Raw genomic sequence first — 57671 nt, 5'->3', positions numbered from 1 at the left:
CTCCTCGGCCGGACGGTCGATGGTGATGTCACTGCGCAACATAGCCACGCGAAGCTCCTTCGCTCGTCGTCTCTGCTGCCATCGTCGGTCTCTCAACGTTCGTCATCGTCCGCGCCGCCCACACCGTCCAGGGCCGTGTGGCGGCCGTGGTCGATCCGCACGTCGACATCTCCCCAGAACGCCACACGTCCCGCCACCCGCCGGGCCAGAGGCCACGGACGTCGGTAGGTCCACGCGGCGTCTCGGTGCACGACCCCGTCGACGGTGACCGTGTAGTAGCTGGCCACGCCCTTCCACGGGCACACCGTCCGGGTCTCGGTAGGGCTCAGCACGCCCGGCCGGATCGCTGAGTCGGGGAAGTAGGCGTTGCCCTCCACCATGACGACGTCGCCGGAGCGCGCGAGCAGGTGATCCCCGAGCTAGGCCGACCGAGCCACGGGGGCACGGAGCGCACGCAACAGGCCGGGGACGGCTGCGAGACCGGCAGCCACCGCAGCCAGCACCAGCGCCTCCGTCCATGAACGGGGAAACCCGAGGACGGTGGGCCCCCCGCAGCAGGCCGGCGGAGGCCAGCACCGCGGTGGCGGCCACCGCGAGTTCCTCGGTCGAGGTCGACGCCCACCCACCGGAGGGCCGCTCCCAGTCTCCCGGAAACGGCCCCTGACCTGCGTTTTTCAGTCGGGCTGACAGGATTTGAACCTGCGGCCCCTTGACCCGCAGTCACCTGCGCACGGTCCGTCGCCGTTCACCTGGATCGATTTGCGCTGGTCGAAGCCTTGCCGCGTCCGTTGCCGTCCGCCGCGGTACGCCGTCGTTCGAACCGCGTTGCTGTACCGGTTGCTGTATCTCCTCCCCCACCCCTGGCATGTCCTGCGCCGTGGAAGCAAGGAGGCGATGCGGGCCATGGACCCTCACCCCTCCGCGGGGCGCCATCAAGAGCGCGCTGATCCGTAGAGCGAGAGATGGGTGCGACGCGAGCAGCCGCTGAGACCACCCGGAGCTGGCACTCGACCCGTCGTCCAGCGCGCGGAGCGCGGCGGCCAGCTCGAGCGCGAGGTCGCGGTCGGCAGCGGACTGATCAGCAGCAAGCCCGGCAAGCCGGCAGACCAGTGTGTCGGCCCATCGGGCAGATCACCGCGGAGAGCGCGACGGCTGCCACCACTCCCCCGGCCGCTGCCGACCGAACCGTGACGACGCCCGGCCTCGTCGCTCCCCACACATGAGCCGGGGGCACGCCGCCACGCGGCGGACAGCTGAGTCCACGGCCGAGCTCTTCGTGGGAGCGGCCGCGCGCCGTCGAGGCAGCGGGCGTGAGCTGCGACTCACCACCTCAGCCGACGGGAGCGGCCGCCGGGGGCCGGTGTGTCGGTGCCGGCGTCGACGACCCGCCACCGGCGGAGACGGTGTGGAGCGGCTCACCGTCGATCCACACCGAGTCGATGTCGGCCGGAGAGCCGAGCGCGAAGGCCTTCGCGAGCGCCTCCTCCGTCCCCGCCGCGTTGCGCAGGCCCACGTCCAGGGTCGTCCCGGGGCGCGGCCTGATCCAGACCGCGTCGAACCGCTTCCCCACGTTCAGGTCACCCACTTCCTCCAGTCCGAGAGCCTCGGCACCCGCTGCAGTCGCCAGGTGCAGCAGCTGTGCGGCCGCCAACTGTTGGCCCTCACCGCCCAGCAGTTGCTGCAGGAAGTAGGCCTGGAGCCCCTCCTTGAGCAGGCAGAAGCCCGTGCCGGCACCGACGTCGGACCCGAGGGCCACTCGGACGCCGGACGCCAGGTGCCGCTTGAGCGAGAAGATCCCGCTGCCCAGCGCTGCGTTGCTGGTCGGGCAGTGGGCGACGCTCGCCCCGCGGTGGGCCAGCAGCTGCAGCTCCTCGTCGGTGGGGTGCACGTTGTGCGCCAGGACGCTGCGTCGACCGATCAGGTCGTGCCGGTCGTAGGTGTCGAGGTAGTGGCAGCCCGGAAAGAGCTCCGCGACCGTGGCGATCTCGACGGCGTTCTCGTTGATGTGCGAGGTGAACCACGCCCCGGGCACGTCCCGTTGCAGCGACCCGCAGGAGTCCAGCAGTGCGTCGCCGCAGGACAGCGAGAACCGCGGCGTGACGGCATAGCGGTTACGGCCGACACCGTGCCAGCGACGCGCGAGGGCCAGACCCTCGTCGTGGGCCCGCTGCGGGGTGGTCAACAACTCCTCGGGCAGCAGCCGGTCACTGACTACCAGCCCGGACGTCAGCCGGAGACCCACCCGCGCGGCCTCGGCGAACAGGGCGTCGACCGCTCCGGCGAAGTGCGCGCCGAAGACGAGCGCCGTCGTCGTCCCGGCCTGCGCCAGACCGCTGATGAACTCCCCGGCGACGGCCCGCGCGTAGTGCTCGTCGGCCAGCCGCACCTCCTCCGGCAGCGCACAGCGCTCGAGCCAGTCCATCAGCGGCATGCCCAGCCCGCCGATCGCGCGGACCTGCGGGAAGTGCACGTGGGTGTCCACGAACCCGGGCAGCACCAGCCCGCCGGTGAGATCGACGACGTCCTCCTCGGCGTGCCGGCCACGCAGTTCAGCGAAGCTGCCCCGCTCGACGATCACGCCCGCTCGCACGAGGAGCCCGGCGTCGGCCTCGGCCCGGAGGGCCCCGCCGGTGAACGGGTCGTCCGGGGTGTCGAGGACCGTTCCGCGGAACAGCGTCATGAGCCGGCCCGCTGCCCGGCATGCACGGCGGCCCGGTCCTGCTCGAAGGCACCCGCCAGTGCCGCGGCGACGCTCACCGCGATGGTCGACGGATCCTTGCCGGTGATGCCGGGCAGGCCGATGGGTGTGGTGATCCGCTCGATGGCCTCGGCGGAGTGCCCCTCTGCGGCGAGCTTGTGCCGGAAGCGCGCCCACTTGCCCGCAGAGCCGATGAGTCCGATAGAGCCCAGGTGCTGCGTGCGCAGAGCGGCGTCGCACAGCGCCGCGTCCTCGGCGTGGTCGTGGGTCATGATCAGCACGTGCGCGCCCGGCGGCAGCTCGGCCAGCACCAGCTCCGGCAGGACCGGCACGTGGTGCACGTGGACCCGGGCCTCGGCGTCGGCCAGCACCGCCAGCCGCTCCGGGGTGACCTGCTCGGGACGGGAGTCGACGAGGTGCAGCTCGAGGTCCTGCCGCGCCAGGATCCGGGCCAGCTCCAACCCGACGTGACCGACCCCGAAGACCGCCACGGCCGGGACCACCGACAGTGGCTCGAGCACCATGGTGACCTCTCCTCCGCAGCACTGGACGCCGTACCGGAAACGCACCTTGTCCGAGAGCGTCACCGGCAGCAGCTCCGGCTGCGTCGTCCCCGCCGCCAGCAGTACCCGGGCGCGGGCGATGGCCACGGCCTCCAGATTGCCCCCGCCGACGGTCCCCCAGGTCCGGTCGGCGGCGACCACCATCTTCGTACCGGCCTCCCGCGGCGCGTGCCCGCGGACGGACGCGATGGTGACCAGCACCGCGGGATCGCGCGCGGCGCGCAGTTGTTCGACGGCCTTCAACCAGTGCACGTCAATCTCCTCACGCATCGGAGAGCACGTGCTGCACGCGCTTGGAGAGGGGCTGCATGGCGGGTGCGTCGGCGGCGGGCTGTTCGGGCCGGGTTCCGGGAGCCCCGTCCTCGACGTGGGCACCCCCGCTGCCCCGCGCCTGCTCGAGGGCCCAGAAGATGGCCTCCGGCGTCGCCGGGGACGCCAGGTCCACGCTGGTGCCGGCCGGCCCGAACGCGGCCGCGGCCTGGCGCAGCGCCTCCCGGACCGAGAAAGCCAGCATCAGCGGTGGCTCGCCGACCGCCTTGGATCCGAAGACGGCGCCCTCCTCGGTCGCGTCGGTCAACAGCGTGACGTTGAAGACCTCGGGCATCTCGGAGAAGCTCGGCAACTTGTACGTGCTGGCCGAGGACGTCGCCAGCCGGCCGCGGTTGGGTCCCTCGCCCTCCTCCCAGCGCAGGTCCTCCAGCGTGAGCCAGCCGACGCCCTGCACGAAGCCACCTTCGATCTGCCCGAGGTCGACGAGGGGGGAGAGGGAGTCACCGACGTCGTGCACGATGTCGACCCGCCGCACCCGGTAGGCCCCGGTGAAGCCGTCCACCTCCACCTCGGAGGCAGCGACGCCGTAGGCGAAGTACTTGAACGGCTCGCCCTGCATCCTCGCGGAGTCCCAGTGCAGCCCCTCGGTGCGGTAGTAGCCCGCCGCCCACAGCTGGACCCGCTGGAAGTAGGCCAGCTGCACGACCTCCTCCCAGAGGACCGGCTCGCTGGCGAAGGCGAGGCCCCGCACCTGTCCGCCACCGAAGCGGACGTCGGACGGCGCGACACCGAGGCGCTCGGCGGCGACCGAGGCCAGCCGCCCGCGGATCTGCTCGCAGGCGTCCTTGATCGCGCCACCGTTGAGGTCAGTACCCGAGCTGGCCGCGGTCGCCGAGGTGTTCGGCACCTTGTCGGTGCGGGTCGGCGCCAGCCGGACCCTCTCCAGCGGGACACCGAGGGTGGTCGCGGCGACCTGGAGCATCTTCGTGTGCAGCCCCTGGCCCATCTCGGTGCCGCCGTGGTTGATCAGGACCGACCCGTCCTTGTACACGTGGACGAGCGCGCCGCCCTGGTTGAACGCCGTGAGGTTGAACGAGATCCCGAACTTCACCGGCGTGATCGCCAGGCCCCGCTTGGTGTCCGGGGAGGAGTCGTTGGAGGCGGCGATCTGCTCGCTGCGCGCGGCGAAGTCACTGGAGTCGAGGATCTGCTGCCAGGTTCGCGCCAGCCGTTCGGGATGCCGCACCGGCTGGCCGTAGGGCGTGGTCTGCCCCGCCGCGTAGAGGTTGCGGTGGCGCAGCGCGGCGGCGTCCTGGCCGAGCAGGGGCGCGCAGCGGCCGAGGATGTCCTCGATCACCAGCATCCCCTGCGGCCCGCCGAAGCCTCGGAAGGCCGTCTGCGAGGTCTTGTTGGTCTTGGCGATCCGGCCGTTGACCCGGACGGCGGGGATCCAGTACGCGTTGTCGATGTGACACAACGCCCGGGCCAGCACCGGCTCGGACAGGTCGAGGCTCCAGCCGCCGTCGGCGGTGAGGGTGGCGTCCAGCGCCTGCAGGCAGCCGTCCTCGTCGAAGCCGACCCGCCAGCGGGCGTGGAACCCGTGCCGCTTACCGGTCATGGTGATGTCCTGCGTGCGGTTGAGCCGGAGGCGGACCGGTCGGCCGGTGAGCCGGGCACCGAGGGCCGCGATGGCGGCCAGGCCGTGCGGTTGCATCTCCTTGCCGCCGAACCCGCCGCCCATCCGCAGGCACTGGACGGTCACCTCGGAGTTGGACAGCCCCAGGACGTGCGCCACGATCTCCTGGGTCTCCGACGGGTGCTGGGTGCTGCTCTGCACGAAGACCTGGCCGTTCTCGTCGACCAGCGCGAGCGCGCAGTGCGTCTCCAGGTAGAAGTGCTCCTGACCGGCGAACTCGAACTCCCCGCTGAAGATGTGCGCCGCCGCGGCGAGATCGGCCTCGACGTTCCCGCGCTCCAGGGTGGGCTGCCCGCCCTGGTAGTTGCCCGCCTCGATGGCCTCCCGGACCGACACCAGGGAGGGCAACAGCTCCACGTCGACCTCGACCGCCGCGGCGCCGAGCCGGGCCGCTTCGAGGGACTCGCCGAGGACCCAGCACACGGCGTGGCCGAAGAACATGACCTCGTCGGGGAACAGCGGCTCGTCGTGCTTGACCCCGGCGTCGTTGACCCCGGGCACGTCCGCGGCGGTGAGCACCCGGACCACCCCGGGGACCTGGAGCGCAGCCTCCGTCTGCAGCCGAGTGACCTGCGCATGGGCGTGCAGCACCTGGACGGGGTAGGCGTGCAGCACGTCCTTGGTGCGTAGGACGAGATCGTCGGTGTAGAGCGCCGCGCCTGTGACGTGCAGGGCTGCGCTCTCGTGCGGGATGGCGGTGCCGACGACGGGATCGGCCGGTCGCTCGGAGAGCGCGCTCATGCTCCCACCTCCAAGGGAGTCTCGTGCTGGGCGTGGAACTTGAGCAGGGCCTGCCGCAACATGGCCGATCGGTAGCGGGCGCTGGCGCGGTGGTCGTCCAGCGGCGTGCCCTCCGCGGCCATCACATCGGCCGCCGCCCGGACGGTCTCCGCGGTCCAGGGCCGGCCAGTGAGCGCGTCCTCGGTGGCCCGGGCACGCAGCGGCGTCGCGGCGACGCCGCCCAGCCCGATGCGCGCACGGCGCACCACGCCGTCCTCGACGTCCAGGCCGAAGGCGACGGCGACGCTGGAGATGTCGTCGAACCGGCGCTTGGCCACCTTGGAGAAGCCGACCAGGCCGGGCTGCGGCAGCGGGATCCGCACCGCGCGGATGAGCTCGCCGGGGAGCCGCACGCTGCGCCGGTAGCCGGTGAAGTAGTCGGCCAGCAGCACCTCGCGCTCCCCGTTCGCAGAGGCGAGGATCAGCGACGCGTCCAGCGCGAGCAGCGCGGGAGCCGTGTCGCCGATCGGCGAGCCGGTGCCCAGGTTCCCGCCCATCGTGGCGCCATTGCGGATGAGCCGGGAGGCGAACTGCGGGAACAACTGGTCGAGCAGCGGAACGTGCCCGTCCAGCAACTCCTCGGCCTCGCTGAGCGTCAGCGCCGCACCGATCTCGACGGCGTCGGAGTCCACGCGGAAGGTGCGCAGCTCCGGCAGCCGGTCGATCGCGACGACGAAAGCGGCGCGCGCGGCCCGCAGGTTGACGTCGACGCCCCAGTCGGTCGAACCGGCCACGAGCAGGGCGCCCGGATGCTCCGCGATCAGGTTCAGCGCCTCCGTGAGGGCGGCCGGACGGGCGAACCGGGCACCGCCACCGGCCACCCGGGTCCCGGGCACCGGGGGCGGCGGTTGGTCCCGCCGTGTTGCGATCCGGTCGTCGTCAGCCGGTGCTCCCAGGGCGAAGGCAGCGTCTCGGATGGGGCGGTAGCCCGTGCACCGGCACAGGTTGCCGGACAGGGCGTGCAGGTCGAAGCCGTTCGGCCCGTGCAGGTGGTCGGACGGTGCCGGGCCGGTCTCCGACGGCTCCGCCGGAACGCGGTCCGGTCGGTAGAACTCCGCGGCCATGCTGCAGACGAAGCCCGGGGTGCAGTAGCCGCACTGCGAGCCGCCACGCACGGCCATCTCGCGCTGCACCGGGTGCAGGGCGTCGGGGGCCCCGAGTCCCTCGGCCGTGATCAGCTCCTGACCGTCGAGGGTGAGGACCGGCAGCAGGCAGGCGTTCAGGGCCGTCCACCGGGTCGGGGAGGAGATGCCCGGGCGGGCCACCAGGACCGAGCACGCCCCGCACTCCCCTTCGGCACATCCCTCCTTGCACCCGAGGAGACCGCGGCTGCGGAGCCAGTCGAGCACCGTGGTGTGCAGGTCCACCCCGGAGAGGGACAGCACCTGTCCGTTCACGGTGGCTGTGGGCGACGGCATGAGATTGCTCCCTGTTCAGCGTCATGGAAATCGGCGTTGTGGACATCGGTGGACGCCCTGCGGTGCAGGATTCCGAGGGGAGCGGCCGAGGCCCGTCCGGGCGTGCCCGGGGCTGGGCCGGGGTCAGAAGGCGGCCCCGTACCGCTGGGTGCGGGCGCTGTGGATCGGGTTGGCGTCCGCGACGAGGTCGTCGAACCGGTACCCGGCGATCTTGGCGATCTCGATGAGCGCTGCCGCGTGCTCCTGAGTGGGTGAGTTCTGGAGCCGGGCCCAGCCCTGTGCCAGAATGCGCTCCCGGCTGGGGTTGTCCCGGACGCAGACGATCAGCGGGAAGCCGAACCTCTCCCGGTAGGCGGTAGTGACCTCCCGGAGGGCGTCGTGGTCCTCTTCGGTGAGCTGCGTCAGACCCGCGGACGCTTGGTCGAGGGTCGACTGTTCGCCGGCCTCCCCGTCGCACACCACGTCGCCGCCCAGGGCCGGGTAGACAGCCATGAGTTCGCGATGCTGCTCCGGCGTGGCCGCGAACAAGGCCTCTTGGAGCGCGGTCCGCAGTGCACTGGTGTCGCTGAACGGCCGCTGGGTGTAGGCGTTCTCGACGACCGGCGTCGGGCCCTGGAACAGCGTGCTGAAGGTGCCGTCGAACTCCTCGCGGCTCATCGCGTTGACGTCGTCCAGCCGGATCTGCCCGCGCCCCGGCGTTCCGGCCAGGGCGGCTCCCCGGCCGCGCCCCAGGTGGTGGAAGACGGCGTTGAGCGCGATGGCAACGATGCTTCCCAGCGTGATCCCGCTGCCGAAGATGATCCCCGCCCACGAGGGCACCGCGCCGACGACGCCCGGCTGGACGGTGACGAGCAGCGCCAGGCCGAGGCTCGTGGCGACGATGACGACGTTGCGGTGGTCGTTGAAGTCCACCCGCGAGAGGGTCTGGATCCCGACGACGGCCACGGTGGCGAACATCGCCAGCGCCGCGCCGCCGAGCACGGGGTGCGGGATGCCGGCCACTACGGCGCCGGCCTTGGGCACCAACCCGATGAGGATCATGAACCCGCCCGCCGCGGCGACGACCCACCGGCTGCGCACCTGGGTCAGCCGGACCAGGCCCACGTTCTCGGCGAAGCAGGTGTAGGGAAAGGAGTTGAAGACGCCGCCGAGCGTGGTCGCCAGGCCGTCGGCCCGCAGCGCAGCCGCGATGTCCTTACGCCCGATCCGCTTGTCGACGATCTCGCCGGTGGCGAAGACGTCGCCCGTGGTCTCCACGGCGGTGATCAGCATGACCACGATCATCGAGATGATGGCGGCCGTGCTGAACTTCGGCCAGCCGAAGTAGAAGGGTGTGGTGACGCCGACCCACGAGGAGTCCCCGACCGCGCCGAATGCGGCGTCGCTGAGCGCCCATGCGACCAGCGTTCCCACGACAAGCCCCACGAGGACGGCGACGGTCGCGAGGAAGCCGCGGAAGAACCGCTGCATCAGCACGATCAGGGCGAGCGTGCCCATTGCGTAGGCGAGGTTGCGGCCGTTGCCCGGTTCGGGGTTGGCCGCGCCACCGACGATGTCGGCCGCGGCGACCGGCAGCAGGGCGATCCCGATGATGGTGATGACCGACCCGGTGACCACCGGAGGGAAGAAGCGGATGAGCCGGCTGAAGTAGGAGGCGATCAGGAAGGTGAACAGCCCGGCGACGATCACTGCGCCGTAGATGACCAGCAGCCCGTCGGTGCCACCGCCGGCGGCGAGCCCGATCGCGATCATGGGCGAGACGGCGGTGAAGGTGACGCCCTGCAGCAGCGGGAGCTTGACGCCGACCTTCCAGAAGCCGACCGACTGGATGATCGACGCGATGCCGCAGGTGAACAGGTCGGCGTTGATGAGGTGGATGAGCTCGCGGTCGGAGAGCCCGATCGCCCCGGCCAGCAAGATGGGGACGACGACCGCGCCGGCGTAGAAGGCGAGCACGTGCTGCATGCCGTAGACCACGAGCTTCCCCACGGGCGGGACCTCGTCGACGGGGTGCTTGCGGCGTGCGGGGGGCGCCTGCTGGGGTGCTGCCTGGGACATGGCATTCCTCGTTGGGCCAGTCGGGACGGCTTCCGCCATACGGAAAAGGGCTTCCCGTAACGGCCAACGTAATGTGAGTCACACCCTAGGTCAACAGTTTGTTGAATCGACGTGGTCGACGGCCCGCTGGGCGACGCCCTGGCTGCCGCTACGACCGGACCGCGACCGCACCGCAACCGGCTCGCGACGGCATAACCTGCCGCCATGCGACTGGTAGCGGAGTTCACGACCGAGCCCTTCGTCGGCGAGGGCCCCGCGCCGGCACATGCCATCGAGACGCTGCACGTCGTGCAGGAGTCGGGGGTGATCTGCGAGTTCGGGCCACTGGGCACGTCCCTGACCGGCGAGGATGACACCTTGCTCCCGGTGCTCGGTCAGGTGCTCTCCGCTGCGTTCGCCCATGGGGCCACGCGCGTCTCGCTGCAGGTCGAGCGCATTGACGACTGACCCGGCGGCCGGTTCGGCGCGACTCGACCCGGAGCACCCGCTCCTGGTGGCGATCGCCCCGCTGCTCACCCGGACCGACGCCGTCCTCGTCGGGGCGGATGCGATCACCGCTGCGGACGTCCCGCTGCTGTGGGACGGCGAGACCATTGCGGGAGTCCGGTTCGCCGACCAGGCGACACACCTCCCGGTGGAGGCCGTCGGTGACCTCGGCAGGCTCCTGGAGGACCTGGCCACCGAGCTCGGCGCCCCCCTGGGCGATCTTCCCCGGCCGCAGAAGCAGCGCGCCGTCCGGCTGCTGGAAGAGCGCGGGGCGTTCACCTACCGGAAGTCGGCCGAGACCGTGGCCGAGGCGCTCAGGGTCAGCCGGTTCACCGTCTACAACTACCTGAACCGCGACCGCTGAAGGACCCCCTGCCCCCCACCACTCGCAGGCTCGCGGCGGGTCCCTGCAGAGGGCCACTCAAGGCCAACTTCAACAAACTGTTGACGTAGCTCGGGGCAGCTGACAACCTCTCGGCAGACGGGAACGTCACCTCCGTCACATGAGAGGAGGTCGTCATGGACCTGCCCGGCTTCAACTCCGCCCCCGCCGCAGAACTCACTCCGGCGCTGCTGGCCTGTTGCGACGTCCCGGCCATGGGCCGCGGCGGTCCGCGACAACCGGCCCTACGCCAACGTCGACGCACTGCTCGCCACCGCCGACGCGGCGGCCCGGCGCTTCACCGCGACCGACGTGGACCGCGCGCTGGACGCCCACCCGCGGATCGGCGAGGCAGCGCACCGGGAGGGCGCCGAGGCGCGGTGGTCGCGCCAGGAGCAGTCCGGAGTGGACCGCGCCGCGGGCACCCAGCAGGTGCTGGCCGAGGCGAACCGGTCCTACGAGGAGCGGTTCGGCCGGGTCTTCCTGATCTGTGCCACCGGCCTCTCCGGCGCTGACGTCCTCGACTCGCTTCAGGGTCGCCTGGCCCACGACGAGGAGACCGAGGCCGGTGTCGTGGGCGAGGAGCTGCGCAAGATCGCCCTGCTCCGGCTCCGTCGGGTCATCCAGACGTGAGCGAGCGTGCGAGCTCACGCATGAGCACGGCAGCGCCGCGAACGCGGCCGACGAGCGCCAGCGAGGAGAGCCGGTGAGCGCCATAACCACCCACGTGCTGGACACGGGGCAGGGTCGGCCGGCCGCCGGCCTGCTCGTCCGGCTCGAACTGGTCATCGGAGCCGACGGCGCAGTTCTCGCCGCCGGCACCACCGACGACGACGGGCGGATCGGTTCGCTGGGGCCTGACCGGGTCTGTCCCGGCACCTACCGGCTCGTGTTCAACACCGCCGGTTACTTCGCCCGGACCGGTCAGCCCTGCTTCTTCCCTGAGGTCAGCCTCTCCTTCGTGGTGGCCGACCCCGAACAGCGCCACCACGTGCCGGTGTTGCTGAGTCCGTTCGCCTATTCCACCTATCGAGGGAGCTGAGCCCGCATGACCATCACCCTGGGCCCCAACCAGTACGGCAAGGCAGAGAACCGCCTGGTCCGCATCGTCCGGGACACCGCTCGCCACGAGATCCGCGACCTCAACGTCTCCTCGTCGCTGCGTGGCCGATTCGAGGCCGCGCACGTCACCGGTGACCAGCGGGGCGTCCTGCCCACCGACACGCAGAAGAACACCGTCTTCGCCTTCGCCAAGGAGAAGGGCGTGGCCTCGATCGAGGAGTTCGCCCTCACTCTCGGCGACCACTTCATCGGCCAGACCCCTGCGGCCGATGGCGCCCGCATCGAGATCGAGGAGTACCCCTGGGGCCGCATCCCGGTCGAGGGCGCCGGCCACGACCACTCTTTTGTGCGCACCGGCGGTGGAGTGCGGACCACTGTGGTCAACATCGACGGCCGGGGGGCCGACCGGCAGGCACACGTCGTCTCGGGGATCAACGACCTGACCGTCCTGAAGTCCACCGGCTCGGAGTTCCATGGGTTCCTCGAGGACGAGTACACGACCCTTCCGGAGACCACCGACCGGATCTTGGCGACCTCCCTGGTCGCCCGGTGGCGGTACGAGCACACCGACGTCGACTGGGACAAGTCCTACGACGCCATCAAGGGCCTGCTGCTGCAGCGTTTCGCCGAGATCCACAGCTTTGCGCTGCAGCAGACGCTGTACGGCATGGGCTCGGCCGTCCTCGAACAGCATCCCGAGGTGGCCGAGATCAAGTTCTCCGCACCGAACAAGCACCACTTCCTCGCCGACCTCTCGCCCTTCGGGACCGAGAACCCCGGTGAGGTGTTCCACGCCGCCGACCGGCCCTACGGGCTGATCGAGGCCAGCGTCGTGCGCGACGACGCGTCCGGCCCGGGATCCGCCTGGCACGGCGTGCCGGGCTTCTGCTGACGGGTCCGCTGCCCGCCGGCGGGCGGCCGGGAGCCGGCACCGCAGGCACCTGTCCAGCCGCACTCCCCCACGACCCGGAAGGTCGGCCATGCAACATGCCCTCCGCTACGCCGTCAACTGTTCCCTCCTCTTCGCCGAGCTGCCGCTGCTGGAGCGCCCCGCGGCCGTTCGGGACGCCGGCTTCGACGCCGTCGAGTTCTGGTGGCCCTTCGCCGTCGCCGTGCCCGGCGACCGCGAGGTCGACGCCTTCGTCTCCGCCGTCCAGGACGCCGGAGTGCAGCTCGTCGGCCTGAACTTCGCCGCCGGCGACATGCCGGCCGGTGACCGCGGGCTGATGTCCTGGCCGGCCCGCGCCACCGAGTTCCGCGACAACGTCGACGTGACGATCGGCATCGGGGAGCGGCTGGGCTGCCGGGCGTTCAACGCCCTGTACGGGAACCGGGTGGGCGACGTCGACCCTGCCGAGCAGGACGAGCTGGGCGCCGAACTGCTCGCTGTCGCAGCCAGAGCGGCTGCCCGGATCAGCGGCACCGTGCTGATCGAGCCGGTCAGCGGCGCACCCCGGTATCCGCTGCGGACGGCGGCCGACGCGCTGACGGTCCTCGACCGGGTCGGGGACGAGCACGGCTCGACCAACGTCGGGCTGCTCGCCGACCTGTACCACCTCGCAGTCAACGGCGACGACGTCGACGAAGTCATCACCGACTCCACCGACCGGATCTCACACGTGCAGATCGCCGACTCCCCCGGCCGCAACGAACCCGGCACCGGTTCCCTCCCGCTGCAGCGGCAGCTGGGCGACCTGGAGACCGCCGGCTACACCGGCTGGGTCGGCCTGGAGTACAAGCCGTCGACCGCCTCCATCGACAGCTTCGACTGGCTGCCCCGCGCCCGCCGCGGCGCCTCCGCCTGACCCCATCCCCCTTCTCGAGAGGTTCGTCATGACCACCATCGCGTTCATCGGTCTCGGCATCATGGGCAGCCCGATGTCGGTGCACCTTGCCCGGGCCGGCTACGACGTGGTCGGCTACAACCTGGTCCCCCACCGCACCGGACCACTGGAGGAGGCCGGTGGCCGGGCCGCCACCTCCTCCGCGGAGGCGGTCGCCGAGGCCGACATCGTCGCCGTCATGGTCCCCGACTCCCCTGACGTGCAGGCCGTGCTCACCGGCGAGGACGGCGTGTTCGCCACCGCCAAGCCCGGCACCCTGGTCATCGACTTCTCCAGCATCCGGCCCGACGTCACCGCGCAGCTCGCCGAGGAAGCCACGGCGCGCGGGTTCCGGCTGCTCGACGCACCGGTCTCCGGCGGCGAGGCCGGCGCGGTCAACGCGGCACTTTCGATCATGGTCGGTGGTACGGCGGAGGACTTCGCGGCCGCGAAGCCGGTCCTCGACGTGGTCGGCAAGACCGTCGTGCACGTCGGCCCGGCCGGCTCGGGCCAGACCGTCAAGGCCGCCAACCAGCTCATCGTGGCCGCGAACATCCAGGTCCTCGCCGAGGCCGTCGTCTTCCTGGAGGCCTACGGCGTGGACACCACGGCGGCCCTGGAGGTGCTCGGCGGCGGGCTGGCCGGGTCGAAGGTGCTGGAGCAGAAGAAGAACAACATGCTGACCCGCTCCTTCGAGCCCGGCTTCCGGATCGACCTGCACCACAAGGACCTCGGCATCGTCACCTCCGCGGCCCGCGAGGCCGGGGTGGTCGTTCCACTGGGCGCGCTGGTCGCCCAGCTCATGGCCTCGGCCCGGGCCAACGGCGACGGCCGGCTCGACCACTCCGCGCTGCTCCGCGGCGTCGAGCGCCTCGCCGGCCAGACCCCGCGCTGACCCCTCACCCCGAACTCGTAAGGAGCACGCCATGCCCAAGATGACCGCCGCCCGCGCCGCCGTCGAGATCCTGCGCCGGGAGGGCATCAGCCACCTGTTCGGCCTGCCCGGCGCCGCCATCAACCCCTTCTACGCCGCGGTGCGCGCCCAAGGCGAGCTCACCCACGTCCTCGCCCGCCACGTCGAGGGCGCCTCGCACATGGCCGAGGGCTACACCCGGGCCGCGGCCGGCAACATCGGGGTCTGCGTCGGCACCTCCGGTCCGGCCGGCACCGACATGGTCACCGGCCTGTACTCGGCGTCGGCGGACTCGGTCCCGATCCTCTGCATCACCGGCCAGGCGCCGGTGGCGCGGCTGCACAAGGAGGACTTCCAGGCCGTCGACATCACTTCGATCGTCGGGCCGGTCACCAAGTGGGCGACGACCGTGCTGGAGCCGGCGCAGGTGCCCGGCGCCTTCGCCAAGGCGTTCCAGTTGATGCGGTCGGGGCGCCCCGGCCCGGTGCTCATCGACCTGCCGATCGACGTGCAGCTGGCTGAGATCGAGTTCGACCCGGACACCTACGCGCCGCTGCCGGTGGTCAACCCTGCGGCCACCCGCGCCCAGGCGGAGAAGGCCCTGGCCATGTTGTGCGCGGCGGAGCGGCCGCTGCTGGTCGCCGGCGGCGGGATCGTCAACGCCGAGGCCGCCGACCTGCTCGTCGAGTTCGCCGAGCTCACCGGCGTCCCGGTCGTCCCGACCCTGATGGGTTGGGGCACCATCCCCGACGACCACCCGCTGATGGCCGGCATGGTCGGCCTGCAGACCTCGCACCGGTACGGCAACGCCACGATGCTCGAGTCGGACTTCGTGCTCGGCATCGGCAACCGGTGGGCCAACCGGCACACCGGCGGGCTGGACACCTACACCCGGGGCCGCACGTTCGTGCACGTCGACATCGAGCCCACCCAGATCGGCCGGGTCTTCGCCCCCGACTACGGCATCGTGTCCGACGCCCGGGCCGCCCTGAAGGTCTTCGTGGAGGTCGCCCGCGAGCTGGCCGCGGACGGCGGGCTGCCCGATCACACCGCCTGGGCGGAGTCCTGCCGATCGCGCAAGGCCACGCTGCAGCGGCGCACGGACTTCGCCGACGTCCCGGTGAAGCCGCAGCGGGTGTTCCAGGAGATGAATAAGGCCTTCGGGCCGGAGACCACCTACGTCAGCACGATCGGGCTCTCCCAGATTCAGGCCGCCCAGCTGCTGCACGTGTACGGCCCGCGGCACTGGATCAACGCCGGGCAGGCCGGCCCCCTGGGCTGGACCCTGCCGGCCACCCTCGGGGTGGCCACGGCGCAGCCGGAGGCCACCGTGGTCGCGCTGTCGGGTGACTACGACTTCCAGTTCATGATCGAGGAGCTGGCCGTCGGCGCGCAGTTCAACATCCCCTACGTGCACGTGCTGGTGAACAACGCCTACCTCGGGCTGATCCGGCAGAGCCAGCGGGGCTTCGACATGGACTACTGCGTGCAGCTGTCCTTCGACAACATCAACTCCCCTGAGGTCGGCGGTTACGGCGTCGACCACCTCAAGGTGGTCGAGGGGTTGGGGTGCAAGGCGCTGCGGGTCTTCGAGCCCGACGAGATCCTGCCCGCGCTGGAGCAGGCCAAGAAGATGGTGGTCGAGCACCGGGTGCCCGTCGTTGTCGAGGTGATCCTCGAGCGGATCACCAACGTCTCGATGGGCACCGAGATCGACAACGTCGTCGAGTTCGAGGAGCTGGCCTCGCGGGGCGAGCATGCCCCGACCGCCATCCGTCCGCTGGACCTCAGCCGGCTGCAGGTCCTCGACTGATGTCCACCGCGCAGCCGACGAGCGCTCCCCCCAGAGCCCGGCCTGGACCGGAGCGACGATGCGCGTCCTGGTAGCACCGGACAAGTTCAAGGGCAGCCTCTCCGCGGCCGAGGTCGCCGCCGCGGTGGCGGCCGGGCTCCGCAGGGTCGTGCCGTCGGCCATCGTGGCGCAGGTCCCGGTGGCCGACGGCGGCGAGGGCACCCTCGAGGCCGCGCTGGCGGCCGGCTTCACCCGGGTGCCGGTCCAGGTGGCCGGGCCGACCGGTGCGCCGCTGGACAGCGCCGTGGCGGTGCGCGACCGGACGGCCGTCGTGGAGATGGCGGCGGCCTCCGGGCTGGCGCTGCTGCCCGGCGGGCAGCCCGCGCCCCTGGCGGCGACCAGCCTCGGCACCGGGCAGCTCCTCCGGGTCGCGCTGGACCTGGGCTGCACCGAAGTGGTGCTCGGCATCGGGGGCAGCGCGTGCACCGACGGGGGTGCCGGGCTGTTGGCTGGCCTGGGCGCGCGGTTGCTCGACGCCGGCGGTCACGACCTCGTGCCGGGCGGTGGGTCGCTGGCACACCTGGACCGGGTCGAGCTCAGCGGGCTGGACCCGCGGTTGCGCGGCGTCCGCGTCGTGCTGGCCAGCGACGTGGACAACCCGCTGCTGGGGCCGTCCGGCGCGGCGGCCGTCTATGGCCCGCAGAAGGGCGCTTCCGCCGGCGACGTCGTCGTGCTGGAGGCCGCGCTGACCCGCTGGGCGGCGGCGCTCGCCGGCGTCGTGGGCTCCCGGGCGGCGACCGCCGTGCCGGAGCCCGGAGCGGGTGCGGCCGTCGGCGTCGGCTACGCCTGTCTGGTCGCACTCGGCGCGGTCCGCCGTCCCGGCGTCGACGTCGTCCTGGAGCTCGGGGCCTTCGCCGAGCACCTGCGGGGAGCCGACCTGGTGCTCACCGGGGAGGGGTCCCTTGACGACCAGACGCTGCGGGGTAAGGCGCCCGCGGGCGTCGCCGCCCGGGCCCGGGCCGCCGGTGTGCCGGTGGTCGCGGTGGCCGGACGCTGCTCGCTCGGGCCCGACGAACTGCGCGAAGCCGGTATCACGGCCGCCTATCCGCTGACCGCGATCGAACCCGACGTCGACCGTTGCATGCGCGAGGCTGGCGCGCTTTTGGAGCGGCTCGCCGGCCGCATCGCACAGGAGCACCTCCTGATCCCCACCACACGAGAGGCATCCTCATGACCGACCGGCAGCCGACCGCCGTCCCTCTCTTCGTCAACGGCGACGGGATGCGTGGTGGCTCGGTCCACCCGACCATCGCCGAGCACCCGTTCCTGGGCGAGGCGACCACCGCACCCCGTTACCGGTTCTTCTCCGTCGGCGACCGGTTCCCCGCACTGTGGCCGGTCGCCGACGGCGGGGTCGCGGTGCCCGGGGAACTCTACGAGGTGCCGCTGACGGTCATCCGGGACGCCTTCATCCCGGCCGAACCGCCGGAGCTGGAGCTGAGCGTCATCGAGCTCGCCGACGGGTCCGCCGCGCTGGCGGTGGTTCTGCGCGCCGGGGAGCACGGCTCGCCCACTGTGGTGGACATATCCGCGGCGGGGGGCTGGCGGGCGTACCGCGCCGGTTCGGCGGCCGCAGGTGAGTGACCTCGAGCTGGTGCTGCGGGCTCCGCGCGCGGTGATCGGAGCCGGCGAAACCGGCGCGTGCATCGGCGTCCGCAACGGCCGGATCGCCACCGTGGCCCCGCTCTCGGCGCGACTGGACGGCGCGCGGATCGTCGAACTGGCCGCCGACGAGGTGCTGCTGCCCGGGCTCGTCGACAGCCACGTGCACGTCAACGAGCCAGGACGGACCGAGTGGGAGGGGTTCGCGAGCGCGACTCGGGCGGCCGCGGCCGGCGGCGTCACGACCATCCTGGACATGCCGCTCAACAGCATCCCGCCGACGGTCGACGTCGCTGCCCTGGAGACGAAGAAGAAGGCGGCCGACGGGAAGTGCCACATCGACGTCGGCTTCTGGGGCGGAGCCGTCCCAGGCAACCTCAGCGACCTGCACGCACTGCACGAGGCGGGTGTCTTCGGCTTCAAGTGCTTCCTGCTCGACTCCGGAGTGGAGGAGTTCCCGCCGCTGTCGGCGGCCGAGCTGGAGGAGCACCTGCGTGAGCTGGCCGGTTTCGACGGGCTGATGATCGTGCACGCCGAGGACCCCGTGGTGATCGAGCAGGCGCCCGAGCCGCACGGCGGGCGGTACGCCGACTTCCTCCGGTCCCGGCCGCGCACCGCGGAGGACCGGGCCATCGCGACGGTGGTCGAGGCAACCCGGCGGACCGGCGCGCGAACGCACGTCCTGCACCTGTCCAGCTCCGACGGGGTCCCGCTGCTGCGGGACGCCCGCGGCGAAGGGCTGCCGATCACCGTGGAGACCTGCCCGCACTACCTCACCTTCGACGCCGAGGACGTCGTCGACGGCGCGACGGCGTTCAAGTGCTGCCCGCCCATCCGCGAGGCGGCCAACCGGGAGCTGCTTTGGCAGGCCCTCACCGAGGGCGTCATCGACTGCGTGGTCTCCGACCACTCCCCCTGCACCGCGGAGCTCAAGCGGCCCGACGTCGGCGACTTCGGCCTCGCGTGGGGCGGGATCAGCTCGCTGCAGCTCGGCCTGACCGCCGTCTGGACCGAGGCTCGGGCCCGCGGCTACGCGCTGTCCGACGTCGTCCGGTGGATGTGCGAGCAGCCCGCCCGCGTCGCCGGACTGCGCACCAAGGGACGCCTCGCCGTCGGCGCCGACGCAGATTTCTGCGTCTTCGCCCCCGACGAGTCGTTCGTCGTCGACCCGGCCCAGCTGCAGCACCGCAACCCCGTGACGCCCTACGCCGGCCGCCGGCTCGACGGCGTCGTCCGCAGCACCTGGCTGCGTGGGGCCGCCATCGACATCGACGCCGAGCCGCGTGGGCGGTTCCTGACCCGGGGTGGAGCATGAACGACCCGGGACGACACCATCACCGAGCCGATCGAGCGGCCCCTGCGGAGAGGACCACCAGCGTGACGACGACCAGCTCCTACTACGCACCCCGGGGCGGGCTGCCGGGGCAGACCGCACTCACCACGAACCGGGCGATGTTCACCGAGGCCTACGCCGTCCTGCCGAAGGGGACGATGACCGACATCGTCACCAGCAACCTGCCGTTCTGGAACCAGACCCGGCTGTGGGTGATCGCCCGGCCCCTCTCCGGCTTCGCCGAGACGTTCTCCCAGTACATCGTGGAGGTGTCCGCGGGCGGCGGCAGCGACCGGCCCGAGATCGATCCGGCCGCCGAGGCGGTGCTCTTCGTGCTCGAGGGCGCCCTTCGCCTGACGATCGGCGAGGTCACGCACCAGCTGGAGCCCGGCGGCTACGCCTTCGTCCCACCGGGCGCGGTGTGGACGCTGCACAACGAGCAGGCCGAGCCGGCCCGCCTCCACTGGATCCGCAAGGCCTACCAGCGCGTCGACGGGATCGACGTACCCGAGGCCTTCGTGACCAACGAGCGCGACGTCGAGCCGGTGCCGATGCCCGACACCGGCGGCACCTGGACCACCACCCGCTTCGTCGACCAGACCGACGTCCGGCACGACATGCACGTCAACATCGTCACCTTCGAGCCGGGGGGCGTGATCCCCTTCCCCGAGACGCACGTGATGGAGCACGGGCTCTACGTGCTGGAGGGCAAGGCCGTCTACCTGCTCAACCAGGACTGGGTGGAGGTCGAGGCCGGGGACTTCATGTGGCTGCGCGCGTTCTGCCCGCAGGCCTGCTACGCCGGCGGCCCCGGTCGGTTCCGCTACCTGCTGTATAAGGACGTCAACCGGCACGTGCAGCTGAGCCGGCAGTTCCTCTGAGCGCCTGGCGGCCTCGCCCGGTCGCGGCTTCGACGACGAGACACTCACCGAGGCGGCGGTGACCGGCGCCGCGCCACACGAGCGCACGGACGCGCGCACCGCGCCGAACGCAACGGCTCCCGGCCGCGGATGCCCGACCTTGTTGAGGAAGTGGCCGCATTCCCCGACCGCTCCCTGGCCGACAGGACCCTCTCCTACGCGTTCCTCGACGCGACGGACTGTGCGGCCCGGCTCAGCAGCAGAGTCATCTCCCAGGCCCTCGTCGACACCTGCGTGGCCGCCTGGGTGCACCAATCAGGTCCGTCCTACGTCATCACTGCGGACATCTACAGCCATGTGGCACCGGCACAGCGGCGAGAGGCCGCCGACCGGCTCGACGAGGCTCTCGAGTGGTGAACGTCGCTGTATTAAGACTGCGATGCTGTACCGGTTGCTGTACTGACGCAAGAGGCGGGCCGTCCGTGTCGGACGACCCGCCTCTGACCTGCGCCTTCTTCTGTCGGGCTGACAGGATTTGAACCTGCGACCCCTTGACCCCCAGTCAAGTGCGCTACCAAGCTGCGCTACAGCCCGAGCTCCGAGTGCTACCCCGATTGCCCGGGCGCGCTCGATCGCTGCCGGAGCAGGTTACCGCACGGCCTGCGGCGCCCCGGCGGGCGGTCATCCCTTCTTGTCGCTCCCCCGGCCCTCACGGACCTTGATCGACACGTCGATCGGGGTGCCCTCGAAGCCGAAGCGCTCGCGCAGCTTGCGCTCCAGGAACCGCCTGTACCCCGCCTCGAGGAAGCCGGTGGAGAAGACCACGAACCGCGGCGGTCGGATGTCCGCCTGAGTCACGTATTTGATCTTCGGCGCCCGGCCACCGCGCGCCGGCGGGGGGGTCTCCTGGACCAGCGCCCGGACGTAGGTGTTCAGCTCCGCTGTCGGCACCCGGGTCTCCCAGCCGGCCAGCGCAGCCTTCAGGTGGTCGGCCAGCTTGTTGACCCCGCGGCCGGTCACCGCCGAGATGTTCACCCGGCTGGCCCACTTCACCCGGGCCAGGTCGCGGTCGATCTCGTGCTCGAGCTGGGCGTGCCGGTCCTCATCGAGGGCATCCCACTTGTTGAACGCGATGACCAGCGCGCGGCCGGCCTCGATCACCTGGGTGATCACCCGCTGGTCCTGCTCGCTGATCACCTCGTCAGCGGCGAGCAGCACGACGGCGACCTCGGCGGCCTCGATGGCGGCCTCGGTGCGCAGGCTGGCGTAGTACTCGGTGCCGCTGGCGGTGTTAACCCTGCGGCGGAGCCCCGCGGTGTCGACGAAGCGCCACTCCTGCCCGCCAAGGGTGACCAGCGAATCGACCGGGTCCACGGTGGTGCCGGCCACCGAGTCGACGACCGAGCGCTCCTCCTTGGACAGCCGGTTGATCAGGCTGGACTTGCCCACGTTCGGCCGGCCCACCAGCGCGACCCGGCGCGGGCCGCCCACGGCCTCGGTCTCCCGCGGCGCCTCGGGCATCGCATCGAGGACGAGGTCGAGCAGGTCGCCGCTGCCGCGGCCGTGCAGTGCGCTGACCGTGTACGGCTCACCGAGTCCGAGCGACCACAGCTCGGCGGCATTGGCCTCGCCGCGCTCGTCGTCGACCTTGTTGGCCACCAGGATCACCGGGCGGTCGCTGCGGCGCAGCACCCGGGCGGCGGCCAGGTCGGTCTCGGTCGCACCGACCGAGGCGTCGACCACCAGCACGATGACGTCGGCGGTCTTCATGGCGTACTCGGCCTGCCGGGCGATCGAGGCGGCCATGCCGGTCGCCTTGGGCTCCCACCCGCCGGTGTCGACGACGGTGAAGCTCTTGCCGTTCCACAGCGCCTCGTAGGCGATCCGGTCCCGGGTGACGCCGGGGACGTCCTGCACCACCGCGGCACGGCGGCCGAGGAAGCGGTTGACCAGCGTGGACTTGCCGACGTTCGGTCGGCCCACGACGGCGACGACGGGGAGCGGCCCCTGCTGCTCGCTCACGCCTTCTCCCCCACAGCGGTCAGGGCCAGCTCGAGGACCCGGTCGACGACCGCCTCGCGGTCCAGACCGCTGCTGTCGACCACGACCGCGTCGGGGGCCGGACGCAGCGGGCTGTCGGCCCGGCTGCTGTCGTAGTCGTCGCGGCGGCGCAGATCGGCCGCGATCGCGGCGATCTCGGCCGGGTCGGTGACGCCGAGCTGGCCGGCCCGCCGTTCGGCCCGGATCTCCGGCGCCGCGGTCAGGTAGACCTTGAGGGTCGCCTCGGGCAGCACGACGGTGCCGATGTCACGGCCCTCGACGACGATCGCCTCGGCGTCGGCGACCAACGCGCGTTGGCGGTCCACCAGCAACCGGCGGACGGCCGGCACGGCGGAGACCGCGGACACCGACCGGGTGACCTCGACCCCGCGGATCCGGGTGGCGACGTCCACGCCGTCGACCTGCACCAGCTCGGTGCCGGCCTCGGTGCCGATGTCGATCCGGGCGGCGCTCACGCTGCGGGTGACGGACTCGGCGTCCGTGGGCTCGATGCCGGCATCCAGCACTGCGACGGTGGCGGCGCGGTACATGGCCCCGGTGTCGAGGTAGGAGGCGCCGAGCCGGACAGCGAGGGCCCGGGCGACGCTGGACTTGCCGGTGCCGGAGGGACCGTCGAGGGTCACCTGGCCCCGGAAACCGTGCCGGCTCACAGGGCCGCTCACTGCGCGATGTCCCGTCGCAGCGCCACGGCGCCGCGCAGATACACGTGCTGCACTTCGGCACGGGGCCGCGGGGTGTCCACGTGCGCCATCAGCCGCAGCACCCGCGGCAGGCCGTGCGGAACGGCGATCTCGGTGGCGCACATGAGAGGCACGTCGCCGAGCCCGAGTTCACGTGCCGCCAGCGCCGGGAACTCCGACACGAGGTCGGGAGTGGCGGTGAAGAGGATGCTGATCAGGTCCTCCGAGGACAGTTCGTTGCGCTCGAGGACGGCGGACACCAGTTCACGCGTCGCCGACAGCACCTCGTCGCGGTCGTCGGCGGCCACCTGTGTCGCACCCCGGATGGCTCGGACGGCCATGCACTCTCCTGACATCGATGCCGGTGCACGGATCGCCGTACACCTCGGTCGAGTCTACGGAGGCCGCGCCACCCGCCCCGACCACTGCGGCGCCAGGCCCGTCAGGCGCGGGGGGCGGTTAGGTTCCGCACGTCGGCGTACCGCTCCCGGACCTGGGGCAGGGGCGCGGCCTCGAACACCACGGTCTCCGTCGTCGGCCAGACCGGTGGGATGTCCCCGCCGGTCAACACCCACGCGGCCTGCCGGGCCGCGCCGTCGGCGACGTACTCCCCCGGCGGCGGCACGAGGACGGGGACGCCGAGCACTGCGGGCGCCAGTCGCCGGACGGCCTCAGAGCGCGCGCCGCCGCCGACCAGCAGCACCCGGCGGACCGGGGTGCCGCCCGCGGCAACCGCCTCGAGCCCGTCGGCCAGGCCGCACAGCAGCCCTTCGACCGCGGCGCGGGCCAGGAAGGCGGGCTCGGCCGTAGACAGCGTGAGCCCGTGCACGGCGCCGGTCGACCACGGCCGGTCCGGGGTGCGCTCCCCCTCCAGGTAGGGCACGAGCACGAGGCCGCCGGACCCGGCCGGCGCGGACAGCGCCAGCCGGGACAGCTCGTCGTGGTCCACCCCGAGCAACCGGGCGGTCGCGTCGAGCACCCGGGCGGCGTTGAGCGTGGCGGTCAGCGGGAGGAAGTGGCCGGTGGCGTCGGCGAAGCCGGCGACGATGCCCGACGGCTCGACGGTCGGCACCGTCGAGACCATGTACACCACCCCCGAGGTCCCGATCGAGACGATGACGTCGCCGGGCTCGGCAGCCAGTCCCAGAGCGGCCGCGGCGTTGTCGCCGGTGCCCGGGCCGAGCACCGCGCCGCCGAGTGCCTTCCCGGCGGGCTCCGCGGGCGCCAGGACGCGCGGCACGATCGCCGAGTGCCCGAGCGCCCGCTCCAGAAGGTCCAGCCGGTACTGCCCGGTCGCCGGGGACCAGTAGCCGGTGCCGCTGGCGTCACCGCGGTCGGTGACCAGCACTTCCAGACCGGGTGAACCGGCCAGCCGCCAGGTCAGCCAGTCGTGCGGCAGGCACACGGCCGCCGTCCGGACGGCGTTGGCCGGCTCGTGCTCGGCGAGCCAGCGCAGCTTGCTGACGGTGAACGAGGCCACCGGCACCAGTCCGACCGCGTCGGCCCAGGCCTGCCGGCCGGCCTCGCCCAGCCCGAGCTCGGCGATCAGGTCGGTGGCGGCGCCGGCCGAGCGGGTGTCGTTCCACAGCAGCGCCGGCCGGACGACGTCCCCGGCCTTGTCCAGGCAGACCATGCCGTGCTGCTGCCCGCCGACGGCGAGGGCGGCGACGCCGTCCAGGCCCCCGGCGTCGCTGACCGCCTGGCGCAGCGCCGCCTCCCAGGCGACCGGGTCGACCTCGGTGCCGTCGGGGTGCGGCGCCCGGCCCTCGCGCACCAGGCGGCCGCTTCCGGCGTCCCGCACCACGACCTTGCACGACTGGGTCGACGAGTCGACCCCGGCCACCAGAGTCATCGGGGCGTCCCTCAGGTCAGCGTGCGCCGAGTAGGTGCTCGACCATCAGCTGGTCCAGCCGCACGACCCCGCGCCCCGGATGCCGACGGTGTCGGCGTCGAAGTCCTCGAAGGCCGACCGGTCGGCGAGAAGCTCCGCGCAGCCGCCTTCGCCCAGGGTCGGGGTGCGCAGCTCGGTCACCCGGGCCGCCTCCATGGCCTCCTGCACCTCGGGGCCGGCGCGGAAGGCCGCGGCCCTCTCCTTGAGCAGCAGGTAGGTGCGCATGTTCGCCGCCGCCGAGATCCAGACGCCGTCCATGTCCTCGGTGCGCAGCGGCTTGTAGTCGAAGTGCCGCGGGCCGCCGTCCAGGCCGCCGTTCTTCAGCAGGTCCACGGTGCTGAAGGCCTGCAGCAGGTCGCCGTGGCCGAAGACGAGGTCCTGGCCGAACTTGGGCCCGTGCTGGCCGTTGAGCTCGATGTGGAAAAGCTTGCCCAGCCAGATCGCCTCGGCGATGCCGTGCGTAACGTCCAGGTTCGACATGTGGTCGTGGCCGGTCTCCGGGTTGATCCCGACCAGGTCGGCGTGCTGCAGCTTCCAGATGAAGGCGATCGCGTGCCCGATGGTGGGCAGGAAGATGTCGCCGCGGGGCTCGTTGGGCTTGGGCTCCAGGGCGAAGCGCAGGCCGTAGCCCCGGTCCTCCGAGTACTGCGCCAGGGTGTCGATGGCCTCGGCGTAGCGGTCCAGCGCGGCGACCAGGGCCTTGGCCATGTCGACCTCAGCGCCCTCGCGCCCACCCCACAGCACGTAGGTCCTCGCGCCTCGCCCGGCGGCCAGGTCCATGTTCCGCATGACCTTGCGCAGCGCGAAGCGGCGGACCTCGCGGTCGTTGGCGGTGAGCGCCCCCTCCTTGCACACCGGCTGGGTGAACAGGTTGGTGGTGGCCATCGGGACGACGGGGCCGGTCTCTTCCAGCGCGGCGCGGAAGCGGGTGATGTGGTTCTCCCGCGGCCTCGTCACTGCCGAAGGGGATGAGGTCGTCGTCGGGGAACGTGACGCCGTAGGCGCCCATCTCGGCCAGGCGGTGCACCGACTCGACCGGGTCGACCGGCGCCCGGGTGGCGTCGCCGAACGGTCGCGGGCCGGCCAGCCGACCGTCCACAGACCGAAGGAGAACTTGTCGTCGAGGGTCGGCTGGGGGGTCACGGCGACGTCCTCTCGGGCGTTTCAGGAGCGGAGCAGGTGAACGCCGTCAGAGACCGACGAGCTCGTGCAGCGACCCGACCTCCTGGACGGTCAGCCGACGGATGGACCCGGTGCGCATCCGGGCCAGCTCGATCGGGCCGACGGCGGTGCGGGTGAGCCGGGAGACCGGTAGCCCGACCTCGGCCAGCAGCCGGCGGACGATGCGCTTGCGACCCTCGTGGAGCACGATCTCGACCACGGACTGCCCGGCGTGGGTGTCCATCACCTGGAAGCCGTCGACGGCGATCGGGCCGTCCTCCAGCTCGATCCCGGCGCGCAGCCGCTTGCTCAGGTCCCGCGGCACCGAGCCGCTCACCTGCGCGAGGTAGGTCTTGCGGACCAGGTAGGACGGGTGCGCCAGCCGGTGGGCGAGCTCGCCGTCGGTGGTCAGCAGCAGCAGGCCCTCGGTGTCCTGGTCCAGCCGGCCGATGTGCACCAGGCCAGGGGCCAGGTCGCCGACCATGTCGCCGACGGTGGGCCGGTTGCGGTCGTCGCTCATCGCGGTGAGGACGCCGGAGGGCTTGTTCATCGCGTAGGTGACCCGGTCGTTGCGGACGTCGATGCGCTGCCCGTCCACGGTGATCTGGTCGGTTTCCGGGTGGACGCGCATGCCCTGCTCGCGGACCAGCTTGCCGTTCACGCTGATCCGGCCCTCGGCGATCATGTCCTCGCAGACCCGCCGCGACCCGATCCCGGCCCGGGCCAGCACCTTCTGCAGGCGCTCCCCCTGCCGGTCGCCGGTCGGCTCGTCGGGCTCGCGGTCACCGGGGTGTACCGGTGCCAGCTCCATGTCCTCGTACCAGATGCCGTGCTCGTCGCCCTGTAGGCCGTGCTCGTCGCCCGGGGGCTCGCCTTCGGGGCGCTCGGTGTTCATCCCTGCCAGTCTCCCACCACCGATGGCCCAGGCGTGACCGACGAGGTGCGCGGGCCGTTCTCACCCTGTCGCCAACACCTCGCACAGCCATGACATGCGCCCTGAGCTGGGCTTTTGCCTTGCCCATGCTCGCGCGCGGCGGTAGTATTCGAACAGACGTTCGAGCAACGGGAGGTGTCGTGGGCGAGTTGTCGTCGACGCTGGACTCCCTGGCCGGCGATGACCTGCACGCGATGTTCGCCCCGCAGCTGCTGGCCCGGCTCGGTGAGCTGTTGCGCCAGCAGAACCGGTTGGCGGCAGAGATCACCCGCACGGTGCGGGAGTGTGAGCTGACCGGCGCCGCCGAGTGCGACGGGCTGGCGACCGTGCAGTCCTGGCTGCGCGGGCACGGGCAGCTGTCCGGTCCCCAGGCGAGCCGGCTGGTGAGCTCGGGCCGGGCACTGGAGCACCTGCCGGCACTGGCCGGGGCGTTCGCCGACGGGGCGGTCACCGCCGCGCAGGTCGAGTGATCTCCGAGGTGGCCGGGCCCGCCAACCTGACCCGCGCCGCCGGCCAGGCCGTCGACCTGACCCAGATCGACCAGGCGTTGACCGCGGTCGCCACCGGGTACGGGCACACCCAGACCAAGCAGGCGGTCGGTCTGTACCTGGCCGCACTGAACCCCGACGGACCCGAACCCGACCCCACCGAGGGCCGCCGGCTGACCATCGCCCGGCACGCCGACGGCAGCATCACCGGCCGGTTCGACCTCGACGCGGTCGGCGGAGAAAAGGTCCAGGCCGCACTCGAGTCGATCGTGCAGGCCGCCCGCCCGAAGGGCGACACCCGCACCCGCGCCCAGCAGCAGGCCGACGCCCTCGTCCAGCTGTGCGACAACGCCCTCGCCTCCGGGAACCTGCCGTTCCTGCGGACGGTGAAACCCCACATCGGGGTGGTCATCGCCCTCGAGGACCTGATCGACCCCTCCACCGGCCCAGGTGCGGCCACCACCGGGTTCGGAGCCACGCTGTCCGCCGCCCGAGCCCGATGGCTGGCCTGCGACGCACAGATCACCCGGATCGTGCTGGACCCCGACGGGCAGCCCCTGGACCTCGGCCGCACCAAACGGGTCGTCTCACCGGGCCTGCGCCGGGCGGTGGAGTTCCGCGACCGGCACTGCATCTTTGCCGGCTGCTCCGCCCCCAGCCACTGGTGCGACGTCCACCACGTCCTGGAATGGGTCCGCGACCAGGGCCCAACCAGCCTGCAGAACTCCGCGCTGCTCTGCGAACGCCACCACACCAAGGTCCACCACGGCTTCCGCGTCGAACGACCACCCGATGGCCGATGGCGCACCTACCGCCCCGACGGCACCGAGATCCGCATCGGCGTGAAGTCGTGATGGTGCCCGCCCTGTGCCGCCGCGCGTCGGTTCAGGGTCCGGGACTGCCCACATGCCTTCGGGGTGTGTCCGAGGGGTCCGGCCCCTCGGTCCGTCAGCGGCCCACGGGTACCGAGCGACGTTCGTCCAAGGCCCGCTTCACGGCTCTGATGGCACGTTGCTGAAGCCGGTGTCCTTGAAGGCGGCTTCAGAGACACCTGAAGGCCAGCTACAAATCTGCCAGTCAGTGCGTTCGACGGCGCCTATTCAGCCAATCGAGCAGTCCCCCAAAGCCGTGGTACCCGAACGCGAGCACAAGCAGCAGGACAGCGGTCATGACTCCAGCCACGAACCCGTCGAGTGCCGCGTTCCCTACGACCAGGGCCACGAGCACGCCGATGCCCCCGACGATTGCCATGAAGACCACGAACGCAGTCATGAGCAAGACCCGAAGCAAGACTTAGCTGGGTGCACTGGAGAAGCGCTGTGCGACTTGCCGATACAGCCGGCGAGGCCGGAGGTCGGAAGCGTCCATACGCCAGTGGAGCAGCGTGTGACCCCAGGCCGCGCGCCTTCGATGACCAGCTTCCGAGCCCATCGTGGACGGCTCGCCTCGCCGGGCCAGGTGCTTCACCCGGCGCGCCCCACGGACATGAGGTCCCTCACCCACCTGTGCATGCCAGTCATATCGGCCACCGATCGCAACCGCTGAAGTCGGCGACACCGGAGGCTTCTGACCCTGAGTGGGCCGCTCCAGGACACAGGCGGCGCTGATCAACGGCTGATGGTCTGCCTCAGGATCTGCGGATCAACGAGGATGGCCCCATGGTGGAGGAGCACTCGCCCTGGTTCGGCGACGAGCCGGGGCGGGACGAGGCGGAGGCAGCTTTTCTGTCGCGTCTGCGCCATGAGACCGCAGCCTGGAGCATGGCAGGGCTGACGCCAAGCGACACGTCCGCTGGGTGCTTCCTCAAGCCGGTGTACGCCGGCGTTCACTGTTCCCGGCCTTCCGATCGACTGCCGGACGCTCCAGGTTGCGTACTCGAGCCGAACCTGCGGCGCCGTCCTCCAAGGTGCCTGGAGCAGCGCGGCGTGGATCCTCGATGACCACGATGGGAACGACATCGAGGACGTGACGGTGACAGGCGTCCACGCTGATCCGGAACGCCACGCCGCTTGGGCCGCGGCGTGGATCCTGCGTCAACTGCGCCGGCCCGTCGTCCGGGAGGACTGGCTCCACGGCGAGGGGGCGGTGGCCAGCACCTGGCGACTCATCTACACCGGGCGAGTGCTCGGGAGGACGGGGAGGAGCGGACGGCGCCTCGTGCGGCGGACCCCGGACAAGGTGACCCCGGTCCGCTGATCGTGCCCATGTCGGCGTAGTCGTCAGCTGGCGTTCGCGCATCCTCGACGACGCTGGTTCTGCTTCCTCACACGCGATCGACTGTCAGCCGCTCTGCTCCCCGAGTAGCCCGCTCGGCGACACGGGCGAGTCGGCACCTGTCCCCCAGCGCCCCTCGGGGCCGTGGTCGACGGCCGCGGCGGCACCTGTGCGAGGACCGGCCTCAGGAAGGTGGGAGACCAGCGCGAGCAGGACACCCCTGCACCGTCGACGCCGCCTCAGGCGTCCGGGTGCTCGTCGAGCACGGTCGAGGTCTCAGGCAGCAGCGGGGCGAGCTCGGGAAGCTCGTCCAGGCCGGTGAGCCCCAGCCGCTCGAGGAACAACTCCGTCGTGGCGTACAGGCCACCGCCGGTGTCCGGGTCGGTGCCGCACTCTCTGATCAGCCCCCGGTTCACCAGCGTCCGGACGACGGCGTCCACCCCGACCCCACGGATCGCCGACACCCGTGCCCGGGTGACCGGCTGCCGGTAGGCGATGACAGCGAGGGTCTCCAGGGCCGCCTGGGTCAGCCGGCTGCGCTGCCCCTCCAGCAGGTGCCGCTCGACCACGTCGGCGTGCTCCTCGCGGGTGTAGACCCGCCACCCCTCCCCCACCCGGCGCAGCGTCACCCCGGCCCGGCGCTGGTCGTACTCGGCGGCGAGCGCGGCCAGCCCGGCGCGCACCTGGCCGACCGGGCACCGCAGGGCCGCGGCCAGAGTGACCTCGTCGACCGGGGCATCGACCACGAACAGCAACGCCTCCAGCCCGCCGCGCACCGCCACCGGGTCGACGGCCGCGTCCTCGGGAGCGGCGCCGGCCGGAACGGGGACGGGCTCTTCGACCACCGGCTCGGGCGGGTCGACAGCGACCAGCTCCATCGGCGCGGGCTGCGGCGCCCGGCCCAACGGGACCCGCACGTCGGCCGGGGCGGTGTCCGGGGCGGTGTCCGGAGCTGCGGCCGGAGCCCCCAGGCCGGCGGCCAGCCGGGCGGCGGCGGCGTCCCACGCCTCCACCGGCTGACCGGCCGCGGCCTCGTCTGCCTCACCGGTCAGCTCGGTGGCGAGCTCGGCGGCCAGCGCCTCCCAGGAGATCGGCGCCCGGCCGCCGTGGGGTCCGGTCATGGACTCGCCCGCTCCGGCTCGTCGGGCGGACCGGCCGGGTCGAACTCCGCGAGGTCGAACCCGCTCACGTCCCCGTCGTCCTTCCCGGGCAGCCGGCCGTCGACCAGCGGCGGACCGGTCCAGCGCACGTGCAGCTCCCCCAGCGGTGCCACCTGGTCGAAGGTGACCAGCTGCTGGCGGTAGAGCTCCAGCAGCGCCAGGAACCGGGCCACCACCTCGAGGGTGTGCGCGCAGTCGCCGGACAGCGCCCGGAAGGTCGTCGTCCCGGCGCCGGCCAGCCGGCCGCGGACCAGTAGCAGCTGCTCGATGACGCTGACCGCAGGTGCGTGCAGGTGTGCGACGCTGACCGTGGGCGGCAGCTTGGGCGTCAGCGCCTCCAGCGCCAGGGCGGCGAACTGCTGCGGGGTGACGCCGAGGAGTACCTCGGGCAGCAGGTCGGCGAAGCGGGGCTCCAGCGCGACGTTGCGCGGGAAGCGCCGGGCCGCGGTGGCCTCCCGCTCGCGGAGGACCGCCGCGGCCTGCTTGTAGGCCTTGTACTGCAGCAGCCGGGCGAACAGCAGGTCGCGGGCCTCGAGCGCCTCGAGGTCCTCCTCGTCCTCCACGTCGGCGGCCGGCAGCAGCCGGGCCGCCTTGAGGTCGAGCAGGGTGGCGGCGACGACGAGGAACTCACTGGCCTGGTCGAGGTCGAGCTCGTCGCCGAGGGCGCGCAGGTGGGCGATGAACTCGTCGGTGACCGCGGACAGCGCGATCTCGGTGACGTCGAGTTTGTGCTTGCTGATCAGCTGGAGGAGCAGGTCGAACGGGCCCTCGAAGTTGGTCAGCCGGACGGTGAACCGCCCCTGCCCCGGCGCCTCGGCGGCCGGGACGGGGGGCCCGTCGTCCCGGGTGACCGTCACGGCCGGCACGGTAGAGGCCACTACCGACACGATCGGCCGCTACCCGCGGCGCAGCCGCCGGACCAGGACCGAGTCCTCGCCGTGCTCGTCGAGGTCGGCGAGCAGGACGGCGATGGCCTCCCGCACGATGCGGCCGCGGTCGGCGACGACGCGGTGCTGACCGCGCAGCGTCAGGCGCGCGGACTCCAGGGCCAGCAGTTCCTCGGCCGAGCAGTAGACGGTGATCTTCTCGGCGTGCCGGGCGCGGCCGCTGTCGGACGGCCCGGGCGCGGGGCGGTGCGCAGGGGCGGGCAGCGCGGACCGGAGCGTCGACAGGTCGTCGAGCGCCCGAGCCGGCACGAGCGAGAGTGGCATGCCGGCGGCCGATTCCGCGGCGGTGGCAGCGCTGCGCAATGCCGGGGAGGCCTGGGCGGCGGCGAGGGTGGACAGCTCGGTGACCGGCGTGGACTGGGTCGCCGGCACGTCGGTGCGGCGGAACAGCTCGGCGGCGCCCGGCAGGACTGGGCGTCGTGTCACTGGGCCAGGACCTCCTTGGCGAGGTCGCGGTAGGCAGCGGCGCCACCGGACGTGGGCGCCCAGGTGGTGATCGGCTGACCGGCGACGGTGGTCTCGGGGAAGCGCACGGTGCGCTGGATGACGGTCTGGTAGACGGTGTCGCCGAAGGCCTCGACGACCCGGCTGAACACCTCGCGGCAGTGCACGGTCCGCGTGTCGTACATCGTGGCCAGGATGCCGTCGATGGCCAGGCTCGGGTTCAGCCGCTCCTTGACCTTGTCGATCGTGTCGACCAGCAGGGCCACCCCGCGCAGCGAGAAGTACTCGCACTCCAGCGGGATGATGACGCCCTGGGCGGCGGTCAGCGCGTTGACGGTGAGCAGCCCGAGCGAGGGCTGGCAGTCGATGAGCACGTAGTCGTAGTCGTTGCGCACGCTGGCGATCACCCGCATCAGGGTCTGCTCGCGGGCCACCTCGCTGACCAGCTGCACCTCGGCGGCGGACAGGTCGATGTTGCTGGGCACCAGGTCCAGGCCGGGCACCCGGGTGGGCAGCCGGACATCGGCGAGCGTGGTGTTCCGCTCCATCAGCGCGTTGTAGATCGTGCGGTCCAGCTGCTGGGCCGGGATGCCGAGGCCGACCGAGAGCGCTCCCTGCGGGTCCAGGTCGATCAGCAGCACCCGGCGGCCCTGCTCGACCAGCGCGGCACCCAGGTTGATGGTCGACGTCGTCTTGCCGACGCCGCCCTTCTGGTTGCACATGGCGATGATCCGGGCCGGCCCGTGCCGGTCCAGGGGCTTGGGGTCGGGCAGCTTCCGCTGCCGCGCCCGGGCGGGGTCGACCCGGCTTGTGGGGGCACCCATCTCGCCGCCGGCGAAGCCCCCCTGGGACGGGAGCGCGACGGCGGACGCCGCCGCCTCGGCTCGTGTCGACATCGTCTCCGGCCTTCCCTGGTGCGGTCCGTTCGGTGATCACGCTAGGGAGCGCGAACCGGCGGTCGAGGGAGGCTCGCCGCGCCGGACCGGCGCTCTCCTCCTCTTCTCGGCAGGCTCTCTGCCGACCGGGACCGGCTCGGCGCGCCGGGTTCCATGCCGGCGGCCGCCCGCTCCCTGGGAGGATCGGTGAGCGTTCCGGGCGAGGTCGAGCTGAGGCCGGCGGAACTCGAGTGGTGGCGCGCCCAGTTCGAGGTGCCCGACGGCCGGAAACTGGCGGCGCGGCACCGGCCGCGCTCCCGGCCGGGTACGCCTCCTGGGGCCAGTGGGCCACATGTCGCTGGCCCTCGCTCCCCGAGGTCCGCTGACCCGACCGCCCGCTCAGCGCAGCGCGCGGGGGTGGCTCGTGGCGTAGACCTCGCGCAGCCGCTCCACGGTGACCAGCGTGTACACCTGCGTGGTGGTCACCGAGGCGTGGCCGAGCAGCTCCTGGACGACGCGGACGTCGGCGCCGCCGTCGAGCAGGTGGGTGGCGAAGGAGTGCCGCAGGGTGTGCGGCGACACCTCGGCGGTGAGACCGGCCCGCTCGGCGGCCGTGCGCAGGATCGACCAGGCGCTCTGCCGGGTCAGCGCTCCACCGCGGGCGTTGAGGAACAGCGCGCCGCGCGTGCGACTGCGCCCCGCGGCGGCCAGCGCCGGGCGGGCCCGCACCAAGTACTCCTCCACCGCCCGGACGGCGTAGCTGCCCACCGGGACGATGCGTTCCTTGCCGCCCTTGCCGGCCAGCCGCACCGCCGCCGACGCCGGATCGAGGTCGTCGACGGCCAGCCCGACGGCCTCGGAGATGCGGGCGCCGGTGCCGTAGAGCAGCTCCAGCAGCGCCCGGTCGCGCAGCCCGCGCGGCCCGTCCACCGCCCCGGCAGCCGCGATCAGCGCCTCGATCGACTCCACCGGAATGGCCTTGGGCAGCCGGCGGGCGGGCGCCGGTGGCTTCACCTCCGCGGCGACGTCGTCGCTGACCAGCCCGTCGAGCAGGGCGAACCGGTGCAGCCCGCGGACGGCGACCACCGCGCGGGCCGCCGACGTGGTCGACAGCGGCGGGTGGTCGTCGTCCCCCTGCCGGAGCGCGGTGAGGAAGCCCGCGACGTCGCTGTCGGCGACCTCCCCCAGCCCGCGCACCCCGGCGGCCTCGAGGAACTCCACGTACCGGCGCAGGTCGCGGCGGTAGGAGGAGATGGTGTTGGCCGCCAGGCCCCGCTCGACCAGGAGGTGGTCGAGGTAACCGGTGACGACCCGGTCGACGCGGGGCCCGGCCGGGGCGGTGGGGCGGGGCGAACGCTGTGGGGGGGCCGTCAGGAGAACACCTCCGCGAGCGGCACGGCCGTCATGCCGTGAGCCGCGGCCACCTCGGGGAGCAGGACCTGGCCGCCCACCACGTTGACCCCGCGGGCCAGCGCCCGGTCGGTCCGGACCGCCGCCGCCGTCCCCTCGTTGGCCAGCGCCATCACGTACGGCAGGGTCACGTTGGTCAGGGCGTGGGTGGAGGTGTTCGGAACGGCGCCGGGCATGTTGGCCACGCAGTAGAAGACCGACCCGTGCACCCGGAAGGTCGGGTCGTCGTGCGTGGTGGGGCGGGTGTCCTCGAAGCAGCCGCCCTGGTCGACGGCGATGTCGACGAGAACGGAGCCCGGCTTCATCCGGCTGACCAGCTCGTTGCTGACCAGGGTGGGTGCCTTGGCCCCGGGGACCAGCACCGCGCCGATGACCAGGTCGGCGTCCAGCACGGCCCGCTCCACCTCGTAGGCGTTCGACGTCACCGTCTGCAGGTGGCCCTGGTAGATGCGATCGGCGCCGCGCAGCTTGTCCACGTCGCGGTCCAGCACGATCACCTCGGCCTGCATCCCCAGCGCGATCGCCCCGGCGTTCATCCCGGAGACCCCGGCGCCGATGACGACGACCTTTCCGGCGTAGACGCCGGAAACCCCGCCGAGCAGCACCCCGCGGCCGCCGTGCGCCCGCTCCAGGGAGTGCGCCCCGACCTGTGGCGCCATCCGGCCGGCGACCTCCGACATCGGCGCCAGCAGCGGCAGCGCACCGTTGGCCGTCTGCACCGTCTCGTAGGCGATCGCGGTCGTGCCGGACTCGACGAGCGCGTCGGTGCACTCCTTGGACGCCGCGAGGTGCAGGTAGGTGAACAGCGTCTGGTCGGCCCGCAGCCGGCCGTACTCCTCGGCGACCGGCTCCTTGACCTTGAGCAGCAGGTCGGCGGCGCCCCACACGTCGTCCGCGGTGGCCGCGATCGAGGCACCGGCGCCGGCGAAGTCGGCGTCGGGGATCGACGACCCCTCGCCGGCTCCCTGCTCGACCAGCACTTCGTGCCCGGCGCGCACCAGCTCGTGCACCCCGGCCGGGGTGAGTGCCACCCGGTACTCCCGGTTCTTGACCTCTCGAGGGACCCCGATCCGCATCGTGCTCGTCTCCTGGTCTCGGCGGGCGCCCCGGTCGTGCCGGCAGCGTCGCCGTGTCGTGGGCCGGCCCGGTCGGGGCCGACCTCGGGGCGGAGTCTAGGCACGCGGGGCGGACCCGCGCGGGTGAGCGGAGGACTCGGCCGGTCGCGCTGCCGGGGCGGGCCCGGTGACCGACGATGCCGGGGACGCCGTGCGGGACCTCCCGGCCGGTCCGTCGACCCCCGGGAGTTCCTCCATGCGCCTGTACGCCGACCGCCCCGACCGACGCGCGCGGCAGCTGGCCGCCGACGTCGGCCTGCTCGCCTGGACGGTGTTGTGGGTCCTGGTCGCCCGGGTCGTGCACGGGGCCGTGCTGGTGCTGGCCGACCCGGGCCGGGCAGTGGAGGGCCTCGGCCGCTCGATCGCCGACAGCATGGACTCCGCGGCCGGCGCGGCCGGCGACGTCCCGGTGGTCGGCGATGAGCTGGCCGACCCCTTGGCCGCGCTCGGCCGGGCCGGAAGCTCGGTGGCCGGCGCCGGCCAGGGCAGCCAGGACGCCGTGGCGACGCTGGCTACCGTGCTCGCGGTCGTGCTGGTCGTGCTGCCGGTCGGCTGGATGCTGCTGCGCTGGCTGCCGTGGCGGCTGCGCTGGGCGCGGGAGGCCCGGGCGGCCGACCGGCTGATGGCCGACCGCCGGCTGGACGCCCCCGACCTGGAGTTGCTCGCCGCGCGGGCGCTGGCCACCGCTCCCCTGCCGGCGCTGGCCGGGCTGCCGACCGGGACCGGAGCCGGCTGGCGGGCCGGGGACCCGGCGGCGGTCCGGGCGCTGGCCGGGCTCGAACTCGCCCGACTCGGGCTGCGGCTGCTGCCGGAGACGACGGTCGGCTGAGGTCAGCTCGCGGCGGTGGAGAGACCCGCGGACCGGACGGCGGCCGAGCAGACGTCCTCGTCCTGCTGGCCGGTGCCGCCGCTGGCGCCGAGCGCGCCGATCAGCTGCCCGCCGTCGAAGACCGGCACCGCGCCGGGCTGCGGGGTGAACTTGCCGTGGGTCATCCCGGTCAGCGCGGTGGCGAAGTTCGGCAGCGGGTCCATCTTCGACTTCTGGCCGGCGCTGGGCATGCCGTACGCCGCTGACGTCCACGCCTTGCCCTGGGCGACCTCGGCGGAGATCCACGGGGCGCCGTCCATCCGGGCCAGCGCCACCAGGTGGCCGTAGGGGTCCATCACGGCGAAGGACATCGGGATGCCCAGCTGGTCGGATTCGGCGCCGGCGGCCGCGAGCAGGGTCAGGGCCTGGTCATGTGTGAGCACCGCTACACCCTGCCAGGCCCGCTCGGCGGGCCGGTCGGGAGGGGGAAGTCAGCGGGCCGGGCGGGAGGGGGAAGTCAACGAGCGTCGACCGGGCGCAGCCGCGGGGCTACTGCCTTGGCCTGGGCGGCGGCCAGGACGCCGATCACGGCCAGGGCGTTGCGGATCGTGCCGTCGAAGACCTGCTGGACGGCGTCGGCCAGCGGCACCCGCTCGACGGTCATGTCCAGCTCCTCGTGCTCGACGGTGAACCCGTCGGGCAGCGGGACCTCGGTCAGCCCCTCCGCCAGGTAGACCAGCACCATCTCGTCGCAGAACCCGGGCGTCGAGTACGGCGTGGCCAGCAGCGACCACCGCTCGGCCGCGAGCTGGACCTCCTCGGCCAGTTCGCGGCGGGCGGTCTCCAGGGGCGGCTCGCCGTCGACGTCGCGCAGGCCCGCGGGCAGCTCCCACAGGTGCTCGCCGATCGGGTGCCGGTACTGGCGCAGCAGTACCACCCGGCCCTCGTCGTCCAGCGCGACGACGCCGACCGCGCCGGGGTGGTGGACCACCTCGCGCACGCTGTCGCCGCCGCCGGGCATGGCGACGGTGTCCCGGCGCAGCGAGATGACCCGACCGTCGTAGATCTGCTCCGTGGCCAAAACCTGGTACTCGTGCGGCTCGTTGTCCGGCATCAGATCCCGACCTTCTCGCCCTCGACCGGCACCGGGAGCCGGGCCGCATCCTGGTAGCCGATCGCGGCGCAGACGAACGCGGCGAACAGCGGGTGTGGCCGGGTCGGGCGGCTCTTGAGCTCGGGGTGGGCCTGGGTGCCGACGAAGAACGGGTGGACGTCGGCGGGCAGCTCCACGAACTCCACCAGCGTGCCGTCCGGCGAGGTGCCGGAGAACAGCAGACCGGCCGCCGACAACTGGTCGCGGTAGGCGTTGGCGACCTCGTAGCGGTGCCGGTGCCGCTCGGTGATCTCGGTGGCGCCGTAGGCGCCGGCCACGACCGAGCCCTTCTGCAGGCTGGCCGGGTAGCTGCCCAGCCGCATGGTGCCGCCCATGTCGCGGTGCCCGGCGACCACGTCGAGCTGGGTGGCCATGGTGGCGATGACGGCGTGCTCGGTGTCCGGGTCGAACTCCGAGGAGTTGGCGTCGGCAATCCCGGCCAGGTCGCGGGCGGCCTCGATGACCATGCACTGCAGGCCCAGGCACAGCCCGAGGGTCGGGATGCCGTTGACCCGGGCGTGCTGGATGGCGCCCAGCTTGCCCTCGATGCCGCGGACGCCGAAGCCGCCGGGGATGCAGACGCCGTCCACCCCGGCCAGCGCCGCCGCGGCGCCCTCGGGGACCTGGCAGTCGTCGGAGGGGACCCAGCGGATCTGCACCCGGGAGCGGTGGGCGAACCCGCCGGCCCGCAGCGCCTCGGTGACCGACAGGTAGGCGTCCGGCAGGTCGATGTACTTGCCGACCAGCGCCACGGTCACCGTCTGCTTCGGTGCGTGCACCCGGTCGAGCAGATCGCCCCACACCGTCCAGTCGACGTCCCGGAACGGCAGCCCCAGCCGGCGGACGACGTAGGCGTCCAGGCCCTCCCGGTGCAGCACCTTCGGGATGTCGTAGATCGACGGGGCGTCGGGGCAGGAGATGACCCCGTCGGCGTCGACGTCGCACATCAGGCTGATCTTGCGCTTGAGCCCGTCGCTGATGTCCCGGTCGGACCGGCAGACCAGCGCATCGGGTTGGATGCCGATGCTGCGCAGCGCCGCCACCGAGTGCTGCGTCGGCTTGGTCTTCAGTTCCCCGGAGGGTGCGATGTAGGGGATCAGCGAGATGTGCAGGAAGAAACAGTTGTCCCGGCCGATCTCGTGCCGCACCTGGCGTGCAGCCTCCAGGAACGGCAGCGACTCGATGTCACCGACCGTCCCGCCGATCTCGGTGATCACCACGTCGATGCGCGCTGCGTCCTCGTCGGTGGTGACCGCCATGATCCGGGACTTGATCTCGTTGGTGATGTGCGGAATGACCTGCACGGTGTCACCCAGGTACTCCCCGCGCCGCTCCGCGGCGATGACGTCGGAGTACACCTGCCCGGTGGTCACGTTGGCCCGGCCGGTCAGGTCGGTGTCCAGGAACCGCTCGTAGTGCCCGATGTCCAGGTCGGTCTCCGCGCCGTCCTCGGTTACGAAGACCTCGCCGTGCTGGAACGGGTTCATCGTCCCGGGGTCGACGTTGAGGTACGGGTCCAGTTTCTGCATGGTCACCCGCAGCCCGCGGCTGGACAGCAGCGCGCCCAGCGAACTGGCGGTCAGGCCCTTCCCGAGCGACGACACGACGCCGCCGGTGACGAAGACGAACTTCGTCGGCTGGGAGTTGGGGAGGTGCACGTTGGAGCGGTTTCCGCGATCACGAGCTTCAGCCAGTCGACCCACGGACGCTCACGCTAACACGGCCTGCGCTCCCACCCGGGGTCGAACCGGGGGTGCCCTGCCCCACGCCGTCGTCCCCACGGGCCCCCGACCGGTCGCCCGCGGCCAGCCAGATCAGCAGCGGCACCAGGAGCGTGGCCGCAGTGGCCGGCAGTGCGACACCGGAGTCGTTGACCGCCGCGCCCACTGCCAGGCTGAGCGCCGCGGCGGTCAGCCCGGCGCGCAGCACCCGGGCGTCGGCGGCCGGCAGCCCCGCCGGGCCGCGCCCGGGCCGGCTGCGCAGCCGCCCGCCGGGGCGCAGCAGCCAGACCGCGGCGACCAGCGCCACCGGCAGCATCCAGGACAGCGAGCTGCCGACCAGGATGGACAGGTTCGCCTGGCCCTTGCGCAGCACCACCGTCCAGGCCTGCCCGTCCAGCGCCTGGGCGACGAAGCGGCCCAGGTGGCTGCGCTCGGCTGCCGGGCGCAGCCAGTCCAGGACGGCCACGACGGTCACCACGGCGACCGCCGTGGCCAGCACCGCGACCAGCCGGACGACGGTCACCCGGATACGGGCCAGCAGCATCCCCAGCACTCCGAAGCCGGGCACCGCGGCGAGCACGCCGCCGAAGTCCCGGCCCAGCGACGGGGCGCCCATGAGCACCACGGCCAGCCCGCCGGCCAGCAGCACGGGCAGCAGCCAGCGGCGGCGGGGCACCTGGTCGTCCGCGTGGGGGGTGCCGGTCCGGCCGCGGCGGGCCAACGCCGCCGCGGCGGCCGCGGTGAGCAGCAGCGCGCTGACCGAGAACAGCCCGAACGTCAGGTTGCCGTAGCCGACGAACCGGCCGGCCACGATCGCGTCGTAGCCGAGCAGGCCGTCGAGCTCCAGGTGCGACCCGGTGAGCACGTCGCCCACGACCGTACCGAGAGTGAGGACCAGGACGGCCAGCGCCGGGCCGATCCGCCGTCGGCGCCAGGGGCCGAGGCCGGCCACCGCGGCGACGACCAGATCGGCCGCGACCACCGCTGCCACGAGTGCCCAGCGTGGCGAGCCGGCGTCCTGCCAGGGCAGCAGGTCGGCCAGGTAGGTCGCCACCGGCAGCGCCGCGGCGGCCAGGCAGGCGGCCCGCAGCCGCACCCGCGCCCGGCGTCCGCCGCGCGCCGGTACCCGGGCCGAGATCCCGAGCACCAGGACGCCGGCTGCGACGAGCGCCGCGTTGGCGGCCACCAGCGTCCAGAACGCCTTCCCGGTGCTGCGGTAGTGGCTGGTGGCCCGGATGTTGGCGTCGTGCAACAGTGCGAGCGCCTCGGGGAGCGCGGGGCGGTCGGCGGTCGCGGTGACCGGCTGGCCGTTCATGGAGGCCGGCTGCTCGATCCCCAGGGCCCGCAACACGGTCGGCGCCACGTCGATGAGCTGGAAGAACGGGACCCGACCGGTGCTCGCCGAGGTGAGCCACCCGGCCCCGGTACCGGTGCCGGCGGCCAGGCCCACGTGCAGCTGCGGTCGGCCGTCGTTGACCTCGGAGAGCCCGACCACCAGCAGCAGGGTGTCGGGCAGGGCGGCCGTGGCCGCCACCAGCTGCCCGACCTTCGCGTCCAGGTCGGCCAGCGCCTCCTCCCGGGCGACCGGGGTGGTGCCGGTGTCGGTCTGCTCGGGGCCGGGCCGGCCGGCGTCGGTGAGCTGGTCGAGGGACACCAGGGTCAGCGGGCAGCCGTTCAGCAGCGGCGTGGTCTCGGCAACGGTCGAGGGCAGGGCGTCCCGGAGGTCGAGCGTGGTGTCCGGGCCGGCCGCCGCGAGGGAGGCCGCGCGCCCGATCACGGTGGCGCACCCGACGGCGTCCCCGAGCGCACCCGGTTCGGCGCCGAACCGGACGGTCGCGTCGTCCTCCGCGACCCGGGCCAGCGCGGCCGGCGGGTCGTGCAGCCCGAGCGAGGCCACCTGCTCCTGCAGCCCGCAGTAGGACAGCGAGGCGTCGACCACGGGCACCGGCGCCGCGGCGTCGTCCACCGGTACCGGCGGGATCGGCTGGGCCGGTCCGGGAAAGCGCGCCCGGTTGCCCGCCCCGAGGGTGGCCCAGCCGTCGAGCAGGCAGGTGGTCGACCGCGCGGCGCGCACCGACAGGGCGCCGATCGCCGCACCGTCGGCCAGCGCCCACAGGGCCGGGGTGCGGGCCGGGTCCAGGTCGGACCACGCCAGGCCGGGCACGCCGATCACGAGCACCCGGTCGGCGCGCCAGTCGTTGGTGGAGCCGTCCGCGGCCGCGGCCGGCCCGGCGAGCCCCAGCACGGCCAGGACGGTCAGCAGGAGGCCGGCCAGCCGCCGGACGGAGCTCACCGGCCGGGTCCGCCCGGCGGACCGAGCAGCTCGCGGTAGACCGCGACGAGCTGGCGGGCCGTGGCCGCCTCGTCCGGCCACTCGGCGGCCCGGCGGGGCCCGGCGGCCGCCAACCGGGCGGAGCGCACCGGGTCGCCGAGGACGGCGGTGACCGCGTCGGCGAGCGCGACGGGGTCCCCGGCGGGCACCAGGTCCGCCGCCGTCCCGACCAGTTCGGGGATCCCGCCGACCCGGGTGGCCACCAGCGGAATGCCCGCCCGCAGCGCCTCCTGGGCGGTCAACGACCGGGCCTCCCACACCGAGGGCAGCACGCAGACGTCGGCGGCGCCGAGCAGGTCGGCGACGTCGGTGCGCCGGCCCAGCAGCCGGACCGGCAGCTCCTGGGCCCGGACCTGCTCGGCCAGCGCATCGTGCAGCGGGCCGGCGCCGGCGATGACCACCAGCGGGGCAACGGGTTCGGCCGCCCAGCGGGCCGCGGCGGCCAGCAGGACGTCGTAGCCCTTCTGCGGGTGCAGCCGGCCGACGGCGACCACCACCGGTCGCGTGTCGCCGTGCAGACCGAGCTCGCGGCGCACCTCGGCGCGGCTCCGCCGGGCCACCGGCAGGGCGGGGGCCGAGACCGGGGCGACCCGGACGTCGCGGGCACCGAGCCGGCGGGCGTTCGCGGCCAGGTCCGCCGACGCCGCGAGCACCATGTCCGCGCCGCGGATCGTGGCCGCCTCGGCAGCCTGCAGCGCCCGACGGCGCAGGCCGCCGCCCTCGGGCAGGGCGTTGTGCAGGGTGAGCACCAGCGGCTGAGCCCGCTCCCCCGCCAGCCGCCGGGCGGCCGCGGCGACCAGGCCGGCGCGCAGCCCGTGGGCGTGCACGAGGTCGGCGCCCGCGGTGACCCGGCGCAGGACCAGCACCGCCCGCAGGTCGGCCAGCGGCGCGAGGCCGGCGGAGATGCCGACCGGCCGGAAGGCCGCGCCGGTGCCGGTGAAGCCGAAGAGCTTCTCGGTGGCCTGCGGCCCGCAGACCCGCACGGCGGCGCCGGCGGCCCCCAGGGACGGGAGCACCGAGCGCAGGTGGGTGCCCACCCCGCCGGTGCTGGTCGCCAGCACCTCCGCCACCCGCCGGCCGGCCAGCGGCCGCTCTTGCTGCTCAGCCACCAGCCACCTCCTGCTGCCTGCTCGCGCCCTCGGTCGAACGGAGTTCCTGTACCGCCGTCCGCAGCGGCCCCCGCGCGGTGCCCATCATGACCGCCGCGGCGACGACCAGCACGACGCCACCGGCGACGATCCCCGTCCCGATCGCAGCGAGCACGCTGCCCTCGGGGACCGGCTGCGCGCCCAGCGTCCGGGCGGCGAACAGTCCGGCGGCGCCGGCGAGCGCACCGGCCACCAGGGCGGCCAGGCCGGTGCGCGCGAGGCCGGCAAGCGCACCGGCGCCGGCGGTGCGCCGGACGACGACCAGCAGGGCGGCTCCGGCGACGGTGACGCCGATGCTGTGTCCGGCGCCCAGTGCGGTCGCCCGGTCGGCGGCCGGGACCAGCTGGGCCAGGACCAGGTCCGCGGCCACCGCGACGAGCCAGCCGCCGGCCACGCAGGCCGTCGGCGCCCGCCACAGGCCGCGGGCGTACAGCGCCCGGGACAGCAGCGCGACCAATCCGTAGCCGAGCAACCCCGGCGCGAAGGCGGCGATCGTGGGCGCGAGGGCGACCGCCCGCTCCCGCTCGGTCACCGAGGCGAGGAACACCCGGGCCAGCGGTCCGGAGACGGCGACCAGGCCGGCGGCGGCGACCGCGGAGGCGACCACGGTGAGCACGGCGGCCGGGGCGAGCGCCCGCTGGTAGCCGGCCTCGTCGCCCACCGCTGCGCGCTCGCTCATGCCCGGGTAGGCGGAGGTGGCCAGCGGCACGGCGAGGGCGGCCCAGGGCAGTAGGAACACCGTCATCGCGGCGAAGTAGATCGTCTGGGTGCCGACCGGGGCGGCGTCGTTGGCCAGCCGGATGGCGACCACGGCGACCAGCTGCTGTCCGGCCAGGGTGAGCACACCGGCCACGGCCAGCCGCCGCACGCGCGGTGCGGCGCCGACCGGGAAGCGCAGACTCAGCCGCAGGCCCAGCCGCAGCCGCCGCAGGGGCAGCACCAGGGCCAGTGCCAGGGCGAGCACGCCCAGCGTCGTCCCCACACCGAGCACGAGCTCCGCAGGCAGGGACAATCCGTCGACCGACCGGTCCCCACCGATGCCGGCGAAGAGCAGGTAGGCGCCGGCCACCACGACCGAGGACAGCAGCGGCGCCACGGCGGGCCCGGCGAAGCGGCGGTGTGCCTGCAGCACGCCGGTGAGCACGACGACGATCCCGTAGAGCACGACCTGCGGGGCGAAGACGACAAGAAATCGGGCCGCCAGGGCGACCTTCGCGGGGTCGATCCCGCCGGCACCGAGCAGTCCAGCGGCGATCGGGGCGGCGAACAGGGCCAGCAGTGCTGCCAGTGGCAGGAGCACCAGCAGCGTCCAGCCCAGCAGCGCGGAGGCGGTGCGGCGGACCTGCTCGCGGTCCCCGGCGGCAATGCCACCGGCGAGCATGGGGACGACGAGGCTGGCCAGCGCTCCCCCGGCCACCACCTCGAACACGATGTTGGGGACGTTGTTGGCCGCCACGTAGGTGTCCGCGGTGCTGCCGGCGCCGACGGCGTTGGTGAAGACCAGCGTGCGGCCGAACCCGGTGACCCGGGCCAGCAGGGTGAGCACCGAGATCAGCACCGCCGCGGCCGCGACGCCGCGCAACGCCCGGCTGCGCGGGCTCGCGAGCTCGCTCACGGGGTGCGTCGGCCGAGCCGGTCGAACTTCCGCAGGCCGGGGGTGGACTCGATCACCCGGGTGAAGCTGACCTTCTCGCTGGCCAGGGTGAGCGCGGTGACCACGCCCAGCAGCCCGGCCCGGCCGGCCCGGCTGGGCAGCGCTGCCAGCCGGAGCCCCAGCAGCGCGCCGGCCGCGTTGGCGCCGCAGTCGCCCAACATCACCTGTTCCCCGAGGTCGGCCGGCAGCACGCCGAGCGCAGCACCGAGCGGTCCGGCGGACAGCCCGCCGGCCGGCCCGCCGAGGGTGGCCGAGGCCAGCAGCACGGTGATCTTGGCGGCCCGGCCGGGCCGCAGGTCCAGCAGGTTGAGCAGGTTCGCCGTCCCGGCGACGAGGCCGGTGGTGAGCACGCCGTCGACCAACGCGCCTGCACCGGTGCCGCGGCGGGTGAGGACCGCGGCGACCGCGGCGGCTGCGCCGATGCCGGCGATCTTCACCGCGCCGGCCGAGACCCGGCCGGCCCGCAGGGCGGCCAGGTGCCCGGCCAGGCCCTTGTCCCCGGCCTGTTCGGGTCGGGCGCCGGCCAGGTCGTCGTAGCCGCCGACCAGGCCGGCGACGGTGCCGACGACGACGACGGCGGCGCGGGTGCCGGCCGGGGCACCGAGCACCGCCGAACCGGTGGCTGCCGCGGCGAGCACGGGCCCGCCGAGCAGGGTCACCGGCCGCCGGGCGTAGTTGGTACGCGCCCACCGCTGCCCGGCCGGGCCGACGGCGATGCCCGCAGCCGCGGCCAGGCCCGCGCGGGCGGCGAGGGCGCCGCCGGCGGCGAGGGCCAGTCGGCGCTGGGGCGTCAGCCGCCGCCCGGCGGTCACCGCGCGGGGGGCGGGACGGGCTGGGCGTCCTCGCCGGTGCCGTAGGCGCCGGAGGTGTCGCGTCCCTCGGCGGCCGCGGCCAGGACCGTGCTGACCCGGCCGGCGGCCGTGTCGACGTTGTCGACGGTGGACACCGCCGGGCTCACGGTGGCGTCGCCGCGGATGGCCGCGACCAGGCCGCCGTCCCCGGTCGATGCGGTGTCCCCGGCCACGACCGCCCCGGAGCCCTGCCGGTCCAGCGCGGTCACCAGCTGCACGAGGCTGGCGTTGCGGGCCTCGGCGTCCTGGCTGGGGAAGGCGCCGGCGGTGAGGAAGACCGCGAAGTCGGCCGGGCTGACCGAGGAGGTGTCCGAGCTGAGCGCGCCCAGCTCCTCCAGCCCGGCCAGCACCGAGGAGGTGGCGGTCTGGTCCGGCGTCGTGCCGGCTCCGGCGTCGCCGGCGCCGGGCACCATCAGGACCTGGGCGAGCACGGAGGCGACCATCTTCCCGGTGTCCTCGGTGTCGGGAGGCAGGGTGACGCCCGGCGGCAGGCCGGGGCCGGCCAGGTAGCCCTGCAGGTTGGTCTCGCTCTGCGGGTCGCTGTAGTCCGACGTCAGCCGGACGCTGCCGGTGACGGTCGCCCCCGCGGCGCCCAGCAGCGCGGTGATGCCCTCGACCACGTCGGCCGGGACGTCGTTGTTGCCGATGACCAGCACGACGCTGCGGTCGGCGAGGGTGTTCTGCACGAGAGTCGGACCGACGGCCTCCTCGAAGCCGCCGACGTCGTTGAGCCGGCTCTGCAACTGCTGGGTCTGGCCCTCCAACTCCCGCTTGTCCTGCTGCAGGTTGCTGACCTGCCCCTGCAGGTTGGTCGTCAACGGGCCGTTGAGCTGGGTCGTGCCGATGACGATGCCCAGCGCCACGGCCAGGAAGACCGCGATCAGCGAGACGAGGTGGTACCGGAAGTCGATCACGCGAAGAGGTTCTCCAGCCAGAACACGAAGCTGTCCCATTGGTCGACGAGCAGGTCGAAGTAGATGCGGCCGGCCGTGGACACCGCGAGGGCCGCGACGATGGAGGCCAGCGCGGCGAACACGAGCAGCACCAAGGCCAGGGTGGAGATGCGGCTGCGGTACAGCCGGCTGACGCCCTTGGCGTCGACCAGCTTGCCGCCCAGCCGCAGCCTCGTGAGGAAGGTCGAGGCCATGCCACCCCGGCCCTTGTCGAGGAACTCGACCAGCGTGGCGTGCGTCCCGACGGCGACGATGAGCGTGGCGCCCTTCTCGTCGGCGAGCAGCATGGCGATGTCCTCGCTGGTGGCCGCCGCCGGGAAGGTGATGGCCTCCACGCCGAGGTCGGTGACCCGCTGGAGCCCGGGCGCCCGCCCGTCGGGGTAGGCGTGCACGACCACCTCTGCCCCGCAGCGCAGCACGGAGTCGCTGACCGAGTCCATGTCGCCGATGATCATGTCCGGCTGGTAGCCGGCCTCCTTGAGCGCGTCCGCCCCGCCGTCGACACCGATCAGCACCGGCCGGTAGTCACGGATGTAGGGCCGCAGCGCCTGGAGGTCCTCCTTGTAGTCGTATCCCCGGACGACGACCAGTACGTGCCGGCCCTCGATCTGGGTGGTCACGTCAGGAACGCCGACACCGTCGAGCAGCAGCGCGCGCTCGCGCTTCATGTACTCCATGGTGTTGGCGGCGAAGGCCTCCAACTGGGCCGACAGCCCGGCGCGCGCCTCGGTCATCGCAACGGCGATGGTCTCCTCGTTCTGCCGGACGCCCTCGGCGACGACCTGGTCGCCGACGAAGAGCTGGTTGCCCTCCAGCCGGCCCGGGACGCCCTCCTTGAGTTGGGCGAGCACGTCCTTGCCGACGCCGTCGAGGAGTGGGATGCCGGCGGCGACCAGGATGCCGGGGCCGAGGTTGGGGTACCGCCCGGAGATGCTCGAGGCGGCGTTCACCACCGCCCCCACCTTGCAGGCGACCAGCGAGTCCGCGCTGACCCGGTCGACGTCGACGTGGTCGATGACCGCGATGTCCCCGGGCCGCAGCCGCTTGGTGAGGTTCTTCGTTCGGCGGTCCACTCGGACGGTGCCGGTCACCCCGGGTTCCGTCTCGGACGCTCTCCCGCGCCGCACGGTGCCGATGCGCATGGGCGCGATGCTCCCACGGAGGTCCGGGCGGCTGATCGAGGACGCGCACCAGTGGCCGCTTGAACACGCAGGGTGACCGACACCGACTCGCAACCGACACGCCGGACCCGCCCTCAGCGTTCCTGCCCGGGGGGCTGACCGGTCCGTCACTAGCGTGGCTGCTGTGACTGCAGGGGCCGCCGCTCGCCGGCGTACAGCGACTGTCCTGGGCAACGTGGTGGCCGACTACCCGGCCGGCGACGTCGCCGACGACGCGGCCTCGGACGCCGCGCCCGACGCGGCCTCTCCCGGCGCCGATCCCAGGGAATCGGGCGCCGAGCTTTCCGAGCCGGCGGCGACGGCGCAGGTCGTGGAGTTCGCGGTGCGGGCCGTTCCGGTTCCCGAGCCGGCGGTCGAGCCCGAGGACGAGCCGAGCGTCCCCGCTGTCGCCGAGGCGGGCGTGCGCGCGGCGACCGACACCGCGCCGCCGGCCGCTGACCAGGGGCCGGCGCAGGCGCCCGCCGAGCCGGCACCGCGCCGGCTGGGGCGTCGACGGGCCCGGCGGGGGCCCAACAAACGGGAGGTGCGCCACCAGCAGACCCGCGAGGCGATCGTGGACGCCGCCGCGGCGCTGTTCAGCGAGCGCGGCTTCGACGCCGTCAGCGTGCAGCAGATCGCCCAGCGCGCCGGCGTGGTGGAGAAGACGGTATTCAACCACTTCCCGGTGAAGGAGGGGCTGGTCTTCGAGGCCGACCCGCCGATGCGGGCCGCGCTGGTGGAGGCGGTCCGCCGCCGCCCGGCCGGGGAGTCGGTGGCCGCGGCAGCGGGCGCGTTCGTGGTGACGGCGATCAGCCAACTGGGCTCACCGGCGGCGGCCACCGGCGTCGCGGAGATGGCCCGGGTGGTGCGGGGCAGTCGCATCCTGCAGGCGCGGGAACGGGAGATCCTCGGCACACTGACCGACGCCCTGGCCGAGCAGATCACCGTGGAGACGCGCCCGGCGGAGGGGGTCCTCGAGCCGTGGCTGGCGGCCAACTCGGTGCTGGGGCTGTACTCGGCGCTCATGGAGCACGCCCGCGACCGGGTCCTGGCCGGGGCGTCGGGCCCGGAGCTGGTCGCGGAGCTGCAGACCCGGGGCGAGCGCGGGCTGGCACTGCTGCAGTTCGGGCTGGCCGGGTACGCCAAGCGGCGCTGAAGAAGCAGAAGGACCCCGTCCCGCATCCCTTCGCCAGCTCAGGGAAGCCCGGGACGGGGCCGACTTCGCCGAACCCCAGCGAGCTCAAGAACGCCTGGAGGGGACCGTTACGGCCCCCCGGTCAGCGCCCGTCGGTGGCGACGGCCAGCAGCTCCCGGGCGTGTGCCTGACCGGTGTCGCTGTCGGTCAGACCGGACAGCATCCGGGCCAGCTCGCGCACCCGGTCCTCGCCGGCGACGGCGCGGATGTCAGTGGCGGTGACACCCTGCGCGGTGTCCGGTGACTTGTCGACGACCAGGTGGTTGTCGGCGAACGCGGCGACCTGGGCGAGGTGGGTGACCACGACGACCTGGTGGTCGCGGGCCAGCCGGGCCAGCCGGCGTCCGATCTCGCCGGCGGCCTGACCGCCCACGCCGGCGTCGACCTCGTCGAACACCATGACCGGCACCGGGTCGGCGCCGGCGAAGACGACCTCGATGGCCAGCATCACCCGGGAGAGCTCGCCGCCGGACGCGCCCTTGTGGACTGGCCGGGGCGGCGCGCCCGGGTGCGGGGAGAGCAGCAGCGCCACCTCGTCGACACCCTCGGGGCCGGGGTGCCCGGGGTCGCTGTCGATGCGGAAGGACACCTGGGCGCTCTTCATCGCCAGGCCGGCCAACTCCGTGCCGACCTCGGCCGCGAACCCCTCGGCCGCGGCCGTCCGGCCCACGGTCACCCGGGCGGACAGCTCGGCGAGTTCCGCCCGCGCGGCGTCCCGGGCGACGGTGAGCGCCTCCAGCGCCTCGTCGGAGACGTCGAGCTGGGACAGCCGGTCCGCGGCTTCGGCGGCCCACGCGTGTACCCCGGCCAGCCCCTCCCCCGCGTCGGCGTACTTGCGGACCAGGGCGGTGATCACGGCCCGCCGGTCGAGCACCTCGGCCAGCCGCGCGGGATCGGCGTCCAGGTCGGCCACGTACCCGGCCAGCTGGACGGCGACGTCGGACACCACGGCGACGGCGTCGGCGAGGTCCTGGGCCAGCAGGACGAGCGCCGGGTCGTTGGAGCCGGCCAGAGCCCGTTCGGCGACCGCCAGCGACGTGGTGGCGTCCTGCGGGAACTCCCCTCCGCCGAGGTCGCCGGTCACGTCGCCGACCAGCGACAGCCGGGCCTCGTCGGCGGCAGCGCGCAGGGCATCTGCGTCCCCGAGCCGGGCGGCCTGGGCGTCGAGCGCCTCGTCCTCCCCCGGTTCCGGCGCCACCGCGGAGATCTCCTCCAGCCCGTGCCGCAGGACGTCGGCGGTCTGTGCCAACTCACGGGCCTGGCTGCGCCGGCGGTCCAGGTCGTCGGCCAGCTGCCGCCAGCGGGCGTACGCGACGCGGTGCTCCTCCAGCAGGCCCAGGTGGGCGGGGCCGGCGTAGCGATCGAGTGCGCGGCGCTGCTCGGCCGGGCGGGTGAGCCGCAGCTGGTCGGTCTGGCCGTGCACGGCGAGCAGGTCCTCGGCGAGCTCGGCGATCACCCCGACCGGCACGCTGCGGCCGCCCAGGTGCGCCCGGGAGCGACCCTCGGCGCTCACCGTGCGGGCCAGGATCAGGGCGCCGTCCTCGTCGGGCTCCGCGCCGGCGTCGGCAGCGCGCGCCCAGACCGGTGAGTCGGCCGGCAGTACCAGGCGCCCCTCGACGCCGGCGCGCCCGCCGGCCCGGACCCGGCCGGGGTCGGCGCGGCCGCCGAAGAGCAACGTCAGCCCGGTGACGACCATCGTCTTGCCGGCGCCGGTCTCCCCGGTGACCACCGTCAGTCCCGGGCCGAGTTCCAGCGTGACGTCGTCGATCGCCCCGAGGCCGTGGATGTGCAGCTCGGCGAGGGCACCGTTGCGGACGACGCCCTGGGGCCGGACACCGTGGGACACAGCGCCCTCGGACTCGGCGCCCTCGGACTCGGCGCCCTCGGACTCGGCGCCCTCGGACTCGGCGCCCTCGGACTCGGCGCCCTCGGACTCGGCGCCCTCGGACGCAGGGCGGCGGGCGGGCGCGGCTGTCCTCGGCGCCGCCCGGGTCGCGGGCTCACGCCCCGCCATCCGGGTCGCCACCGGTCACCGCCTCCTCCCCGGCGCCGATGACGCCGTGGGCGGTCGTGATGTCGCGGTCGAGCACGTTGCACCCGGAGGTGGGCGCCTCGTGCCCGGGACCGTGCGACCGAGCGTCTCGGAAGCCGCGGACCGGCAGCCCGAACTTGGCCACCAGCCGGTCGCCGAACGCGGTGGGGTTGACCCGGGCGATGCGGACCGGCCGGTCGGAGCGGCGGACCTCGACGCGACCGCCCTCGGGCACGTCGACCATCCGGCGTCCGTCGGCCGAGACCCGCGCCCTGGTCCCGTCCGGCGGCACCGCGACGGTGAGCACCGACGTCGGTGAGGTGACCAGCGGCCGGGCGAAGAGGGCGTGGGCGTTGGTGGGCACGACCAGCAGCGCGTCGACGTCGGGCCAGATGACCGGGCCGCCGGCGGAGAAGGCGTAGGCCGTCGACCCGGTGGGCGTGGCGCACAGGATGCCGTCGCAGCCGAAGCTGGTCAGCGGGTGACCGTCGATGGCGAGCACGACGTCCAGGACCCGCGAGCGCTCCACCTTCTCCACCGACACCTCGTTGAGGGCCCAGGTGCCGCCGGTGCGCAGCCCGGTGGCGTCCAGCACCGACACCTCGATGGTCAGGCGCTCCTCCACCTCGTAGTGGCAGGCCTCCACGGCCGTCAGCATGTCCTCGATGGACTCCGGCTCGGTCTCGGCGAGGAAGCCGACCCGGCCCAGGTTCACCCCGACCAGCGCGGCGTTCGTGGCGCGGCCCAGTTCGGCGGCGCGCAGGAAGGTCCCGTCGCCGCCGAACACCAGCACGATCTCGGCATCCTGGGCGGCCTCCGGCCCGAAGGCGCACACCTCGGCGTCGGGAATGGCCAGCGCCTCCGACTCGTCGTCCAGGACCCGCACCACGATCCCGGCCTTGGCCAGCCGCTCTGCGGAGGCGCGGGCGAGCTCGACGATGTCAACGCGGCCGGTGTGCACGGCGAGCAGCACCCGTCGGGTCGTCGGACCGGACGACGGCTGATCGGACGGCGGGGTGCAGTCGCTCACGTGTTCTCCTCGCTGGCGCTCGTCGACCGCGTTCGCGGCGCTGCTGTGCTCGTCGGTGAGCTCGCAAGCTCACTCACATGTTCTCCTCGGTGGCGCTCGTCGACCGCGTTCGCGGCGCTGCTGTGCTCGTCGGTGAGCTCGCAAGCTCACTCACATGTTCTCCTCGCCGGCGCCCGTCGGCGCGGTGCCCGACGGGCTGGACATCTGGATGACCTCGCGAGCTCGCTCACCGTGGCCCCTCCTCGACTGCTCGATCGACGTCAGTGTGCTCCGGGGGTGGGGCGTCCCGGCGCAGCCACAGGAAGAACTCCACGTTGCCGGCCGGGCCCGGCAGTGGGCTGGCCACCACGCCGGCGGTGCCCCAACCGAGTTCGGCGGCCGCCTGGGCCACGGTGAGCACCGCCTCGGCGCGCAGCCCGGGGTAGCGGACCACCCCGCCGGCACCCAGCCGCTGCCGGCCGACCTCGAACTGCGGCTTGACCATCGGCACCAGGTCGGCGTCGGGCCGGGTGCAGGAGGTGAGCGCGGGCAGAACCAGGCGCAACGAGATGAACGACAGGTCGGCCACCACCAGGTCGACCGGACCGCCGATGCCCTCCGGGGTCAGTTCCCGCACGTTGGTGCGCTCGTGCACGACCACCCGCTCGTCGGTGCGTAAGGACCAGGCGAGCTCGCCGTAGCCGACGTCGACCGCGACCACCTCACGGACGTCCCGGCTCAGCAGCACCTCGGTGAAGCCACCGGTGGACGCGCCGGCATCCAGTGCCCGGCGGCCGGCGACCTCGACCGGGAACGCCGCCAGGGCACCCAGCAGCTTGTGGGCGCCACGGGAGACCCAGCGTGGCCGGTCGGGGTCGGTGCGGACGACGACCGGAGTGTCGGCCTCGACCCCGGTGGCGGGCTTGGTGGCCGCCTGACCGGATACCAGCACCCTGCCCTCGGAGATCAGGGCGACGGCGTCCTCGCGTGAGCGGGCCAGCCCGCGCCGCACGAGCTCGGCGTCGAGCCTGCTGCGTCGGGCCATCAGAGCTGGTCGATGGTCGACAGCTCACGCCGCAGCCGGTCGTGCTCGGCCTCGAACACCGCGACGTGCTCGACAACCGGACGGTCAGCCAGGTCAGCCAGGTCAGCCGGCGTCTGGGGAGCAGCCACAGGAGCGGACTCGGACGCGTCCGGGGCCAGCCCGGCCGGCGGTGCGGGCGGGACCGGCGGCGGACCGGGCACCGGACGGACTCCTGCGGGCTGGCTCATCGTGTTCTCCTCCGCGTCGTCGCGTGCCTCAGCGCCTCGGTCGGGCTCCTGCCGGAGGCTACCGGCCGGGTGCGACGCATCCTCGATCCCGCGGCGGCGTCGGGGGACCGCCGGCGGTGATCGCGCCGGGTCGTCCGGTGGGCGGTAGCGTCGCGATCCGGCCGCGCGGACGCAGCGTCGGCGACCGGTCCGGACAAGGGGGCACCCCGCACGTGGCGACACTCGAACAGTGCATGACCGCCCTGGAGGATTTCGTCGGCAAGCTGGCCTCCGCCGACGCGGCCCGCGGGCTGGACCGGTCGGTGTCGTGCCGGCTGACCGACCTGGGCCAGGTGGTCCGGGGCCGGCTGGCCACCGGCGCGGTGCACGACATGACGGCGGTGCCGGACGGACCGATGGTTCCAAAGGCCGACATCCGACTGACGATGGCCAGCGACGACCTGCTCGCGCTGACCAGCGGTGAGCTCTCCTTCACGCCGGCGTGGGCCAGCGGACGGGTGAAGCTGGAGGCCGGGCTGCGCGACATGCTGCGGCTGCGCTCCCTGCTCTGACCCTCGGGCCGCCGGGCCCCGCACCACCTCGTACGCCCGGACGGTCGTCATCGCCCGCCGAGCCCCCAGTCGGCCAGGGCCCGGGCGGCGTCGTCGTCGGCGGCTGACACCGCGGCCGGTCGGGCCTCCTCACCGGTGCGCGCCCAGTGCGCCACCGCCAGGGCCCGGAGCCCGTACAGGTCATCCACGGGCGCGCCGACCGTCCCATCCTCGGCGGCGAGGGCGAGGGTCAGCCGGTCCTCCCCATCGGCTGTGGCCACCCAGCGTCCGCAACGCCAGCCACCGTTGACCGCGTTGACCGCCGGATGGGCGGTCAGCAGCCCGCCGGCGTCCCGGGCCAACAGGTCGGGACGGTGGCGGGGGCCGGCAGCGAGCAGACCGGCCGGCTCGGTGACGCCGGAGAACACCAGCAGGCTGGTCGCCCCGGCCCGGGAGGCGCCCTCGATGTCGGTGTCGAGCCGGTCCCCGACGACCAGCGGACGCTGGGCGCCGGTCCGGCGCACGCACTCGGCGTGCATGGCCGGGTCTGGCTTGCCGGTGACGAGCGGCTGCTGACCGGTGACGGCGCTCACCACCCCGACAAGCGCTCCGTTGCCCGGGAGCACCCCCCGCGGCGAGGGGATGGTGGCGTCGGCGTTGGTGGCCACGTGCCGCGCGCCGCCGCGGACGGCGACGACCGCCTCGGCCAGCTGGGCCCAGTCCACGCCCGGGCCGTAGCCCTGCACGACGGCAACCGGTTCGTCCTCGGCCTGTTCGACGACCGTGAGCCCGGCGGCGGTCAGGGCGGCGGCGACACCGGGGCCGCCCACGGCCAGGACGCGGGCGCCCGGGCCCATCCGCTCGGCCACGACCGTGGCCGCCGCCTGCGAGCTGGTGATGATCTCGCCGGGCTCGGCCGGGACCCCGAGCTCGGTCAGGTGCGCCGCAACCTGCTGCGGCGTGCGGGCGGCGTTGTTGGTGACGTAGGCCAGCCGCATCCCGTCGCGGCGGGCCTCGCCCAGCACCTCCGGGACGCCGGACACGGCGGCCGGGCCGACGTAGACGACGCCGTCGAGGTCGAGCAGCGCCACGTCGAACACCTGGGTCGGCGGCGTGGAGGTGCCGGCGGCGAGCGACGCCGGAGCGCGGTCGGCGCTCATCGGAGCAGTCCATGGATCGGGGCGTGCGGCGAGGTCGTCACTCGGCGATCGCACCACGGCGGGCCCGGACCCCGCGCAGCGCCCGGGCGTAGTGGCCGGCGTCGGGCCGCATGGCGACGGCGAGCGCGAGGTGCTCGGCGGCGCGCTCGAGCTCACCGGCCCGGCTGGCGGAGAGCCCCAGACCGAAGTGTGCGTAGTCGTCGGTCAGGTTGCTCGCGACGAGCCGGCCGAAGCTGCCCATCGCCTCCTGGTACCGGCCGGCGTCGTACTGCGCCCGGGCCAGTGCCTCCAGCACGCTGCGGGACGTGGGTTCGGCGGCGGCAACCCGGTCCAGCAGGGTGGCCGCGGCGTCCGGGTGACCGTCGGTGAGCAGCTTCAGCCCCCGCCGGTACCACTCGTAGACGCCGCCCTCCGGCTCCTCCGACTCCGACACCGCCGCTCCTCCCCAGTACGCCTCCGCTCCCCGGACGTCCGCAGGACCGGCCGGGACGCCCGGACGGGGTGCGGCCCCGACCTTCCGACCGGCGCACTCCTACCATCGATGTCGTGCCCCCGTCTCCGGCGGCCGACCCGCCCTCCGGGGCAGGCGGCCTCGACGTCCGACCGTTCCGGGCGCTCACCTATCGGCAGCACGACCCGGCGGACCTCGCACGGGTGAGTTCCCCGGCCTACGACCTGGTGACCGCCGCGGGCCGGAACCGGCTGGCCGCCGCTGACCCGCACAACATCGTCCGCCTTATCCTGCCCCACGTCGAGCGCGCAGGCGGCGAGAGAACGGACGCGGCGATGGTGGGGCCCGGCTCGGCCGAGACGGCAGCCGGCACCCTGCGCGACTGGCTGGACCAGGGCGTCCTCGACCGCGACGCCCTGCCCGCACTGTGGCGGTACGAGATGGCCGCGCCCGGGTCCGGGCCCACGACCGGCTGGCTGGGTGCGGTCGGCCTGCCCCGGTCCGGGTCCAGCGCTGTCCTGCCGCACGAGGACACCTTCGCCCCGGCGGTCGAGGGCCGTCGGGCGCTGCTGGCTGCCACGCACACCGACCTGGAGCCGATCGTGCTGGCGCACGACCCCGACGACGAGGTGACCGCCCTGACCGTGGCGACCGGGGCGTCCGCCCCGACACTGCAGGTGGCCGACCCCGACGGGGTCACCCACCGGCTGTGGCGGGTCACTGACCCCGCCGTGCTGGACCGCCTCGTGCGGGCGCTGGCCGGTACACGGGCGGTCATCGCCGACGGTCACCACCGCTTCGCCGCCGCTCGCGAGCACCAGCGCAGCGGCCACGTCGACTCCGGGGCCGTGCTGTCACTGGTCACGCCGATGGGTCCCGGCGGACTGCAGGTGCGGGCGATCCACCGCGTGGTGCCCGACCTGGCCCTGGATACCGCGCTGGCGACCGCCGCCGACGGGTTCCAGGTGTCCGACCGCACCCCCGCCGACGGGGACGTGGTGGCCGTCGTCGACAGGTGGACGACGACCGGCGGCCGCGTCGGCTTCCTGGTCACCGACGGCACCCGGGTCGCCGAGCTGACCTCGCCCGCACCCGCGGTGCTGGACGCGATCCCTGCCGAGGCGCCAACCGCGTGGCGCGGGCTGGACGTGGTGCTCGCCCACCACGGGCTGTTCGGCCGCTTGTGGGGCCGCCGGGACGACCCCGCGTCGGTGTTGGTGGCGCACGACGTCGCCGAAGCGCTGCAGCTGGGCCGGGAGCGGGCCGGGGTCGCGGTGTTGCTGCACTCCCCCTCGCCGGCGGACGTGGCCGCGGTGGCCCGCGCCGGCGCGCGCATGCCCCGCAAGTCCACGCTGTTCGTGCCGAAGCCGCGCACCGGGCTGGTGCTGCGACCGCACGGCGGCTGAGCCGGCAGCAGGGCTCTCACGCCGATCGGGGCGCCCGCTGGGCAAAGCGCGTCACCTTGCGCCCGCGGCGGCAGTTGACCTCGTAGGCCACGGCCGTGCCGGTGGGAGTGCGCCAGAAGCGCCGCTGGAGGACGCCCTCCACCTCCACCACGTCGTCGGCGGTCCACGCCGCGGCGTACCGCTGGAGCGCGGGCAGGTAACTGACGCAGGTAATGACGTCGGACTTGGCGCCCCGGGGGCGTGACTGCTCGCGACGCACCACGAGCTTGAACAGCAGCAAGGTGTCGCCGCTGGGCATGGGTCGCAGCTCGGGTGGCGCCGAAAGGCGTCCACGCAGCACGACGTCGTTCCGGTCGATGACTGACAGGCTCATGGCGCGAGCCTCGCCGCACCGGCCTGCAGCGGCCAGCGCCGCCGTGGATCTGTGGACGACGCCGGCCGGTGTGGACGGTCCAGCTCAGTCTGTCGGAGGGTGCTGCTCCTCCCGCTCCGGCTCGGGATCGGCCGCCTGTCCGGGGGCCTCCTGGAACAACCTGCTGTGATCGAACTCCAGCGCCGCACGCGACGGCGGTGCCTCGCCGAGCAGCTCGGCCACCTCGGCCTCGATGTCGTCGGGGTGCACCTCGTCGCCGAGGGCAGCGGCGTCCTCGTCGAGTCCTTCCGCCGGGTCGTCCCGAGTCTCGTGGGTCCCCTCGGACGGCGCGGGCGGCGCGTCATCCGTGTCACCGACGGCGTCGTCCGCGTCATCCGTGTCACCGACGGCGTCGTCCGCGTCATCCGTGTCACCGACGGCGTCGTCCGTGCCCTCGTCCACGTCGTCTCCGAAGCGGGCGGAGACACCGGTCAGATCGTCGGGGTCCGCGGCCGCGATGGCACCGAACCACTCGGCCGCGAGCTCCTCATCGCCCTGCTCCTCGAGCAGGTCGGCATAGGCCGTCGCGAGCCGCAGCACGCCGAGCTCGGCGTGCCCCAGAGAGACGGGGGTGGGCCGGCCACCGAGCGCGGTCTCGAGCACCAGCAGCGCTGCCGGCAGCTCGCCGAGGTCGTGCCGAGCGCCGGACTCGACCAGCCGGAGCTCGATGACCTCCTCCGCGCCCGGGTCGTGGGCCAGCGCCTCGAACACGAGTCGAAGCGCGCTGTCCGGCCGTCCCAGCGCGCGCTCGCAGTCGGCCAGGACGGCGCGGTAGCTCTCGTCCCCGCTCATCCGCCGGTACGCGCGCAGCTCCCGGGCAGCCTCGGCGAAGTCGTCGGCGTGGTAGGCGGCGACGCCGACGGCCTCACGGACGGCGGCGATGCGGGAGGCACGGTCCCGGGCGGCGCGGGCGTGCTGGAGGGCGAGCTCCGGGTCGTCGTCGACGAGGCCGCCAGCGGCGACCAGGTGCTGGGCGACCGTGTCGGCGTTGCGGGAGTCCAGGCCGCGCAGGGCCGACCGGACAGCCGGATCGAGCTCGCGGACGTCGACCCACTCGGGGATCGACGGCCCGCTGGGACGGCGCTCCGATGCGTCGTCGGTGGGCCGACCACCGCCGGGACGACGGTCTTGCCAACCGGGCCGGTCCTGCGCCGTCCGCGGCGGTCGGCGGTCGTCGATATCGCGACGTGGCGCCCCGGTCCGCTCGGGCCGGTCCCCACTGGGCCGGCGGTCCTGCCAGGCCGGACG

At 73.5% G+C, this 57671-nt stretch carries 56 protein-coding genes and 1 tRNA gene (1 of these 57 running past the window's edge); 19 read left to right on the top strand and 38 right to left on the bottom strand.

Going from position 1 to position 57671, the window contains the following annotated elements:
- From BLW04_RS09590 to uraD (BLW04_RS09560), 7 genes are all read right to left on the bottom strand, one after another.
- On the bottom strand, positions 1-42 hold the 5' portion of the coding sequence (locus BLW04_RS09590) for an SRPBCC family protein (RefSeq protein ID WP_254781231.1). It extends 351 nt beyond the left edge of the window; the window shows 42 of its 393 coding nt (coding positions 1-42); the start codon lies at positions 40-42; the stop codon falls past the left edge of the window.
- Between the two features lie 50 nt (positions 43-92).
- Positions 93-407, bottom strand: a complete 315-nt coding sequence (locus BLW04_RS09585) for a DUF427 domain-containing protein (protein WP_256375476.1) — start codon at positions 405-407, stop codon at positions 93-95.
- A 923-nt stretch (positions 408-1330) separates the two neighbouring features.
- The gene (gene guaD / locus BLW04_RS09580; protein WP_091539283.1) at positions 1331-2680 is read right to left on the bottom strand and encodes a guanine deaminase; all 1350 of its coding nucleotides are present in this window, start codon (positions 2678-2680) and stop codon (positions 1331-1333) included.
- Positions 2677-3513, bottom strand: coding sequence for a xanthine dehydrogenase accessory protein XdhC (gene xdhC / locus BLW04_RS09575; RefSeq protein WP_091539280.1), 837 nt, complete (start codon positions 3511-3513; stop codon positions 2677-2679). The genes guaD and xdhC overlap by 4 nt, the downstream gene beginning before the upstream one ends.
- A gap of 10 nt (positions 3514-3523) precedes the next feature.
- Entirely contained in the window at positions 3524-5968 is a 2445-nt protein-coding gene (xdhB, locus tag BLW04_RS09570) for a xanthine dehydrogenase molybdopterin binding subunit (protein ID WP_091539276.1), read from the bottom strand.
- Positions 5965-7425 (bottom strand): xanthine dehydrogenase small subunit, encoded by a 1461-nt coding sequence (locus tag BLW04_RS09565; RefSeq protein WP_091539272.1) that lies wholly within the window; start codon positions 7423-7425, stop codon positions 5965-5967. The genes xdhB and BLW04_RS09565 overlap by 4 nt, the downstream gene beginning before the upstream one ends.
- Positions 7426-7548: 123 nt before the next feature.
- A complete protein-coding gene (gene uraD, locus BLW04_RS09560; protein WP_091539269.1) occupies positions 7549-9483 on the bottom strand; it encodes a 2-oxo-4-hydroxy-4-carboxy-5-ureidoimidazoline decarboxylase in 1935 nt (644 codons plus the stop codon).
- Positions 9484-9687: 204 nt separating this feature from the next.
- Between uraD (BLW04_RS09560) and BLW04_RS09555 the strand changes: the two genes are divergently transcribed.
- From BLW04_RS09555 to BLW04_RS29580, 13 genes are all read left to right on the top strand, one after another.
- Positions 9688-9930 (top strand): thiamine-binding protein, encoded by a 243-nt coding sequence (locus BLW04_RS09555; RefSeq protein ID WP_091539266.1) that lies wholly within the window; start codon positions 9688-9690, stop codon positions 9928-9930.
- Entirely contained in the window at positions 9920-10333 is a 414-nt protein-coding gene (locus tag BLW04_RS09550) for a helix-turn-helix domain-containing protein (RefSeq protein WP_217630955.1), read from the top strand. Before BLW04_RS09555 ends, BLW04_RS09550 begins: the two co-directional genes overlap by 11 nt.
- A gap of 99 nt (positions 10334-10432) precedes the next feature.
- Positions 10433-10984 (top strand): 2-oxo-4-hydroxy-4-carboxy-5-ureidoimidazoline decarboxylase, encoded by a 552-nt coding sequence (uraD, locus tag BLW04_RS09545; RefSeq protein WP_217630961.1) that lies wholly within the window; start codon positions 10433-10435, stop codon positions 10982-10984.
- A gap of 73 nt (positions 10985-11057) precedes the next feature.
- Entirely contained in the window at positions 11058-11393 is a 336-nt protein-coding gene (gene uraH / locus BLW04_RS09540) for a hydroxyisourate hydrolase (RefSeq protein ID WP_091539260.1), read from the top strand.
- Positions 11394-11399: 6 nt separating this feature from the next.
- Positions 11400-12305 (top strand): factor-independent urate hydroxylase, encoded by a 906-nt coding sequence (gene pucL / locus BLW04_RS09535; protein ID WP_091539256.1) that lies wholly within the window; start codon positions 11400-11402, stop codon positions 12303-12305.
- An 88-nt stretch (positions 12306-12393) separates the two neighbouring features.
- Positions 12394-13218, top strand: a complete 825-nt coding sequence (locus BLW04_RS09530; protein WP_091539253.1) for a hydroxypyruvate isomerase family protein — start codon at positions 12394-12396, stop codon at positions 13216-13218.
- Positions 13219-13246: 28 nt separating this feature from the next.
- Positions 13247-14131, top strand: coding sequence for a 2-hydroxy-3-oxopropionate reductase (locus tag BLW04_RS09525; protein ID WP_091539248.1), 885 nt, complete (start codon positions 13247-13249; stop codon positions 14129-14131).
- A 31-nt stretch (positions 14132-14162) separates the two neighbouring features.
- Entirely contained in the window at positions 14163-15962 is a 1800-nt protein-coding gene (gene gcl, locus BLW04_RS09520; RefSeq protein ID WP_091539245.1) for a glyoxylate carboligase, read from the top strand.
- 58 nt (positions 15963-16020) lie between these two features.
- Complete coding sequence (locus BLW04_RS09515; RefSeq protein ID WP_091539241.1) at positions 16021-17175, top strand: glycerate kinase; 1155 nt, start codon at positions 16021-16023, stop codon at positions 17173-17175.
- Positions 17172-17585: an allophanate hydrolase-related protein gene (locus BLW04_RS09510; protein WP_091539239.1), complete on the top strand. Its 414-nt coding sequence runs from the start codon at positions 17172-17174 to the stop codon at positions 17583-17585. Before BLW04_RS09515 ends, BLW04_RS09510 begins: the two co-directional genes overlap by 4 nt.
- A complete protein-coding gene (allB, locus tag BLW04_RS09505; RefSeq protein WP_217630954.1) occupies positions 17578-18918 on the top strand; it encodes an allantoinase AllB in 1341 nt (446 codons plus the stop codon). The genes BLW04_RS09510 and allB overlap by 8 nt, the downstream gene beginning before the upstream one ends.
- A 62-nt stretch (positions 18919-18980) precedes the next feature.
- Positions 18981-19817 (top strand): bifunctional allantoicase/(S)-ureidoglycine aminohydrolase, encoded by an 837-nt coding sequence (locus BLW04_RS09500; protein WP_217630953.1) that lies wholly within the window; start codon positions 18981-18983, stop codon positions 19815-19817.
- Between the two features lie 129 nt (positions 19818-19946).
- On the top strand, positions 19947-20213 hold the full coding sequence (locus BLW04_RS29580; protein WP_091539231.1) for a transposase: 267 nt from the start codon (positions 19947-19949) through the stop codon (positions 20211-20213).
- A gap of 103 nt (positions 20214-20316) precedes the next feature.
- Here the strand turns inward: BLW04_RS29580 and BLW04_RS09490 are convergent.
- The 7 genes from BLW04_RS09490 to BLW04_RS09460 all read right to left on the bottom strand — a co-directional run bounded on the left by BLW04_RS09490 (position 20317) and on the right by BLW04_RS09460 (position 26484).
- Positions 20317-20390 (bottom strand) — tRNA-Pro (locus BLW04_RS09490).
- A gap of 87 nt (positions 20391-20477) precedes the next feature.
- Positions 20478-21818, bottom strand: a complete 1341-nt coding sequence (gene der, locus BLW04_RS09485; protein WP_091539228.1) for a ribosome biogenesis GTPase Der — start codon at positions 21816-21818, stop codon at positions 20478-20480.
- On the bottom strand, positions 21815-22519 hold the full coding sequence (gene cmk, locus BLW04_RS09480; protein WP_254781220.1) for a (d)CMP kinase: 705 nt from the start codon (positions 22517-22519) through the stop codon (positions 21815-21817). Before cmk ends, der begins: the two co-directional genes overlap by 4 nt.
- On the bottom strand, positions 22516-22878 hold the full coding sequence (gene aroH / locus BLW04_RS09475; protein ID WP_091539220.1) for a chorismate mutase: 363 nt from the start codon (positions 22876-22878) through the stop codon (positions 22516-22518). The genes cmk and aroH overlap by 4 nt, the downstream gene beginning before the upstream one ends.
- 101 nt (positions 22879-22979) lie before the next feature.
- Positions 22980-24389 (bottom strand): xylulokinase, encoded by a 1410-nt coding sequence (locus tag BLW04_RS09470; protein ID WP_091539216.1) that lies wholly within the window; start codon positions 24387-24389, stop codon positions 22980-22982.
- A 45-nt stretch (positions 24390-24434) separates the two neighbouring features.
- A complete protein-coding gene (gene xylA, locus BLW04_RS09465) occupies positions 24435-25385 on the bottom strand; it encodes a xylose isomerase (RefSeq protein WP_254781219.1) in 951 nt (316 codons plus the stop codon).
- A gap of 232 nt (positions 25386-25617) precedes the next feature.
- A complete protein-coding gene (locus tag BLW04_RS09460; RefSeq protein WP_254781218.1) occupies positions 25618-26484 on the bottom strand; it encodes a pseudouridine synthase in 867 nt (288 codons plus the stop codon).
- A gap of 179 nt (positions 26485-26663) precedes the next feature.
- On the opposite strand from BLW04_RS09460, the gene BLW04_RS29575 reads away from it, so the two are divergent.
- Both BLW04_RS29575 and BLW04_RS09455 read left to right on the top strand, forming a co-directional pair.
- Positions 26664-26993: a hypothetical protein gene (locus BLW04_RS29575; RefSeq protein ID WP_371327783.1), complete on the top strand. Its 330-nt coding sequence runs from the start codon at positions 26664-26666 to the stop codon at positions 26991-26993.
- Complete coding sequence (locus BLW04_RS09455; protein WP_371327782.1) at positions 26990-27865, top strand: HNH endonuclease signature motif containing protein; 876 nt, start codon at positions 26990-26992, stop codon at positions 27863-27865. Before BLW04_RS29575 ends, BLW04_RS09455 begins: the two co-directional genes overlap by 4 nt.
- Before the next feature lie 223 nt (positions 27866-28088).
- On the opposite strand, the gene BLW04_RS09450 is transcribed toward BLW04_RS09455, so the two are convergent.
- The 7 genes from BLW04_RS09450 to ald all read right to left on the bottom strand — a co-directional run bounded on the left by BLW04_RS09450 (position 28089) and on the right by ald (position 35137).
- On the bottom strand, positions 28089-28283 hold the full coding sequence (locus BLW04_RS09450; RefSeq protein WP_139306792.1) for a hypothetical protein: 195 nt from the start codon (positions 28281-28283) through the stop codon (positions 28089-28091).
- A 1181-nt stretch (positions 28284-29464) separates the two neighbouring features.
- Positions 29465-30346 carry an SMC-Scp complex subunit ScpB gene (scpB, locus tag BLW04_RS09440; protein ID WP_091539201.1) on the bottom strand — a complete coding sequence of 294 codons (882 nt, stop codon included), beginning with the start codon at positions 30344-30346 and terminating at the stop codon, positions 29465-29467.
- Entirely contained in the window at positions 30343-31242 is a 900-nt protein-coding gene (locus tag BLW04_RS09435; protein WP_091539445.1) for a segregation and condensation protein A, read from the bottom strand. Before BLW04_RS09435 ends, scpB begins: the two co-directional genes overlap by 4 nt.
- 39 nt (positions 31243-31281) lie before the next feature.
- A complete protein-coding gene (locus BLW04_RS09430; protein ID WP_091539197.1) occupies positions 31282-31758 on the bottom strand; it encodes a hypothetical protein in 477 nt (158 codons plus the stop codon).
- On the bottom strand, positions 31755-32600 hold the full coding sequence (locus BLW04_RS09425; protein WP_217630960.1) for a ParA family protein: 846 nt from the start codon (positions 32598-32600) through the stop codon (positions 31755-31757). The genes BLW04_RS09430 and BLW04_RS09425 overlap by 4 nt, the downstream gene beginning before the upstream one ends.
- A 450-nt stretch (positions 32601-33050) precedes the next feature.
- On the bottom strand, positions 33051-34025 hold the full coding sequence (gene xerD, locus BLW04_RS09420) for a site-specific tyrosine recombinase XerD (protein ID WP_091539441.1): 975 nt from the start codon (positions 34023-34025) through the stop codon (positions 33051-33053).
- On the bottom strand, positions 34022-35137 hold the full coding sequence (gene ald, locus BLW04_RS09415) for an alanine dehydrogenase (RefSeq protein ID WP_091539190.1): 1116 nt from the start codon (positions 35135-35137) through the stop codon (positions 34022-34024). Before ald ends, xerD begins: the two co-directional genes overlap by 4 nt.
- A gap of 166 nt (positions 35138-35303) precedes the next feature.
- Here ald and BLW04_RS09410 point away from each other — a divergent pair, with 166 nt between their 5' ends.
- Positions 35304-36005, top strand: coding sequence for a hypothetical protein (locus BLW04_RS09410; protein WP_254781217.1), 702 nt, complete (start codon positions 35304-35306; stop codon positions 36003-36005).
- Between the two features lie 2 nt (positions 36006-36007).
- Here the strand turns inward: BLW04_RS09410 and BLW04_RS09405 are convergent, their stop codons facing one another.
- The 9 genes from BLW04_RS09405 to steA all read right to left on the bottom strand — a co-directional run bounded on the left by BLW04_RS09405 (position 36008) and on the right by steA (position 46887).
- Positions 36008-36427, bottom strand: a complete 420-nt coding sequence (locus tag BLW04_RS09405) for a GlcG/HbpS family heme-binding protein (RefSeq protein ID WP_091539187.1) — start codon at positions 36425-36427, stop codon at positions 36008-36010.
- A gap of 74 nt (positions 36428-36501) precedes the next feature.
- A complete protein-coding gene (locus tag BLW04_RS09400; RefSeq protein WP_091539183.1) occupies positions 36502-37098 on the bottom strand; it encodes an NUDIX domain-containing protein in 597 nt (198 codons plus the stop codon).
- On the bottom strand, positions 37098-38795 hold the full coding sequence (locus tag BLW04_RS09395; protein ID WP_091539180.1) for a CTP synthase: 1698 nt from the start codon (positions 38793-38795) through the stop codon (positions 37098-37100). Before BLW04_RS09395 ends, BLW04_RS09400 begins: the two co-directional genes overlap by 1 nt.
- Positions 38796-38823: 28 nt before the next feature.
- Positions 38824-41151: a hypothetical protein gene (locus tag BLW04_RS09390; RefSeq protein WP_091539178.1), complete on the bottom strand. Its 2328-nt coding sequence runs from the start codon at positions 41149-41151 to the stop codon at positions 38824-38826.
- The gene (locus BLW04_RS09385; protein WP_091539175.1) at positions 41148-42299 is read right to left on the bottom strand and encodes a glycosyltransferase family 4 protein; all 1152 of its coding nucleotides are present in this window, start codon (positions 42297-42299) and stop codon (positions 41148-41150) included. Before BLW04_RS09385 ends, BLW04_RS09390 begins: the two co-directional genes overlap by 4 nt.
- Positions 42292-43953, bottom strand: a complete 1662-nt coding sequence (murJ, locus tag BLW04_RS09380) for a murein biosynthesis integral membrane protein MurJ (protein WP_254781216.1) — start codon at positions 43951-43953, stop codon at positions 42292-42294. Before murJ ends, BLW04_RS09385 begins: the two co-directional genes overlap by 8 nt.
- Positions 43950-44804: a hypothetical protein gene (locus BLW04_RS09375; protein WP_254781215.1), complete on the bottom strand. Its 855-nt coding sequence runs from the start codon at positions 44802-44804 to the stop codon at positions 43950-43952. The genes murJ and BLW04_RS09375 overlap by 4 nt, the downstream gene beginning before the upstream one ends.
- Complete coding sequence (locus BLW04_RS09370) at positions 44801-45757, bottom strand: copper transporter (RefSeq protein WP_091539171.1); 957 nt, start codon at positions 45755-45757, stop codon at positions 44801-44803. The genes BLW04_RS09375 and BLW04_RS09370 overlap by 4 nt, the downstream gene beginning before the upstream one ends.
- Positions 45754-46887: a putative cytokinetic ring protein SteA gene (steA, locus tag BLW04_RS09365; protein WP_254781214.1), complete on the bottom strand. Its 1134-nt coding sequence runs from the start codon at positions 46885-46887 to the stop codon at positions 45754-45756. The genes BLW04_RS09370 and steA overlap by 4 nt, the downstream gene beginning before the upstream one ends.
- 214 nt (positions 46888-47101) lie before the next feature.
- Here steA and BLW04_RS09360 point away from each other — a divergent pair, with 214 nt between their 5' ends.
- Positions 47102-48112, top strand: coding sequence for a TetR/AcrR family transcriptional regulator (locus BLW04_RS09360; protein ID WP_091539165.1), 1011 nt, complete (start codon positions 47102-47104; stop codon positions 48110-48112).
- A 121-nt stretch (positions 48113-48233) separates the two neighbouring features.
- On the opposite strand, the gene recN is transcribed toward BLW04_RS09360, so the two are convergent.
- From recN to BLW04_RS09340, 4 genes are all read right to left on the bottom strand, one after another.
- Positions 48234-50177, bottom strand: a complete 1944-nt coding sequence (gene recN / locus BLW04_RS09355) for a DNA repair protein RecN (protein WP_254781213.1) — start codon at positions 50175-50177, stop codon at positions 48234-48236.
- Positions 50152-51213 (bottom strand): NAD kinase, encoded by a 1062-nt coding sequence (locus BLW04_RS09350; RefSeq protein WP_091539160.1) that lies wholly within the window; start codon positions 51211-51213, stop codon positions 50152-50154. Before BLW04_RS09350 ends, recN begins: the two co-directional genes overlap by 26 nt.
- Before the next feature lie 226 nt (positions 51214-51439).
- Entirely contained in the window at positions 51440-52237 is a 798-nt protein-coding gene (locus tag BLW04_RS09345) for a TlyA family RNA methyltransferase (RefSeq protein WP_091539158.1), read from the bottom strand.
- Complete coding sequence (locus BLW04_RS09340; RefSeq protein WP_139306791.1) at positions 52237-52464, bottom strand: hypothetical protein; 228 nt, start codon at positions 52462-52464, stop codon at positions 52237-52239. The genes BLW04_RS09345 and BLW04_RS09340 overlap by 1 nt, the downstream gene beginning before the upstream one ends.
- Positions 52465-52697: 233 nt before the next feature.
- On the opposite strand from BLW04_RS09340, the gene BLW04_RS09335 reads away from it, so the two are divergent.
- On the top strand, positions 52698-53015 hold the full coding sequence (locus BLW04_RS09335) for an alkyl sulfatase C-terminal domain-containing protein (protein WP_254781212.1): 318 nt from the start codon (positions 52698-52700) through the stop codon (positions 53013-53015).
- A 47-nt stretch (positions 53016-53062) separates the two neighbouring features.
- Here the strand turns inward: BLW04_RS09335 and BLW04_RS09330 are convergent, their stop codons facing one another.
- Both BLW04_RS09330 and BLW04_RS09325 read right to left on the bottom strand, forming a co-directional pair.
- Complete coding sequence (locus BLW04_RS09330; RefSeq protein ID WP_091539151.1) at positions 53063-54154, bottom strand: HAD-IIA family hydrolase; 1092 nt, start codon at positions 54152-54154, stop codon at positions 53063-53065.
- Positions 54155-54191: 37 nt separating this feature from the next.
- Positions 54192-54587 (bottom strand): tetratricopeptide repeat protein, encoded by a 396-nt coding sequence (locus BLW04_RS09325; protein WP_091539147.1) that lies wholly within the window; start codon positions 54585-54587, stop codon positions 54192-54194.
- 113 nt (positions 54588-54700) lie between these two features.
- Between BLW04_RS09325 and BLW04_RS09320 the strand changes: the two genes are divergently transcribed.
- Positions 54701-56011 carry a DUF1015 domain-containing protein gene (locus BLW04_RS09320; protein WP_175483977.1) on the top strand — a complete coding sequence of 437 codons (1311 nt, stop codon included), beginning with the start codon at positions 54701-54703 and terminating at the stop codon, positions 56009-56011.
- A 16-nt stretch (positions 56012-56027) separates the two neighbouring features.
- Here BLW04_RS09320 and BLW04_RS09315 read toward each other — a convergent pair whose 3' ends face one another.
- Together BLW04_RS09315 and BLW04_RS26615 are read right to left on the bottom strand one after the other, a co-directional pair.
- The gene (locus BLW04_RS09315; RefSeq protein ID WP_091539141.1) at positions 56028-56384 is read right to left on the bottom strand and encodes a single-stranded DNA-binding protein; all 357 of its coding nucleotides are present in this window, start codon (positions 56382-56384) and stop codon (positions 56028-56030) included.
- Between the two features lie 84 nt (positions 56385-56468).
- The coding region (locus tag BLW04_RS26615) for a tetratricopeptide repeat protein (protein WP_091539138.1) at positions 56469-57671 on the bottom strand (1203 nt) is incomplete at its 5' end.

The sequence above is a fragment of the Modestobacter sp. DSM 44400 genome, assembly GCF_900107175.1.
Classification (GTDB): Bacteria; Actinomycetota; Actinomycetes; order Mycobacteriales; family Geodermatophilaceae; genus Modestobacter.
This window is presented reverse-complemented; position numbering and strand designations above follow the sequence as displayed.

Excerpts from the sequence above, each read along its gene's own strand:
- guaD (WP_091539283.1), bottom strand. The coding sequence starts at position 2,680 with ATGACGCTGTTCCGCGGAACGGTCCTCGACACCCCGGACGACCCGTTC.
- xdhB (WP_091539276.1), bottom strand. The coding sequence starts at position 5,968 with ATGAGCGCGCTCTCCGAGCGACCGGCCGATCCCGTCGTCGGCACCGCC.
- BLW04_RS09565 (WP_091539272.1), bottom strand. The coding sequence starts at position 7,425 with ATGCCGTCGCCCACAGCCACCGTGAACGGACAGGTGCTGTCCCTCTCC.
- uraD (WP_091539269.1), bottom strand. The coding sequence starts at position 9,483 with ATGTCCCAGGCAGCACCCCAGCAGGCGCCCCCCGCACGCCGCAAGCAC.
- BLW04_RS09555 (WP_091539266.1), top strand. The coding sequence starts at position 9,688 with ATGCGACTGGTAGCGGAGTTCACGACCGAGCCCTTCGTCGGCGAGGGC.
- pucL (WP_091539256.1), top strand. The coding sequence starts at position 11,400 with ATGACCATCACCCTGGGCCCCAACCAGTACGGCAAGGCAGAGAACCGC.
- BLW04_RS09530 (WP_091539253.1), top strand. The coding sequence starts at position 12,394 with ATGCAACATGCCCTCCGCTACGCCGTCAACTGTTCCCTCCTCTTCGCC.
- BLW04_RS09525 (WP_091539248.1), top strand. The coding sequence starts at position 13,247 with ATGACCACCATCGCGTTCATCGGTCTCGGCATCATGGGCAGCCCGATG.
- gcl (WP_091539245.1), top strand. The coding sequence starts at position 14,163 with ATGCCCAAGATGACCGCCGCCCGCGCCGCCGTCGAGATCCTGCGCCGG.
- BLW04_RS09515 (WP_091539241.1), top strand. The coding sequence starts at position 16,021 with ATGCGCGTCCTGGTAGCACCGGACAAGTTCAAGGGCAGCCTCTCCGCG.
- BLW04_RS09510 (WP_091539239.1), top strand. The coding sequence starts at position 17,172 with ATGACCGACCGGCAGCCGACCGCCGTCCCTCTCTTCGTCAACGGCGAC.
- BLW04_RS29580 (WP_091539231.1), top strand. The coding sequence starts at position 19,947 with ATGCCCGACCTTGTTGAGGAAGTGGCCGCATTCCCCGACCGCTCCCTG.
- aroH (WP_091539220.1), bottom strand. The coding sequence starts at position 22,878 with ATGGCCGTCCGAGCCATCCGGGGTGCGACACAGGTGGCCGCCGACGAC.
- BLW04_RS09470 (WP_091539216.1), bottom strand. The coding sequence starts at position 24,389 with ATGACTCTGGTGGCCGGGGTCGACTCGTCGACCCAGTCGTGCAAGGTC.
- BLW04_RS09460 (WP_254781218.1), bottom strand. The coding sequence starts at position 26,484 with ATGAACACCGAGCGCCCCGAAGGCGAGCCCCCGGGCGACGAGCACGGC.
- BLW04_RS09450 (WP_139306792.1), bottom strand. The coding sequence starts at position 28,283 with ATGACTGCGTTCGTGGTCTTCATGGCAATCGTCGGGGGCATCGGCGTG.
- scpB (WP_091539201.1), bottom strand. The coding sequence starts at position 30,346 with ATGACCGGACCCCACGGCGGCCGGGCGCCGATCTCCTGGGAGGCGCTG.
- BLW04_RS09425 (WP_217630960.1), bottom strand. The coding sequence starts at position 32,600 with ATGGGTGCCCCCACAAGCCGGGTCGACCCCGCCCGGGCGCGGCAGCGG.
- ald (WP_091539190.1), bottom strand. The coding sequence starts at position 35,137 with ATGCGGATCGGGGTCCCTCGAGAGGTCAAGAACCGGGAGTACCGGGTG.
- BLW04_RS09400 (WP_091539183.1), bottom strand. The coding sequence starts at position 37,098 with ATGCCGGACAACGAGCCGCACGAGTACCAGGTTTTGGCCACGGAGCAG.
- BLW04_RS09345 (WP_091539158.1), bottom strand. The coding sequence starts at position 52,237 with ATGGCCCGACGCAGCAGGCTCGACGCCGAGCTCGTGCGGCGCGGGCTG.
- BLW04_RS09340 (WP_139306791.1), bottom strand. The coding sequence starts at position 52,464 with ATGAGCCAGCCCGCAGGAGTCCGTCCGGTGCCCGGTCCGCCGCCGGTC.
- BLW04_RS09335 (WP_254781212.1), top strand. The coding sequence starts at position 52,698 with ATGACCGCCCTGGAGGATTTCGTCGGCAAGCTGGCCTCCGCCGACGCG.
- BLW04_RS09330 (WP_091539151.1), bottom strand. The coding sequence starts at position 54,154 with ATGAGCGCCGACCGCGCTCCGGCGTCGCTCGCCGCCGGCACCTCCACG.
- BLW04_RS09315 (WP_091539141.1), bottom strand. The coding sequence starts at position 56,384 with ATGAGCCTGTCAGTCATCGACCGGAACGACGTCGTGCTGCGTGGACGC.